Source organism: Aurantimonas sp. A2-1-M11, from assembly GCF_036549475.1.
Lineage (GTDB): Bacteria > Pseudomonadota > Alphaproteobacteria > Rhizobiales > Rhizobiaceae > Aurantimonas.
The window spans coordinates 1-56,226 of sequence record NZ_JAZHLI010000012.1 but is presented as its reverse complement, the minus strand read 5'-3'; the positions used below and the strand labels follow the sequence as shown (position 1 = coordinate 56,226).

General features: G+C 66.0%; 54 protein-coding genes and 1 tRNA gene. 7 read left to right on the top strand and 48 right to left on the bottom strand.

The features are described from left to right. Nucleotides 1-99 precede the first annotated feature (99 nt). The 3 genes from VQ042_RS07900 to VQ042_RS07890 all read right to left on the bottom strand — a co-directional run bounded on the left by VQ042_RS07900 (nt 100) and on the right by VQ042_RS07890 (nt 2,630). Entirely contained in the window at nt 100-471 is a 372-nt protein-coding gene (locus tag VQ042_RS07900) for a hypothetical protein (protein WP_331817287.1), read from the bottom strand. A gap of 48 nt (nt 472-519) precedes the next feature. Next, on the bottom strand, nt 520-927 hold the full coding sequence (locus VQ042_RS07895; protein WP_331817285.1) for a hypothetical protein: 408 nt from the start codon (nt 925-927) through the stop codon (nt 520-522). Nucleotides 928-1,049: 122 nt separating this feature from the next. Continuing rightward, nucleotides 1,050-2,630, bottom strand: a complete 1,581-nt coding sequence (locus tag VQ042_RS07890; RefSeq protein ID WP_331817284.1) for a bifunctional aminoglycoside phosphotransferase/ATP-binding protein — start codon at nt 2,628-2,630, stop codon at nt 1,050-1,052. A gap of 182 nt (nt 2,631-2,812) precedes the next feature. Here VQ042_RS07890 and VQ042_RS07885 point away from each other — a divergent pair, with 182 nt between their 5' ends. Beyond that, nucleotides 2,813-3,163, top strand: a complete 351-nt coding sequence (locus VQ042_RS07885; protein ID WP_331817283.1) for a c-type cytochrome — start codon at nt 2,813-2,815, stop codon at nt 3,161-3,163. Nucleotides 3,164-3,229: 66 nt separating this feature from the next. On the opposite strand, the gene VQ042_RS07880 is transcribed toward VQ042_RS07885, so the two are convergent. The 4 genes from VQ042_RS07880 to VQ042_RS07865 form a co-directional block, all read right to left on the bottom strand. After that, nucleotides 3,230-5,923: a bifunctional acetate--CoA ligase family protein/GNAT family N-acetyltransferase gene (locus VQ042_RS07880; RefSeq protein WP_331817281.1), complete on the bottom strand. Its 2,694-nt coding sequence runs from the start codon at nt 5,921-5,923 to the stop codon at nt 3,230-3,232. Between the two features lie 107 nt (nt 5,924-6,030). Next, nucleotides 6,031-7,104, bottom strand: a complete 1,074-nt coding sequence (locus tag VQ042_RS07875; RefSeq protein WP_331817279.1) for an NAD(P)-dependent alcohol dehydrogenase — start codon at nt 7,102-7,104, stop codon at nt 6,031-6,033. A 67-nt stretch (nt 7,105-7,171) separates the two neighbouring features. Continuing rightward, nucleotides 7,172-7,429: a hypothetical protein gene (locus tag VQ042_RS07870; RefSeq protein ID WP_331817278.1), complete on the bottom strand. Its 258-nt coding sequence runs from the start codon at nt 7,427-7,429 to the stop codon at nt 7,172-7,174. A 22-nt stretch (nt 7,430-7,451) separates the two neighbouring features. Then, a complete protein-coding gene (locus tag VQ042_RS07865) occupies nt 7,452-8,294 on the bottom strand; it encodes a universal stress protein (RefSeq protein ID WP_331817276.1) in 843 nt (280 codons plus the stop codon). A 175-nt stretch (nt 8,295-8,469) separates the two neighbouring features. On the opposite strand from VQ042_RS07865, the gene xth reads away from it, so the two are divergent. Both xth and VQ042_RS07855 read left to right on the top strand, forming a co-directional pair. Next, the gene (gene xth, locus VQ042_RS07860) at nt 8,470-9,291 is read left to right on the top strand and encodes an exodeoxyribonuclease III (protein WP_331817274.1); all 822 of its coding nucleotides are present in this window, start codon (nt 8,470-8,472) and stop codon (nt 9,289-9,291) included. 4 nt (nt 9,292-9,295) lie between these two features. Beyond that, on the top strand, nt 9,296-9,736 hold the full coding sequence (locus VQ042_RS07855; protein WP_331817272.1) for a DUF1810 domain-containing protein: 441 nt from the start codon (nt 9,296-9,298) through the stop codon (nt 9,734-9,736). Between the two features lie 16 nt (nt 9,737-9,752). On the opposite strand, the gene VQ042_RS07850 is transcribed toward VQ042_RS07855, so the two are convergent. The 5 genes from VQ042_RS07850 to VQ042_RS07830 all read right to left on the bottom strand — a co-directional run bounded on the left by VQ042_RS07850 (nt 9,753) and on the right by VQ042_RS07830 (nt 15,784). Next, nucleotides 9,753-10,697 (bottom strand): ABC transporter permease, encoded by a 945-nt coding sequence (locus tag VQ042_RS07850; protein ID WP_331817271.1) that lies wholly within the window; start codon nt 10,695-10,697, stop codon nt 9,753-9,755. Continuing rightward, the gene (locus VQ042_RS07845; RefSeq protein ID WP_331817269.1) at nt 10,694-11,746 is read right to left on the bottom strand and encodes an ABC transporter permease; all 1,053 of its coding nucleotides are present in this window, start codon (nt 11,744-11,746) and stop codon (nt 10,694-10,696) included. Before VQ042_RS07845 ends, VQ042_RS07850 begins: the two co-directional genes overlap by 4 nt. After that, nucleotides 11,746-13,269, bottom strand: coding sequence for an ABC transporter ATP-binding protein (locus tag VQ042_RS07840; RefSeq protein ID WP_331817267.1), 1,524 nt, complete (start codon nt 13,267-13,269; stop codon nt 11,746-11,748). The genes VQ042_RS07845 and VQ042_RS07840 overlap by 1 nt, the downstream gene beginning before the upstream one ends. A 137-nt stretch (nt 13,270-13,406) precedes the next feature. After that, complete coding sequence (locus VQ042_RS07835; protein ID WP_331817265.1) at nt 13,407-14,393, bottom strand: BMP family protein; 987 nt, start codon at nt 14,391-14,393, stop codon at nt 13,407-13,409. 89 nt (nt 14,394-14,482) lie between these two features. Next, nucleotides 14,483-15,784 (bottom strand): amidohydrolase family protein, encoded by a 1,302-nt coding sequence (locus VQ042_RS07830; RefSeq protein ID WP_331817263.1) that lies wholly within the window; start codon nt 15,782-15,784, stop codon nt 14,483-14,485. Between the two features lie 232 nt (nt 15,785-16,016). Between VQ042_RS07830 and VQ042_RS07825 the strand changes: the two genes are divergently transcribed. Together VQ042_RS07825 and VQ042_RS07820 are read left to right on the top strand one after the other, a co-directional pair. Continuing rightward, nucleotides 16,017-18,521, top strand: a complete 2,505-nt coding sequence (locus VQ042_RS07825) for a cation:proton antiporter (RefSeq protein ID WP_331817261.1) — start codon at nt 16,017-16,019, stop codon at nt 18,519-18,521. Nucleotides 18,522-18,679: 158 nt separating this feature from the next. Next, complete coding sequence (locus VQ042_RS07820) at nt 18,680-20,755, top strand: NAD(+) synthase (protein WP_331817259.1); 2,076 nt, start codon at nt 18,680-18,682, stop codon at nt 20,753-20,755. Between the two features lie 98 nt (nt 20,756-20,853). On the opposite strand, the gene VQ042_RS07815 is transcribed toward VQ042_RS07820, so the two are convergent. From VQ042_RS07815 to VQ042_RS07675, 29 genes are all read right to left on the bottom strand, one after another. Beyond that, on the bottom strand, nt 20,854-21,066 hold the full coding sequence (locus VQ042_RS07815) for a hypothetical protein (protein WP_331817257.1): 213 nt from the start codon (nt 21,064-21,066) through the stop codon (nt 20,854-20,856). Between the two features lie 82 nt (nt 21,067-21,148). Next, nucleotides 21,149-21,343 carry a hypothetical protein gene (locus VQ042_RS07810; protein WP_331817255.1) on the bottom strand — a complete coding sequence of 65 codons (195 nt, stop codon included), beginning with the start codon at nt 21,341-21,343 and terminating at the stop codon, nt 21,149-21,151. Between the two features lie 69 nt (nt 21,344-21,412). Continuing rightward, nucleotides 21,413-22,054, bottom strand: a complete 642-nt coding sequence (gene otnC, locus VQ042_RS07805) for a 3-oxo-tetronate 4-phosphate decarboxylase (RefSeq protein WP_331817253.1) — start codon at nt 22,052-22,054, stop codon at nt 21,413-21,415. Next, complete coding sequence (otnK, locus tag VQ042_RS07800) at nt 22,051-23,307, bottom strand: 3-oxo-tetronate kinase (protein ID WP_331817251.1); 1,257 nt, start codon at nt 23,305-23,307, stop codon at nt 22,051-22,053. The genes otnC and otnK overlap by 4 nt, the downstream gene beginning before the upstream one ends. Nucleotides 23,308-23,626: 319 nt before the next feature. After that, on the bottom strand, nt 23,627-24,556 hold the full coding sequence (locus VQ042_RS07795; RefSeq protein WP_331817249.1) for a ring-cleaving dioxygenase: 930 nt from the start codon (nt 24,554-24,556) through the stop codon (nt 23,627-23,629). 111 nt (nt 24,557-24,667) lie between these two features. After that, on the bottom strand, nt 24,668-25,360 hold the full coding sequence (locus VQ042_RS07790; protein ID WP_331817389.1) for an ABC transporter ATP-binding protein: 693 nt from the start codon (nt 25,358-25,360) through the stop codon (nt 24,668-24,670). After that, nucleotides 25,360-26,661: a lipoprotein-releasing ABC transporter permease subunit gene (locus VQ042_RS07785; RefSeq protein WP_331817247.1), complete on the bottom strand. Its 1,302-nt coding sequence runs from the start codon at nt 26,659-26,661 to the stop codon at nt 25,360-25,362. The genes VQ042_RS07790 and VQ042_RS07785 overlap by 1 nt, the downstream gene beginning before the upstream one ends. Then, entirely contained in the window at nt 26,658-27,980 is a 1,323-nt protein-coding gene (gene proS, locus VQ042_RS07780; protein ID WP_331817246.1) for a proline--tRNA ligase, read from the bottom strand. Before proS ends, VQ042_RS07785 begins: the two co-directional genes overlap by 4 nt. Nucleotides 27,981-28,450: 470 nt before the next feature. Beyond that, nucleotides 28,451-28,717 carry a DUF1467 family protein gene (locus VQ042_RS07775; RefSeq protein ID WP_331817244.1) on the bottom strand — a complete coding sequence of 89 codons (267 nt, stop codon included), beginning with the start codon at nt 28,715-28,717 and terminating at the stop codon, nt 28,451-28,453. A gap of 1 nt (nt 28,718) precedes the next feature. Next, nucleotides 28,719-29,123, bottom strand: a complete 405-nt coding sequence (mce, locus tag VQ042_RS07770; RefSeq protein ID WP_331817242.1) for a methylmalonyl-CoA epimerase — start codon at nt 29,121-29,123, stop codon at nt 28,719-28,721. 112 nt (nt 29,124-29,235) lie between these two features. Next, nucleotides 29,236-30,846 (bottom strand): ribonuclease J, encoded by a 1,611-nt coding sequence (locus VQ042_RS07765; RefSeq protein WP_331817387.1) that lies wholly within the window; start codon nt 30,844-30,846, stop codon nt 29,236-29,238. A 136-nt stretch (nt 30,847-30,982) separates the two neighbouring features. Then, the gene (locus tag VQ042_RS07760; protein ID WP_331817240.1) at nt 30,983-31,726 is read right to left on the bottom strand and encodes a biotin--[acetyl-CoA-carboxylase] ligase; all 744 of its coding nucleotides are present in this window, start codon (nt 31,724-31,726) and stop codon (nt 30,983-30,985) included. A gap of 53 nt (nt 31,727-31,779) precedes the next feature. Continuing rightward, nucleotides 31,780-33,225 carry an NADH-quinone oxidoreductase subunit NuoN gene (gene nuoN / locus VQ042_RS07755; protein ID WP_331817238.1) on the bottom strand — a complete coding sequence of 482 codons (1,446 nt, stop codon included), beginning with the start codon at nt 33,223-33,225 and terminating at the stop codon, nt 31,780-31,782. Between the two features lie 18 nt (nt 33,226-33,243). After that, a complete protein-coding gene (locus VQ042_RS07750; RefSeq protein WP_331817236.1) occupies nt 33,244-34,752 on the bottom strand; it encodes an NADH-quinone oxidoreductase subunit M in 1,509 nt (502 codons plus the stop codon). Continuing rightward, entirely contained in the window at nt 34,752-36,737 is a 1,986-nt protein-coding gene (nuoL, locus tag VQ042_RS07745) for an NADH-quinone oxidoreductase subunit L (protein ID WP_331817234.1), read from the bottom strand. The genes VQ042_RS07750 and nuoL overlap by 1 nt, the downstream gene beginning before the upstream one ends. Nucleotides 36,738-36,743: 6 nt before the next feature. Next, entirely contained in the window at nt 36,744-37,052 is a 309-nt protein-coding gene (gene nuoK, locus VQ042_RS07740) for an NADH-quinone oxidoreductase subunit NuoK (protein WP_009209798.1), read from the bottom strand. Nucleotides 37,053-37,072: 20 nt separating this feature from the next. After that, a complete protein-coding gene (locus tag VQ042_RS07735) occupies nt 37,073-37,690 on the bottom strand; it encodes an NADH-quinone oxidoreductase subunit J (RefSeq protein ID WP_331817225.1) in 618 nt (205 codons plus the stop codon). A gap of 139 nt (nt 37,691-37,829) precedes the next feature. Next, on the bottom strand, nt 37,830-38,321 hold the full coding sequence (nuoI, locus tag VQ042_RS07730) for an NADH-quinone oxidoreductase subunit NuoI (protein WP_331817223.1): 492 nt from the start codon (nt 38,319-38,321) through the stop codon (nt 37,830-37,832). 6 nt (nt 38,322-38,327) lie between these two features. After that, a complete protein-coding gene (locus VQ042_RS07725; RefSeq protein WP_331817221.1) occupies nt 38,328-38,549 on the bottom strand; it encodes a hypothetical protein in 222 nt (73 codons plus the stop codon). Continuing rightward, entirely contained in the window at nt 38,546-39,601 is a 1,056-nt protein-coding gene (gene nuoH, locus VQ042_RS07720) for an NADH-quinone oxidoreductase subunit NuoH (protein WP_331817219.1), read from the bottom strand. The genes VQ042_RS07725 and nuoH overlap by 4 nt, the downstream gene beginning before the upstream one ends. A gap of 12 nt (nt 39,602-39,613) precedes the next feature. After that, nucleotides 39,614-41,689 (bottom strand): NADH-quinone oxidoreductase subunit NuoG, encoded by a 2,076-nt coding sequence (gene nuoG / locus VQ042_RS07715; RefSeq protein WP_331817217.1) that lies wholly within the window; start codon nt 41,687-41,689, stop codon nt 39,614-39,616. A gap of 10 nt (nt 41,690-41,699) precedes the next feature. After that, complete coding sequence (locus VQ042_RS07710) at nt 41,700-41,909, bottom strand: hypothetical protein (RefSeq protein WP_331817215.1); 210 nt, start codon at nt 41,907-41,909, stop codon at nt 41,700-41,702. Nucleotides 41,910-41,930: 21 nt separating this feature from the next. Beyond that, a complete protein-coding gene (nuoF, locus tag VQ042_RS07705) occupies nt 41,931-43,235 on the bottom strand; it encodes an NADH-quinone oxidoreductase subunit NuoF (RefSeq protein ID WP_331817214.1) in 1,305 nt (434 codons plus the stop codon). Nucleotides 43,236-43,255: 20 nt separating this feature from the next. Next, a complete protein-coding gene (gene nuoE / locus VQ042_RS07700; protein WP_331817212.1) occupies nt 43,256-44,719 on the bottom strand; it encodes an NADH-quinone oxidoreductase subunit NuoE in 1,464 nt (487 codons plus the stop codon). Nucleotides 44,720-44,938: 219 nt separating this feature from the next. After that, nucleotides 44,939-46,129 carry an NADH-quinone oxidoreductase subunit D gene (locus VQ042_RS07695; RefSeq protein ID WP_331817210.1) on the bottom strand — a complete coding sequence of 397 codons (1,191 nt, stop codon included), beginning with the start codon at nt 46,127-46,129 and terminating at the stop codon, nt 44,939-44,941. Then, the gene (locus VQ042_RS07690; protein WP_331817209.1) at nt 46,122-46,559 is read right to left on the bottom strand and encodes a GFA family protein; all 438 of its coding nucleotides are present in this window, start codon (nt 46,557-46,559) and stop codon (nt 46,122-46,124) included. The genes VQ042_RS07695 and VQ042_RS07690 overlap by 8 nt, the downstream gene beginning before the upstream one ends. Nucleotides 46,560-46,573: 14 nt before the next feature. Then, nucleotides 46,574-47,182, bottom strand: coding sequence for an NADH-quinone oxidoreductase subunit C (locus VQ042_RS07685; RefSeq protein ID WP_331817208.1), 609 nt, complete (start codon nt 47,180-47,182; stop codon nt 46,574-46,576). A gap of 8 nt (nt 47,183-47,190) precedes the next feature. Then, nucleotides 47,191-47,775, bottom strand: coding sequence for a NuoB/complex I 20 kDa subunit family protein (locus VQ042_RS07680; protein WP_331817206.1), 585 nt, complete (start codon nt 47,773-47,775; stop codon nt 47,191-47,193). Next, nucleotides 47,766-48,131, bottom strand: coding sequence for an NADH-quinone oxidoreductase subunit A (locus tag VQ042_RS07675; RefSeq protein ID WP_331817204.1), 366 nt, complete (start codon nt 48,129-48,131; stop codon nt 47,766-47,768). The genes VQ042_RS07680 and VQ042_RS07675 overlap by 10 nt, the downstream gene beginning before the upstream one ends. A gap of 330 nt (nt 48,132-48,461) precedes the next feature. On the opposite strand from VQ042_RS07675, the gene VQ042_RS07670 reads away from it, so the two are divergent. Next, nucleotides 48,462-48,785 carry a hypothetical protein gene (locus tag VQ042_RS07670; RefSeq protein WP_331817202.1) on the top strand — a complete coding sequence of 108 codons (324 nt, stop codon included), beginning with the start codon at nt 48,462-48,464 and terminating at the stop codon, nt 48,783-48,785. Nucleotides 48,786-48,947: 162 nt separating this feature from the next. Here the strand turns inward: VQ042_RS07670 and VQ042_RS07665 are convergent. From VQ042_RS07665 to VQ042_RS07650, 4 genes are all read right to left on the bottom strand, one after another. Then, nucleotides 48,948-49,024: transfer RNA gene (locus VQ042_RS07665), tRNA-Asp, on the bottom strand. A gap of 363 nt (nt 49,025-49,387) precedes the next feature. Continuing rightward, on the bottom strand, nt 49,388-50,068 hold the full coding sequence (locus VQ042_RS07660) for a PIG-L deacetylase family protein (RefSeq protein WP_331817200.1): 681 nt from the start codon (nt 50,066-50,068) through the stop codon (nt 49,388-49,390). Further along, nucleotides 50,065-50,880 carry a sugar phosphate nucleotidyltransferase gene (locus tag VQ042_RS07655; protein ID WP_331817199.1) on the bottom strand — a complete coding sequence of 272 codons (816 nt, stop codon included), beginning with the start codon at nt 50,878-50,880 and terminating at the stop codon, nt 50,065-50,067. The genes VQ042_RS07660 and VQ042_RS07655 overlap by 4 nt, the downstream gene beginning before the upstream one ends. Further along, nucleotides 50,877-52,166 (bottom strand): class I SAM-dependent methyltransferase, encoded by a 1,290-nt coding sequence (locus tag VQ042_RS07650; protein WP_331817198.1) that lies wholly within the window; start codon nt 52,164-52,166, stop codon nt 50,877-50,879. Before VQ042_RS07650 ends, VQ042_RS07655 begins: the two co-directional genes overlap by 4 nt. Nucleotides 52,167-52,512: 346 nt before the next feature. Here VQ042_RS07650 and rfbC point away from each other — a divergent pair, with 346 nt between their 5' ends. Further along, nucleotides 52,513-53,052 carry a dTDP-4-dehydrorhamnose 3,5-epimerase gene (gene rfbC, locus VQ042_RS07645; protein ID WP_331817197.1) on the top strand — a complete coding sequence of 180 codons (540 nt, stop codon included), beginning with the start codon at nt 52,513-52,515 and terminating at the stop codon, nt 53,050-53,052. 15 nt (nt 53,053-53,067) lie between these two features. On the opposite strand, the gene VQ042_RS07640 is transcribed toward rfbC, so the two are convergent. The 3 genes from VQ042_RS07640 to VQ042_RS07630 all read right to left on the bottom strand — a co-directional run. Continuing rightward, nucleotides 53,068-54,390 carry a DUF4910 domain-containing protein gene (locus VQ042_RS07640; protein ID WP_331817385.1) on the bottom strand — a complete coding sequence of 441 codons (1,323 nt, stop codon included), beginning with the start codon at nt 54,388-54,390 and terminating at the stop codon, nt 53,068-53,070. 20 nt (nt 54,391-54,410) lie between these two features. Next, entirely contained in the window at nt 54,411-55,478 is a 1,068-nt protein-coding gene (locus VQ042_RS07635) for an NAD-dependent epimerase/dehydratase family protein (protein WP_331817195.1), read from the bottom strand. A gap of 332 nt (nt 55,479-55,810) precedes the next feature. Beyond that, on the bottom strand, nt 55,811-56,226 hold a 416-nt coding region (locus tag VQ042_RS07630), incomplete at its 5' end, for a transposase (protein ID WP_331817192.1).

The following is a 56,226-nucleotide window of genomic DNA, read 5'->3' as shown; positions in this document are numbered from 1 at the left end:
CAACGCAGAACGGCGGCTTTTTACTCACGTGATGTCGGGGCCGTATGGCGCTTCCGCTTCGGCCAGTTGTATCGGTTGGTTCTCAGCTGCCGCGATCGGTCAGGCGGCCTTGCCATCCGGCTGGATCCAGGCAGTAACGAGAGGTTCGGTTACCTCGTCTACCACGGCCGCCTCGATCTTCGGCAGATCCTTGTCGATCCGCGCGTAGTCGGCCATGGCGGTCGCCAGCCAGTCGAACGGGGCGTTCATCGCCTCGCCCGGCCCAGACGTGGCGAGCGCGCGCATCGTCCTGCTGTCGGCAAGCAGTCGCCTGCCGCAGAAGTCCAGCATCTCGGCCGTCAGCCGCGCGCTTCCCTGTGCCGCGTTCACGCCGACCGCCATCGTCGCATGCCAGGCCTGCATCTGCAGGAACAGGATCTCCGTCGGCGCCAGCCAGGCGATCCCGTCATTTGTCGCGTGCGTGGCTGCCATCTCGTCTCTCCTCCCATTGGTGACCGGTAAAGCGGCGGCGCGGCCGCCTCAGAGCGGTCCGACTTTCTTGACCTGGTAGGTATGGGTGTCGCCGCCCCGTCGGATCGAGACATATTCGCCCGGGACGAAGCGCTCCTGGTCGAAATGAAAGCCGATCTCGTCGTCAGCCGGGCCTTCCTGATAGTCGAAATACCAGGTTCCGCCGGGTTTGCGCCGCAGGCGACCGATCAGGTCTGTCTGGCCTTCCTGAAAGTGGCGAACGCGACAGGCGGCCTGGTGGGGCTTCCATTCGGCCGGATCGATGCGGCCCTCCGTGTCGAGGGGCACGAGGATGTCGTAGCCGTAGCGGCTGTCGCCGTCCGGATGCCCCTTCTCGCGTGCGAGTTCCAGTCGGACATGCCGGAACGACGGCGGAAAGCTCTGCGGGGTCGATGCGGCGTGGGTCTCGGTGCTCATGGGGTGCTCCTTCGATTTAACGATTCTACCGGCATTGCGCGCGCGCTCCTTGATCCCGATCAAACCGGCACAGCGGCTCTTCAAGCCGCGAGTCTACTCGACGGTTCCGGCAGGTGGCCGCTCTACCCCAGCCCACTGTCGTCCGGGGGCGGGTTTTCCTGCTTTCCCTTCTGATGCACCCGCGCGTCCACCACGTTGCGCGCGGCCTGCGCGACCGCAGATGGCTCCCCCTCGCCGTCGATCCTCTCCCAATCGATCGTGCCGGGATCGCGGTTCAGTTGACGCTGCACGATTTCGGTGGTGGCATCGGACGGATCGCCGCGGCGCGCGGCGACCCGGCGCAACATCTCTGCGGACCCGACGTCGAGCCAGAGCCCCTGGAAGCCGACATTGGCCGGTCGCGCTGCCGCCGCGATGCGGACGCGGTCGGCCGGTCGCTCGAAGGTCGCGTCGGCGACGACACCGTGGCCCAGTCGCAGGATCCGGACAGCGCCCTCCGCCATCTCGCCATAGACGCGTTCCGACATCGCCGCCGTATAGGCCTCCGTGCCCAGCCGCGTTTCGGGCGCGACTCCGCACAGGCGCTTGCGGATGCGGTCGCTGGAGAGATTGCGTGCGCCCGGCGGCGGGCCGATCCGGGGTGCCAGTCCCGCCGCGACCGTCGACTTGCCCGAGCCCGAAAGCCCGCCCACGGCCACCAGGCTTGTTGGCCGCGGCTCCAGCAGGTTGCGCGCCAGCGCGAAGTAGCTGCGCGCTTCCTCGCGCAGCCCCGCCGCGTTCGCGCCCGCATCCGGAAGCTGTGTCGCGGCGACATGGGCCCGGACCGCCGCCCGCACGGCCATGAAGAAGGGCATTGCCGGCAGGCCGCTATCGTCACCGGTCACGTCGAGGTAGCGGTTGAGCACGAGATTGGCGAATTCCTCCAGCCCCCGATGCCAGAGATCCATCAGCAGGAAGGCGAGATCGTAGAGGATGTCGGTCGTGCCCAGTTCCTCGTCGAATTCCAGGCAGTCGAACAGCACCGGCTCGCCATCCACGGTGCAGATGTTGCGAAGGTGCAGGTCGCCATGGCAGCGGCGCACACGGCCTGCCGCGGCCCGGTCGTCCAGGAGCGGCGAGAGACGGGCGAGTTCCTGTCGAAAGCGATCGTTGAAGCCGGCCGTCTCCTCTGCGCCAAACAGGTTGGTCGCCTGAAAAGCGGCCTCGTTGATGTCGAGAACTGCCGCCATCCGGGCCGCGCCGTCCGGCGCGTCGCAGGGAGGAACCGCCGCGTGGAAGGCCGCGATGTTGCGTGCCAGCCGGTCCATCAGCCGGGCGGTGAGCGTCCCTTCCATGGCGCGCCGGTCGAGCAGCCCGTCCGCCTCGAAGCGGCGCATCTCGACCACCGCATCCACGAGGTCCCCGGCCCCGTCGAGCACCAGCCCCCCGTCCGGCTCGCGGGTAACCCTGCGGACGGCGCGATAGAGCTGCGGGGCCGTTCGCCGGTTGAGTTCGAGTTCGCGCTCGCAGGCAGCAAGCCGCAACCCGGGCGTCGAGAAATCGACATAAGTCAGCCTGACCGGTCGCTTCAACTTGATGGCGGTGTCCCCGCCGATCAGCACGATCGAGATATGCGTCGTGACGGTTTCGATCCGGTCGGCAGCGACCGCGCCGAAGAACCAGGCCTTGAGGCACTCCAGAACCGCGTCGCTCGCTTCCTGCATGACGCCTCGCCTCGCTGGCGGCCGGCACGGCCGCTTGCCCTGTCCTATCCGCCGCACACTTCGCTCCGCCTTGATCGGCGTCAAGGCGCCTGGGCCCGCGGCGTGGTCAGATGGTGCAACAGCATCGCGTCGCACGTCTTCCCGGACACGGCGCTCTGTGGCGGAACAAGGAGGAAACGGCGATGACCCGATTCGGACATTTGCGGCAGCGGCTGCGACAGGTAGCGCTCCTTGCGGCGGCGCTCGCCATGATGCCGACCACCGCCATGGCCCAGGATCTCGCGAACATCGCCAACGGCCAGCGCTTCCTCGAAGCCAATTGCGCCCGGTGTCATTCCATCGGGCGCAAGGGCGTCAGCCCGCATCCGCAGGCGCCGGCCTTTCGCACGCTCTCGCGCAACTATCCGATCGCCGCCCTCGAAGAATCGCTGGTGGAGGGGCTGTGGACCGGGCACCCGGACATGCCGGAATTCATCTTCGGGCCCGGACAGGCGCAGTCGATCATCGCCTATATCGAAAGCATCCAGGAATAGCGGGACGCTCCCGGCAGATCCCCTTCGACATCATGAGGGACAGGAGTCGGCGTCCTCGCCGGCCCCTTACGTCGCTGCCTTGCGATCGAACTCGATGGTGACATGGGCGGTGTCGGAGAAGTTCTCCGGCGTTTCCATGCGGAACCCCAGGTCCCGGGCCATCTGCAGCATCGTGCTGTTCTCGCGCAGAACCTCGCCATAGACGCGGCGCAAGCCACGCTTGCGGCCGTAGGCCAGGATTTCCGACAGCAGCCGGTAGCCAAGGCCCCGCCCCTTCATGTCGGACCGCACGAGGACGGCAAACTCCGCCGCTTCGTTCTCGGGGTCCGAGACGAGACGGGCCACACCGAAGATCGGGCCCTCGCCATAGGGGCTGTCCGGTTCGACCGCCACCAGCGCCATCTCGCGGTGATAGTCGATCTGCGAGAAGCGTGCTGCCGCCTGGTGCCGCAGCACCTTCATCGGCGCCATGAAGCGCAGGCGCAGATCCTCCTGCGTGCAGCGGGAAACCATCTCGGCCAGCGGATTCTCGTCCTCCGGCCGGATCGGACGGAGCAGGAAGCGCTCGCCCCGACGCAGTTCCACCTCGCATTCCAGTTCGCGCGGATAGGGCCGGATCGACGGTGCGACCCGTGTCGCGCCCGCCTCGTGCAGCGACACCCGCGCGTCGAGGGCGATCACGCCGTCGGCGTCGGCGAGCAGCGGATTGATGTCGAGTTCGGCCACGTCCGCCAGATGGACCGCCAGTTCCGACAGGCGCACGAGCACGCTGGCCAGCACGTCGAAGGCCACCGGGGGCACGTCGCGATACCCGTCGAGGAGCTTTGCGACCCGGGTACCCCGGATCATCTCCCGGGCCAGCACGGAATTGAGCGGAGGCAGGCCGATCGCACGGTCCCCGATCACCTCCGTCGCCTTGCCGCCGCGGCCGAACAGGATCACCGGACCGAAGGTGGGATCGGTCGCAATGCCCGCGATCAGTTCATAGGCGCCGTCGCGCACGATCATGCGCTGCACGGTGAAGCCGTCGATCCGCGCATCCGGCGCATGCGCGCGCACCGACGCAAGCATCGTCTCGGCACTCTCGCGCATCTCCCCGGCCGAGCGGATGTTCAGGCGCACGCCGCCGGCATCGGATTTGTGGGAGATCTCGGGCGAGACGATCTTGAGAACGGCCGGCGCACCGATCTCCTCGAAGCCCGCAATCGCCTCGTCGACGGTCGCCGCCATACGGGTCGCGACCGTGGCAATGCCGAAGGTGGCCAGCAACCGCTTGGCCTCGAATTCGCTCAGCGTCGTGCGGCCGTCGGCGCGCACGGCTTCGATCAGTTCCCTGGCAGCGGCGATGTCCTGATGCCCGATGGCGACGCCCGCCGAGGGCGTTTCCAGGAGGAGCTCCTGGTTGCGCTTGTATTCAACGAGATGGGTGAAGGCGCGGATGGCCTTTTCCGGACTGTCGAAGGTCGCCACCTTCTCGCCGGCGAAGTAGTCGCGGACCGGCGCTGCGGACGTGCCGCCGAGCCAGTTGGTCAGGACCGGAAAGCGCGGCCGGCGCTTGGCGATCTCGGCCACCCGCCGGCCGGCCTCCATGCCGTCGGCGACGGCGGTCGGACAGTTGATGACGAGGATCGCGTCGGATTCGCGCTCACTCATCAGCACGTCGAGGGCCGCGCCGTAGCGCTCGGGCGTCGCGTCGCCGATGATGTCGACGGGATTGGCCCGCGACCAGGTCGACGGCAGGACCGCGTCGAGCGCGGTGATGCCTTCGTCGCTCAGTTTGGCGAGCCGACCTCCGTCGGATTCGAGCGCGTCGACCGCTAGGACGCCGGCGCCGCCGCCATTGGTCAGGATGGTCAGCCGGTCGCCTGAGATCCGCACCCCGCTCGCGAGCGTGGCCGCGGCCTCGAACAATTCCTCGATCTCGCGCACCCGAAGGATGCCGGCGCGCCGGAAGGCGGCGTCGTAGACGACATCGGACCCGGCCAGGGCGCCGGTATGGGACTGGGCGGCCCGGGCACCCGCCGCGCTGCGCCCGGCCTTGATGACGAGGACGGGCATGGAACGGGCCGCCAGCCGCGCGGCGGAGAGGAATTTCTGCGCCTCGGTGACGTTCTCGACATACAGCAGGATCGACCGCGTCGCCCGGTCGGTCGCCAGATAATCCAGCATGTCGCCGAAATCGACGTCGGACATGTCCCCCACCGAAACGAGATGGGAAAAGCCGATGCGACGCTCGTCGGCCCAGTCGATGACCGAGGTCAGCATGGCGCCCGACTGGCTCACGAGCGCGATGTCGCCGGCCCGCGGCATCAGGTGGGCAAAGCTGGCGTTGATGCCCGCAGCCGGAGAGATCAGGCCCAGGCAGTTCGGCCCGACGATGCGCATGAGGTATGGCCGCGCCGCGTCGAGAACCTGCTGCCGCAGTGTCGACCCGCCTGCCGTTTCCCCGAGCCCGGCCGAGATGACGATGGCGGCGCAGCAGCCGCGCGCGCCGAGCGCGGCGATGATCGCGGGGACGGTGCGCGCCGGTGTCGCCACGATGGCCAGATCCGGCACCTCGGGAAGGTCATCCACCGAGCGGTGGCAGGCACGGCCGTGGACCTCGCTCTCATGCGGATTGACCAGCATGATCCGGCCGGCAAAGCCGCCCGAGACCAGATTGTCGACCAGCACGGAGCCCACCGAGCCCGGCTGGTTGCTGGCGCCGATCAGCGCGATCGCGCGCGGACTGAAGAGGGCGTCGAAATTGCGGATACTCATGGGATGCGGGTCGCCTGCGCTCGTCGGATCTGCGTCATGATCGTCCGTCCCTGTGCCGCCGGGTTTGCGTCAACGGCCTCGGTCCTAACACGCAGACGACCCCACAATTATGGCTGTATGGCCACCTTCAGGACGCCGTCGCGCTGATTGGCGAACAGGTCGTAGGCCTCCTCGATCTGATCGAGCTTGAAGCGATGGGTCACCAGCGGCCGGGTATCGAGGCGCTCCGACGCGATGACCTCCATCAGGCGACGCATGCGCTCCTTGCCGCCGGGACACAGCGTGGTGACGATGCGGTTGTCGCCGAGACCGGCACTGAAGGCGTCGAGCGGGATGGTCAGGTCGTTGGAATAGACGCCGAGCGATGACAGCGTTCCGCCGGGCCGCAGCACCCGCAGGGCGGCTTCGAAGGTCTCCTGCCGGCCGAGCGCCTCGATCGCCACGTCGACGCCGCGGCCGTCGGTCAGTCGCATGATCTCGGCGACGACGTCGCCCTTGGTGAAGTCGACGACATGGTCGGCGCCCATCTTGTGGGCGATCTCCATGCGCTCGGGCACGGATTCCACCCCGATGATCGTCGTGGCGCCCATCAGCCGGGCACCGGCAGTGGCACAGAGGCCGATCGGCCCCTGGGCAAACACCGCGACGACGTCACCGATGCGCACTGCACCGCTCTCGGCGCCGGAAAAGCCTGTAGACATGATGTCCGGGCACATCAGGACCTGCTCGTCGGTGAGCCCGTCCGGGATCGGCGCCAGATTGACCATGGCGTCGGGCACGAGAAGATATTCGGCCTGGGCGCCGTCGATGGTGTTGCCGAAACGCCAGCCGCCCATCGGCCGGAATCCGTGCTTCGTGCCCGGCCCGTCCTGGGAATGGCAGCCGCAGAGGCAGGCATTGCTGTAGCCGCTCGGCGTGATCGCGCCGGCAATGACGCGCTGGCCTTCGGTATAACCCTGCACGGCGGAGCCGAGCTTCTCGATCACGCCGACCGGCTCGTGGCCGATGGTCAGCCCCCGCTCGACCGGATATTCACCCTTGAGAATGTGCACGTCGGTACCGCAGATCGTCGTCGTGGTGATCCGCACCAGCGCGTCGAGCGGGCCGACATCGGGTATCGGCTTTTCGTCGAGCACGATCCGGTTCGGCTCGACGAAGATCGCCGCTTTCATCTTGGCCATAGGTTTTCCAGCCTTCTGTTCGACAGGGTCTCGCGAGTGAAGAGATGCCGCGCGGAGCGCGCGGCGTTCAGGAAGCGGCGGGACGGACGCGTGGCCTACGCACCCTCGGGATGAGGATGCGCGCCGGCAGCCCCGCGGCATGGCGGGGGCGCTGGATCCTGACCGTCACCTCCTGGCCGAGCCGCGTGACGCGCTCGGCATCGGCAAAGGCCGAGCGCAGGGCTTCCGCGCGTCGTCGGAAGGTCCCATGCGAGGCATGACAGAAGGAGACCTGCCAGAAATCTCCCAAGGGCTCGATGCTGTATTCCAGATGGCTGTAGCGCATGGCGCTTCTCCGATCAGGATCGTCAGCGGGACATCAGCAGGGGCACGTCGCAGCGCGTCAGCAATTCGCGGGTGACACCGCCCAGCAGCATCTCGCGAAGCCGCGAATGACCGTAGGCGCCGACGACGATCATCTCCGCACCTAGGCTTTCGGCCTCCTTCATCAGGGCGTCGGCGGGATGGCGCCAGTTCGGCAGCTCCCGCGTTTCCACCTTCACGCCATGGCGGGCGAGATGGCGGGCCATGTCGGCCATCGGCTCGCGATGACGCTGCTCGTCCGAGCCTTCCTCCACGACGCTGGCGAGAACCACCTGGCTCGCCTGCTTCAGGAACGGCACGGCGGCGGTCACGGCATGGGCGCATTCGGGGGAGTCCCGCCAGCCGACGACGACGACATCCGGCGCGCTGAAACTGCGCTTGGGCGACGGTGGGACGACGAGCGCCGCCGAGCGGGCATTGAACAGGATCGCCTCGATGACCTGACCGTGGAGCGCGTATTTGCCGCCGTGGTGGGGGACGACGAAAATGTCCGTGGTGCCGGCAAGCTGCTCGACGGTGCTCGACAGATGGCCGAACGAGCCGTCGCTGCGCCGAAGACCATAGGGAACCGCCATCCGCTCCAGGCGCTCGCGCAGCTTCGCCTCTGTGGCGTCGCCCGTGTCCTTGCCGACCTTGAACAGTTCGGCGATCAGCATGTCGGAACCCGGCCCCGCCGGCACGCCGGTGATCTGGATGTGGTTGGCAAGGAGGCATTCCAGATGCGCGCCAAAGGCGGATGCGATCGTCTCCGCATAGTCGATGGCCACCTCGTCCGCCGGAGAGCCGTCGAGATAGACCGCCAGGTCCGCGATGAGGGATTTGTGCATGTGATCACCCTTTGCCAGTGCTGCCGTCACGACTTCGCCCGACCTTCAACAGAGTGCCGGTTGGCAAGGCGCGTTGCCTTGATCGAAGTCAAAGGTCCGGTGGCGCCTCGCGCCGGTTCACACTTCGACGCCTTCGCCCCCTCGAAATCAAGCGGCCCGGCGCCAGGTGGCGGGCATGAGGATCGCCAGTTTCAACATCAACGGCGTCAATGGCCGCCTGCCCGTGCTGCTGCGCTGGCTGGCGGAGGCCGAGCCCGACGCCGTGTGCCTGCAGGAGCTCAAGGCGCCGGACGAGAAGTTCCCCGCAGACGCGATCCGTGGGGCGGGCTACGGCGCGATCTGGCACGGCCAGAAAAGCTGGAACGGCGTCGCCATCCTGGCGCGGGGCCCCGATCCGCTGGAAACCCGTCGCGGCCTTCCCGGCGACGAGGACGACCATCAGAGCCGGTATCTGGAAGCGGCGATCAGGGGCGTTCTGGTCGGCTGCCTTTACCTGCCCAATGGCAATCCGGCGCCCGGCCCGAAATTCGACTACAAGCTGCGTTGGCTCGAGCGCTTCGCCGCCCACGCGGCGGATCTCATGGCCACCGGCGCACCGGTGGTCCTGGCCGGCGACTACAATGTCATCCCCACCGATCTCGACGTCTACAAGCCCGAGCGCTGGGTCGACGACGCGCTGTTTCGGCCGGAGGTGCGCGAGGCGTATCGCCGCCTGGTCGCAGAGGGCTGGACCGACGCCATCCGCGCGCTGCATCCGGACGAGCCGAACTACACGTTCTGGGACTATCTGCGGAATGCCTGGGGCCGTGATGCCGGGCTTCGGCTCGATCACCTGCTCCTGAGCCCGTCCCTGGCACCGCGCCTCGTCGCGGCCGGCGTCGACCGCCGGGTACGCGGATGGGAGAAGGCCAGCGACCATGCGCCGGCGTGGATCGAGATCACCGACGCCGAACCGGCATCCAGGCCGCGCCGTACCCGGCGCCGAAGCACGGAGTAACGAGATGACGAGCGACGATCCCTTCGACCTCCACCGCTTCGTGGATGCGCAAGCGCCGGTCTTCGACCAGGCGCTCGACGAGCTGCGGGCGGGCGCCAAGCGCACCCACTGGATGTGGTTCGTGTTCCCGCAATTGCGCGGGCTCGGCCGGTCCGACATGGCGCAGCATTACGGGATGACCGGCCTGGACGAGGCCCGTGCCTATCTCGACCATCCGCTGCTCGGACCGCGTCTGGCGGCCTGTACAGAGGCCGTCATGGCCCATGCGGACCGGTCGCTCGCCGCGATCTTCGGGGCGCCGGACGACATGAAGTTCGTTTCGTCCATGACGCTGTTCGCGCAAGCGGCGGACGGAACTCCGGCCCTCTACTGCGATGCCATTGCGCAATTCTGCGGCGGACGCGAGGATGCGGCGACGCTCCGCCTGCTGCAGACATCCGGCTGACGGCGGCGCGGAGGCCTCAGCGCTCGCCGCGCCGGTAGGGCTGCATCAGGGCCTGCGGGACCCGTGCGCGCCGTGCCATCACCACCAGGGCGACGATCGACAGGAGATACGGCATCATCAGGAACATCTGGTACGGGACGGCCTTGCCGAACTCGGTCTGCAGCCGAAGCTGATAGGCGTCGAACAGGGCAAACAGGATCGCGCCGAGCAGCGCCCGCCCGGGCCGCCAGGTGGCGAAGACGACGAGGGCGATGCAGATCCAGCCACGTCCCTGGATCATGGTCGGGAAGAAGCTGTTGAAGGCCGACAGGGTCAGGAAGGCGCCGCCGACGCCCATCAGCGCGCTTCCGGCAACCACCGCACCGATGCGGATCGCGATCGGGTCGACGCCCTGCGCCTCGGCCGCATGCGGGTTCTCGCCGGTCATGCGGATCGCCAGTCCCAGTGGCGTGCGCGCCAGCACATAGGCCATCACCGCGGCCACGAGCAGCGCCAGATAGGTCGGCGCGGTCTGGGTGAAGAGCGCGTCGCCGACGACCGGCAAGTCGGACAGCACCGGCACGTGGATCGGCTGGAACGGCTCGATGGTGGGCGGCGTGCCCTGCAGCGGCACGACCAGCCGGAACACGAAATAGCTGAGGCTCGACGCCAGCAGCGTGATGCCGAGCCCGGTCACGTGCTGGGACAGGCCCAGCGGCACGGTGAGCAGCGCATGAAGCAGGCCGAACGCCGCGCCGCCGGCCGCCGCTGCGAACAGGCCGGCCCACAGATTGCCGCCCTCGAAGACGGTCAGCCAGCCGATCATGGCGCCGAAGCTCATGATCCCCTCGATTCCGAGATTCAGGACGCCGGCGCGTTCGCACAGCAAGGCGCCGAGGGTGCCGAAGATCAGCGGCGTCGCGATGCGCAGCACGGCTTCCCACAGGCCGACGGAGGCGAAGATGTCGAGCGCGGCACTCATCGGCGGATCCGGTAGGCGGTGAAGAGCAGCGCGACCAGCATGGTCAGGAGCGACAGCGCCACGGTGACGTCGGCGATGAAGCTCGGCACGCCGAGGGCGCGGCTCATGGAATCGGAGCCGACGAACATCATCGCGGCGAACAGCGCGGCCGCGACCACGGCGAGCGGCTGCAGGTTGGCCAGCATGGCGACGATGATCCCGGCATAGCCGTAGCCCGGCGACAGGTCGGTGGTGACATAGCCCTTCACGCCGATCACCTCGATGGCCCCGGCCAGGCCCGCGAGCCCGCCGGACCAGCAGGCGACCTTGACCAGCGTGCGCGCCAGCGGCACGCCGGCAAAGCGTGCGGCCGCAGGGTTGAGGCCGGCCGCGCGCGATTCCAGGCCATAGGCCGTGCGCGACTGCACGACATGGACGACGATGGCGACAATCACCGCGATCAGCAGGCCGACATGCAGGCGCGAGCGCTCCAGCAGCTTCGGCAACAGCGCATCCGGCACGACGGGCACCGATTGCGGCCAGCCGAAGGCCAGCGGGTCCCGCATCGGCCCCTCGATCATCATCGACACGAAGAGCAGCACGACGAAGTTCAGAAGCAGCGTCGTGACCACCTCGTCGACCCCGAAACGCAACCGTAGCGCGAGCGGCACGAGAAGCAGCGCCATGCCCGCCACTGCGCCGGCGATCATCACGGCCGGGATCAGGGCAAAGCTCGGCAGGCCCGCAAGGCCCAGCTGCGAGCCGAGGAAGGCGGCCGCGAGCGCGCCCATGTAGAGCTGACCCTCGGCGCCGATGTTCCAGACCTTGGCCCGGAACGCGACCGCGACCGCCAGACCGGTCAGGATCAGCGGCGTCGTGCGGGTGAGCGTCTCGGTCAAGGCCAGGCGGGAGCCGAAGGCGCCCTCCACGATGCGAGCATAGGCTTCCAGGACCGGCGCCCCGGCCAGCGCGATCAGCACGCCCGACAGGGCCAGTGCCGTCAGCACGGCGAGGATCGGCGCGACTATCGTCAGCACCGCAGGACGGCTTTCCCGGCGTTCGAGGCGCATCAGGCGGCCTCGGGGGGCGCGGCCGCCCATTCGCCTGCCATCATCAGGCCGAGGCGGCGCGCGTCGAGGGATTCGATCGGCACGGGCTCCGACAGGCGCCCGCCCACGATGGCCTGCACGCGGTCGGCCAGTTCCAGCACCTCGTCGAGATCCTCGGAGATCAGCAGGACCCCCGCGCCAGCGTCGCGGGCGGCCAGGATCTCGCCGTGGACGGCCGCGACCGCCCCTTCGTCGAGCCCCCGCGTCGGCTGCGCGGCGACCAGCACCTTCGGCGCGCCGGCGAGATTGCGGCCGAAGATCAACTTCTGCATGTTGCCTCCCGACAGGAGCCGCGTGCGGCTGTCCGCCGCGCCGCCGCGAATGTCGAAGCGGTCGATTACGTCGGCCGCAAACGCCTTCGCTGCGGATCGCTGGACGAAGCCGGCCCTGGAAAAGGGCGCGTCGCGCACGCGCTCGAGGATGGCGTTCTCCCAGATCGCCATTTCCCCGATGGCGCCTTCGGCGTTGCGGTCCTCGGGGATGCGACCGACGCCCCGGCGCACGAGGTCGCGCGCCGACAGCGCCGACGCCTCCTCGCCGAGCACCGACAGTTGGCCGGCATCGGGTGTCACGAGCCCGGACACCAGATGGGCGAGCGCCGCCTGGCCGTTGCCGGAGACGCCGATGATGCCGAGCGTCTCGCGCTCGCGCAGATGAAAGCTGATGTCGGAGAGCCGGCGGCTGCCGTCCACAGAGACATTCACGTCCTGCGCCGACAGGACGATGCGTCCCGGCACGGCGACAGCCCGGACCGGGCGCGTCACGCGACGCCCGACCATCAGTTCCGCGAGCTCTTCCTTGGAGGTGGCCGCGGTCTTGCGCTCGGCGACCATGCGTCCGCCCCGCAGGACCAGCACCCGGTCGGCGGCGGCCATCACCTCGTGCAGCTTGTGGGAGATGAAGATCAGCGACAGCCCCTCGGCCGCCATCACGCGCAGGGTCCGGAACAGGTTCTCGGCCTCCGGCTGGGTCAGGACGCCGGTCGGCTCGTCGAGGATCAGGATCCTGGCGTCGTTGTAGAGCGCCTTGAGGATCTCCACGCGCTGCTGCTCGCCGACGGACAGGTCGCCGACCCGCCGGTCGGGATCGACGACGAGACCGAAGCGTTTAGCGAGGCCTGCCAGCTTGCGACGCGCCGCGACGGTGCCCGAGCGCCAGCGCGACAGGCGTTCGGTCCCGGTCATGACGTTTTCCAGCACGGTCAGGTTCGGCGCCAGGGTGAAGTGCTGGTGAACCATGCCGATCCCGGCGGCGATGGCCGCGCGCGGCCGCCCGAGAGGCAGTTCCTCGCCCGCGACCAGGACCCGGCCCGAATCCGGCACGTAATGTCCGAACAGGATGTTCATCAGAGTCGTCTTGCCGGCTCCGTTCTCGCCAAGCAACGCCACGAGTTCGCCGCGGCCGAGGGTCAGGCTGACGTCGTCATTGGCCGCGAAGTCGCCGAAGCGCTTGGTGATGTGCTCGAGGGACAGGACGGCGGTCATGGGAACTCACTTCCGCCGTCTGGCGAAGACGGCGATGCCCGCAGAAACGGACCAGCCCTGCGGGTACTATCGCAGGGTCCGGCCGTTCCCGCAGGGCCGCCGCAAACCGGCGAACAGGCTGGCATGCGAATCGCGGATCAGGTCGGTTCGCTGAAGTCGATCACCACTTCGAACTCGCCCGACTTGATCGCCGCGCGACGCTCCTCCATCGCGGCGACCGCTTCAGCCGGCACCATGGATTCGTCGAAGACGATGTCGTTCCCGCCTTCCTGCATCATGCTGTAGGGCGTGTAGTTCTTGCCGGTGCCGGTGGCGGCCCGGGTGTCGGCGACGGCCGCTTCGAGGATCGGCCGGAAGTACCACATCGCATTGGCGAAGACGGTCTGGGGATAGCGCTCGGTGTAGTCGGTCAGCGACCCGATCGCCTTGATCCCGCGCTCCTTGGCGGCGTCGGCCGTGCCGATGCGCTCGCCGAACAGGATGTCGGCGCCGGCGTCGATCTGGGCCAGGCCCGCCTCGCGCGCCTTGGGCGGATCGAAGAAGGTGCCGATGAAGCCGATAAGGTGCTTGGCATCCGGACGAACCGAATCAACGCCTGCCCGGAAGCCGTTGATCAACATGTTGACTTCCGGGATCGGGATCGCGCCGACCGCGCCGAAGGTGCCGGTCTCGCTCATCTTGCCGGCGAGCATCCCCGCCAGATAGGCGGCCTCGTGATTCCAGGTGCCGAAGGTGCCGAAATTGTCGCCGGCAGGCTCGCCGCTCGAGCCCATCAGGAACATGGTGTCGGGATAGTCGGCCGCGACCTGGCGCGCCTCGGTCTCCACCGCATAGGCCTCGCCGACGATCAGTTGGGCGCCCTGCTCGGCATATTCGCGCATGGCGCGGGCATAGTCGGTGCCGCTGACGCCCTCGGAGAAGACATATTCGATGGCGCCGTCCTCGGCGGCCTGCACCATCGCCGCGTGAAGCCGCGAATTCCACGCATTCTCCACGGGCGAGGCGTGGATGCCTGCCACCTTCAGGGGTGCCTGCGCGAAGGCGCGCGGCATGGTCAAGGCAAGGCCGACCCCGGCGCTGCCCAACAGAAAACCGCGCCGACCGATCCGACCTGACTTCAGCATGAAATATCCCCAACCACCCCGATGAAACAGGCCGCATTCTGACGACCTGCTCAATTCCATGTCAACCGTGCGATACGCCCAGCAAACAATCAGCCAACAGATGAATCGCCCAAGGGCGCGTAGGCGGCCGGATCGACCGTCACCTTGCGTCCCGGCAGCGTCAGGTGGCTCACACGCGGATCGGCCCGGGCAATGACCTGCCCGCCGCGCATCACCGCCAGCCGGGCTGCCTTGAGGCGGATCGCCTCGATCGGGTCGGCCGCCTGCAGGAGGACGAAATCCGCCCTGTTGCCCACTGCCAGCCCGTAGCCTTCCAGCCCCATAACCCTGGCAGAATTCACCGTGACGGCATCGAAGCAGGCCCGGATCGCGTCGCGCGAGGTCATCTGGCCGACATGCACCGCCATGTGGGCAACCTCCAGCATGTCGCCGGAGCCGAGCGAGTACCAGGGGTCCATCACGCAGTCATGGCCGAAGGCGACGTTGATGCCGGCGGCCATCAGCTCCGGCACGCGGGTCATGCCGCGGCGTTTGGGATAGGTGTCGTGGCGCCCCTGCAGGGTGATGTTGATCAGCGGGTTGGGAATCACGTGCATGCCCGATTCGGCGATCAGCGCGATCAGCTTCGACACGTAGTAATTGTCCATCGAGTGCATCGAGGTCAGGTGCGAGCCGGCGACCCGCCCCTCGAGGCCGTGGCGGACCGTCTCGGCCGCCAGCGTCTCCACATGCCGTGACATCGGGTCGTCGGATTCGTCGCAATGCATGTCGACCCGCAGGCCGCGTTCGGCGGCGATGCGGCACAGCGCGGTGACCGATTGCGCGCCCTCCGCCATGGTGCGTTCGAAATGCGGAATGCCGCCGACGATGTCGACGCCCATGTCCAGTGCCCGTTCGAGAGACGCGGCGCCACCAGGGGTGCGCAGATAGCCGTCCTGGGGAAAGGCGACCAGCTGCAGGTCGAGATAGGGCTTCACCCGGTCGCGCACTTCCAGCAGCGCCTCGGCGGTGACCAGCCGGGGATCGGACGTGTCGACATGGCTGCGGATCGCCAGCAAGCCTTGCGAGACCGCGAGATCGCAATAGCGCATGGCCCGTTCGACCAGCGCTTCCCTGGTCAGCAGCGGCTTCAGCTCGCCCCAGAGCGCGATGCCCTCGAGCAGCGTGCCGGAGCGGTTCATCCGGGGCAGGCCCAGCGACAGCGTCGCATCCATGTGAAAATGCGGGTCGACGAAGGGCGGCGACACCAGACGCCCACCGGCGTCGATCACCTCGGCCGCCTCGCCCGCGATCGTCGCGTCGATGGCGGCAATCCGGCCCCCCGCCACGGCGATGTCGACACCGGTCCGGCCGTCGGGCAGATGGGCATTGCGGATCATCAGGTCGAACATCGGGCGGCCGGTCCTCTTTCGTCGTCGTCGCGCCCGTTTTGATGCCGCGGGGCGCCGATGTCGATGGGAGATGCGGGCGCTCAAGAAAAACCCACAGGCCAGACTCGACCTCCGAAGGATGAGACCTCGGCCGTGCGGCACCGCGCCCGCAGCTTGCGAGTGCCACGGCGCGCCGCTAACGTTTCGGAAGATGACGGCGGAAGCGGAGTCCTGAAGTGTCGGTGACGCCGCCATGAACGTTCCCAATATCGTCGTCCTCATCGCCACGCTCGTCGCCTTCGGGGCGCTGGCGCGGCCGCTGGCCACCCGGCTTCGGCTGCCGGTGTCGATCCTCCTGGCGCTGGGCGGCGCCGGGCTCGGTTTTGCCAGCCTCTATTCGCTCAATCATCCGGGTACCCTGCTGCCGGTCGACCTCGCCGTGCTCATCACCGACCTGCCGGTGGGCTCCAGCCTCTTTCTCTACGTCCTGCTGCCGACGCTGATCTTCCAGAGCGCGCTGGTGGTCGACATGCAGCGGGTCCGCGAGGATCTGCTGCCGATCATCCTGCTCGCCCTCGTGGCGGTGCTGGTGGCGACCTTCGGCGTGGCGCTGGCGCTGTGGCCCATCGCGGGCATGCCGCTGCTGGCCTGCCTGCTCTTGGCCGCGCTCGTGGCGACGACGGACCCGGTGGCGGTCATCGCCATCTTCCGCGACGTCGGCGCACCCGAACGGCTGACCCGCCTCGTGGAGGGCGAAAGCCTGTTCAACGACGCGCTGGCGATCTCGCTGTTCCTGATCTTCTCCGCCGCCATCGTGTCGCCCGGCTCGGTGACGCTGTCGGGCGCGGCGCTGAGCCTTCTCTTCCTGCCCATCGGCGGCGGCATTCTGGGCTATCTGACGGCGCGCCTCTACCTCCAGCTGCTGCGGCTGATCGGCGACGACCATGTCACGGCCGTCTCGCTGAGCCTCGCCCTGCCCTATCTGTCCTTCTGGGTCGCAGAGCATGTCCTGCACGTCTCCGGGATCATCGCCGTGGCCACGGCCGGGGTGGCGCTCGCCAGCCTGTCGCCGGCACGCATCACCCGCGATCTCTGGCATCACCTCGACAACACATGGCAGCAGCTCGCCTCCTGGGCGGCGATCCTCGTCTTCGTCCTGACATCGCTGCTCATCCCGCAGATGATGGCGGATCTGACCCCCTTCGACGTCCTGCTGATGCTGGTCATCTTTGTCGCCACCCTCGTCACCCGGGCGATGGTGCTGTTCGGCCTCCTGCCGCTGCTCAGCCACTACGGGCTTTCGTCGACGATCTCCCGCCCCTATCGCGTCGTCGTCCTGTGGGGCGGCCTGCGCGGATCGATGACCCTGACCCTGGCCCTGGCGGTCAGCGAGAACGAGGCCGTCCCGCGTCCCGTCGCCGCCTTCGTGGTGACGCTGGCCACCGGCTACACGCTCATGACGCTGTTCGTGCAGGGGACGACGCTGCGGCCGCTGATCCGCACCCTGGGGCTCGACCGGCTGTCGGGCATCGATCGGGCCCTGCGCGACCTGGCGCTCAGCGTCACCTCCGCCCGGGTCCAGCGCTTTGCCGCCGACATGTCGGCGCGCTTCGGGAGCGACGCGCCCGCAGTCGAGGCAGACACGGCCGCGGTCATGAAGGTGGCGGAGACGGGCGCAGACAGCCCATCCGAGGTCCTGCCGCTGGAGGGGCGCACGGCCATCGCCCTTGTCGCGTTGACGGCGCGAGAACGCGAACTGGTCCTCGACCATTTCGCCGACGGGATCCTGGCGCCGCGGGTTGCCCGACGTCTGAACACCGCCACGCGGGCACGGCTCGAAAAGGTGCGCCATGGCGGCGTCGCCGGTTATGGCGCTGCAGACGACGAAGAGACCCGGTTCCACTGGTCGGGCCGGATGGCCTTCTTGCTGCAGCGCCGGCTCGGCCGCAGCCATTATCTGTCGACGCGCCTGGCGCTGCGCTTCGAGCAACTGATCGAGATCTCGATGGTGCTGGCGAGGCTCCGGCAGATCGCCACGACTGAACTGCAGCCGGTCCTCGGCGAGCCGACGATCGTGGCGGTCCTGGACATTCTCGACAAGCGACAAGCGCGCGTCGAACGCGAGATCGATGCGGTGCGCCTGCCATATCCCGCCTATGTCGCCGAGCTCGAGCGCTGCTTCGTCCTGCGCGCAGCGCGGGCTCTGGAGATCGCCGAGATCGTGCGGCTGCGCCGGTCGGGGGTAATCAGCAAGGAGATCGAGCGCGACGTACGCCGCAGCGTCGCGCGACGCGGCGACCTGACGGCGCTCAGCCCGCCCCTCGATCTCGGTCTGGACACCCGCAGGCTCATCGACCGGACCGATATCTTCGCTGGGTTGAGCCACCGCGAACGCAACGAACTGGCGCGGCTGATGACGCCCTTCGTCGCGGCGCCGGGCATGCGGATCATCCGCCGCGGCGAGTTTGGCGACGCGGCGTACTTCATCTCGTCGGGCGCGGTGGAGATCGATACCGGCAACAGCCTCGTCAGGCTCGGGCGCGGCGACATCGTCGGCGAAATGGCACTGCTTCTCGACCTGCGGCGCCAGGCCGACGTGACGGCGATCGCCTACAGCACGATGCTGCGCCTGTCGCGGACCGACTTCCGCCGCTTCCTGTCGCTGCATCCCCAGTTGCGCGCCGAGATCGAGGCGATCGCCCGGGCTCGGCGCGAGGACAATGCGCGGGACGCCACGAAAGGCGTGCGCACCGGCTGACCGTGAGGGATCGCCGATAATGGGAGGGTGACGCTGTCCCGGTCACCGGTTCGGCATCCGCAAACGGCTATCACCGAGCAGTTCGGCGATATCGGACGTGGACCGATGCGCAACGCTTGCTTACGAACGGCGGTGGACATGCTCGAGGAGATGATGAATTGAGTTCCCGTACCCTTCGAGACCGCTCGTTCTATGCGCTGCACCGGCACGGCTTCGTGCGGGTCGGGGTCGCCACGCCCGGCGTCTTCATCGCCGATCCGGCGCGCAACGCCGAGGCGACGGTCCGCGAGGCGGAGAAAGCCGACCGCGAGGGCGTCGACCTCCTCGTCTTCCCCGAACTCGGCCTGTCCGCCTATGCGATCGACGACCTGCATCTGCAGGACGCGCTGCTGGACAGCGTGGATGCGGCCATCGAAGAGGTCTGCGCGCGCAGCCGCGACCTGCGCACGGTGCTCCTCGTCGGCGCACCGCTCCGGCGCAACGGCAGGCTCTACAACTGCGCTCTCGCGATCAGCCGGGGCCGCATCCTCGGCGTCGTGCCGAAGCTCTTCCTGCCGAACTACCGGGAATATTACGAAAAGCGCTGGTTCGCGTCCGGCGCGGGCATGACCGGCGGCCAGATCGCGCTGGCGGGACAGGAAGTCCCTTTCGGCATCGACCTCGTGTTCGAGGCCTCCGACCTGCCCGGCTTCGTCTTCCATACGGAGATCTGCGAGGATTACTGGGCGCCGACGCCTCCGTCGACGGACGGCGCGCTGGCCGGGGCGCTGATCCTCTGCAACCTCTCGGCCTCTAACATCGTGGTCGGCAAATCCGCCGACCGGCACCTCCTGTCAGCGTCGCAGTCGATGCGCTGCATCGCCGCCTATGTCTATTCGGCGGCGGGGCGCGGCGAGAGCACGACCGATCTTGCCTGGGACGGCCAGGGCTCGATCTACGAGCTGGGCGACCTCCTCGCCGAATCGGAACGTTTCGACGCCGCCGGCCAGCTCATCGTCGCGGATGTCGATGTCGGCCGCATCTCGCAGGAGCGGCTGCGCACCCCGACCTTCAACGACGCCGCAGCGCTTCGGGGCCATCCGGAAACGTGCTTTCGGCGGATCCTCTTCGAACATCGGCCATCCTTCGAGGATCTGGGCCTGCGCCGGCCCGTGCGGCGCTTCCCCTATGTGCCGAACAATCCCGACCGACTGCACCAGGATTGCTACGAGGCCTTCAACATCCAGGTCGAGGGCCTGCGGCGGCGCTTCGAGGCGACGCCCGGCGACCATATGGTCATCGGCGTGTCAGGCGGCCTCGATTCGACCCATGCGCTGATCGTCGCGGCCAAGGCCTGCGACCAGATGGGCCTGCCGCGCTCCACCATTCTGGGTTTCACGATGCCCGGCTTCGCCACGGGCGAGGAAACGAAGGCGAACGCACTGGCCCTGATGCGTGCCCTCGGAACGGGCTGCGAGGAGATCGACATCCGCCCCGCCGCCCGGCAGATGCTCGGCGACATGGGGCACCCGTTCGCGGCCGGCGAGCCGGTCTACGACGTGACCTTCGAGAACGTCCAGGCGGGCTTGAGGACCGATTATCTCTTCCGCCTCGCCAACCAGCGAAGCGGCTTCGTGATCGGCACGGGCGACCTGTCCGAGCTGGCGCTCGGCTGGTGCACCTATGGTGTCGGCGACCAGATGAGCCATTACGCGGTCAATGCCGGCGTGCCGAAGACGCTCATCCAGTATCTGATCCGCTGGGCAGTGCGCACCGAGCAGTTCGACGCGGCGACAGCCAAGCTGCTGACGGCGATCCTCGACACGGAGATCTCGCCGGAACTGGTGCCGGCGGATGCCGAGGGCGGCCTGCAGAGCACGCAGGACAAGATCGGCCCCTACGAGCTGCACGACTTCTTCCTGTACCACACGATGCGTTACGGGCGGGCGCCATCGAAGACGGCATTCCTGGCCTGGCACGCCTGGAAACAGGCCGATGCGGGCCTGTGGCCGATCGACTTTCCGCCGGAAGCGCGCAACGCCTACGAACTGGCGACGATCGCCAAATGGCTGGAGAGCTTCCTGTTCCGCTTCTTCCAGACCTCGCAGTTCAAGCGCTCGGCACTGCCGAATGGACCGAAGGTCTCGGCTGGCGGCAGCCTGTCGCCGCGCGGCGACTGGCGCGCACCGTCCGACGGCACGGCGGACAGCTGGATCAACGAGTTACGGGCGAGACTTCCCGAGGACCTGCGCTGAGGAAATACGCAAAACGACAGGATCTCGGGCGCCTGTGAACGAAAGACGGCGGCATCCAGAAGGTGCCGCCGTCTTTCGTTCGGCTACCTGTCGGCCGATCAGGCTTCGGGAATGGCGTCGACGCCTTCGCCGGCGCTGATGTTGTCAAGATGGGCATGGCCCTCGCCGCGCTCGGGATGCGGAGCCACGGTAATGTCCGTGCCCTCGAGCCACCGGCCGGATACGCTGCCCTGTCCCGGCAGGATCCGCCAGCGCGTCCCGTCGCTGAGTTCGATGATCCCGTCGGTGCTGGCGATTTTCAGAAGAGCCATGAATCGACCTTTCGCATGATGAGGCTGCTTGCGCGCTGGCGCTCAGCAATGCTTCCCATGCGTCCAGGTTCCATTCCCTGGCCTACCGCGCCTCGCCCTCTTCGGGCAGGTCGGGCTCGGGCAGGTCGAGCATGAAGCGGACTTCATCTTCCGAAAAGCCCGCCGACAGGGCGCGATCCACGTCGGTTCGCTGCCGATTCAGGTTCAGCTTTTTTGTCCCATCGCCTGCCGGAGGCGTGGGATCCTGCAACTTCGTCACGGGGCGCTTTTCGATCATGCGCCAATGTTGCATACGCAACGACCGATCACATTAAAGCAGTATAAATTCAGCACGGTAACGTGACATTCAATGCGGGTGCTTGTCCTCCAGCAGGCTGCGCTGCTCCGCCGTCAGGCCCCGTGGATCGAGCCCGCGGGTCAGGATCGCCAGACGTGCCGTCTCCTCCAGTTCTTCCATAGCGTAGACGGTCGCCGCCAGCTCGGTTCCCGCCACGACGGGCCCGTGATTGGCCAGGAGCACCGCCGAGCGCTTGCCGGCCAGACCGCGCACGGCCTGCCCCATAGCCGGGTCGCCCGGCATGAAATACGGCAAGAGCTTCACGCGGCCGAGCTTCATCACCGAATATGCAGTCAGCGGCGGCAGGACGTCGTCCGGGTCCGTGTCGGGCAGAATCGACAACGCCACCGAATGGGTGCTGTGGAGATGCACCACCGCGCCGGTCGTCGCCCGGCGCGTCTCGTAGAAGGCGCTGTGGAGCGGGATCTCCTTGGTCGGCTCGTCGCCGGACAGATGCTGGAAGCTGTCGTCCAGGCGCGAGATGCGCGCCGGATCGAGGAAGCCGAAGGACGAGCCGGTCGGTGTGACAAGGATGGTGCCGTCGGCGAGCCGCGCCGAAATGTTGCCGCTGGAGCCGCAGGTCAGGCCCCGGTCGAACATGGATCTGGCGAAGCGGCAGATGTCCTCGCGAAGCCGGGCTTCCACGCTCATGCCTCGCCTCCCAGGCGCGCTGCCGCCTTGGCGAAGAAATCGTCGGCACCGAAATTGCCGGACTTCAGCGCCAGCGCCAGTTCGCGGCCCTCGACTCGCACCGCCGGCACGCCCGGGTCGATCTCCGGGCCGATTTCCAGCGACTGGACGCCCAGCCCGGTAACCACCGCGCCGGAGGTCTCGCCGCCTGCCGACACCAGCCGCGTGATACCGGCTTCGACCAGCGCTGCGGCCGTTGCGGCAAATAGCTCCTCGATCGCGGTGGCGATGGCCTCCTTGCCATGGCGCTTCTGCGCAGCGGCCACGGTCTCGGGATCGGCCGACGAATAGACCAGCGGCACGCCGGATTGCCGCATCACCCATTCGGTCAGCGACGCCGCCGTCACCTCGCCGGCCATCACCGCATCGGCCCGCAATTCGAAGGCCGGGTGGCCGGCGTCCCGATGAACGGCGACCTGCCGGCGCGTCGCGGCCGAGACCGAGCCGGCCAGTGCGGCCGCGCGGCCCACCACGCCCGCCCAGGAGGAGGTCGCCGAACCGATCAGCCCCTGCCCACGGAAATTCTCCGGCAGGCCGAGGGCGATGCCCGAACCGCCGGTGATCAGCGGCAGATCCCGCGCCGCATGACCGATGGCGTGGAGATCGTCGTCGAGCACGGCGTCGGTGACGACGAAGCAGAGACCGTCCTTGGCCGCATGGCGCAGGGCGTTGGCAATCGCATCCTCGCCATTTGCCACAACACCATAGGGCACGTGGGCAACCGGCACATCCGTCTGGCGCGCCAACACCCGGCGCAGATCCGCGTCGCGCATCGGGGTCAGCGGATGATTCTCCATGCCCGATTCCGACAGGAGCTTGTCGTTGACGAAGAGATGTCCCTGGTAGACCGTGCGTCCGGTCGCCGGAAAGGCCGGACAGACGATCACGGCGCCGGCACCGAGCGCCTTTGCAAGAGCTTCTGCGACCGGGCCGATATTGCCCTCGTCGGTGGAATCGAAGGTCGAGCAGTATTTGAAGAAGAACTGCCGGCAGCCCTGACTGCGCAGCCATTCCAGTGCCGCGAGCGACTGGCGGATGGCCTCGTCCACCGCGATCGTGCGCGATTTCAGCGCGACCACGCCCGCTTCCACGTCCGGCGCCGCATCCACGCTGGGTACGCCGCTATACTGGACCGTGCGCATGCCACCCTTGGCAAGGGTGTTGGCAAGGTCGGAGGAGCCGGTGAAGTCGTCGCCGATGCAGCCAAGGATCATGAAAGCGCTCGCTCAATGTCTGACGGGGTTCCTGCAGGATCATGCACGAACCGAGGGAATGGCTGCGTCATAGCATCCAATTCCGCGGGCGACACCTCCGGGCCGCCCCCGACGGGGATTCCGGTCGAAGGCGTGCGCACGCCTTACCCGAAAACGGCGGATCGTCGTTCAGGTCCGTTCAGCTGAAGACACGGGATCAAGAGAGCGTGCGGGTCCACTGTCGCCCCGTCGGACCAATGCCTTGCCGGCTCATGCTGCGGCAGCGCATGAAGTGCGCCGGCAAAGCTACGAGCCGACATTCACGAAGCGACGCTGCCGCTCATCCCAGGTCGGGCAGGCGCGATTCGATCTCGGCGCGCCGCTCCTCCAGGAATGGCGGGAGCTTGAGCGCCTGTCCGAGTTCGGCCGGTGCCTCGTCGATGGCAAACCCCGGCGCATCCGTGGCGATCTCGAACAGGATGTGACCCGGTTCGTGGAAATAGACCGAGCGGAAGTAATTGCGGTCCTTCTGCTCCGTCGCGGTGATGCCGTGGTTGTCCGCCAGCTTGCGGACCATCTTGGCCTGTGCGGCATCGTCGGCGGCGCGGAAGGCGACATGGTGGACGGTTCCGGCACCGAACCTCGGCTTCAGGAAGCCGCCGACCGCCCGCAGATCGACGATGCGACCGAACGCGGCATCGCCGGTGAAGCGGATGAGGGAGTTCTCCCGCGCCGTTTCGCGAAAACCCAGCACGTCGGTGAGGATCGCTGCCGTCGGCTGGGCCTCCTCGATCAGGAGGCTGACGCCGTGAAAGCCGCGAATGGCGTGGTCGGCCGGGATATCCGGCGTGCTCCTGCCGGACGCGGCGTCGACGCCGGAGCGGGCAACCAGGGCAAGACGCATGCCGTCAGGATCGCGGAAGGCCAGCACCGTCTCGCCAAAACGCTTGATCAGCGGCTCGTGCGGCACGCCCTTTTCGATCATCCGGTGGCTCCAGAAACCGATCGCCGCTTCGGGCACGCAAAAGACGATCTCCTGGGTCTCGCCCACGCCGAGCCGTCCGGGTGCCGCGTGGTCCCACGGAAAGAAGGTCAGGATCGTGCCCGGTTGCCCGGCCTCGTCGCCGTAGTAAAGGTGATAGGTGCCCGGATCGTCGAAATTGACGGTCTTCTTGACGAGGCGAAGCCCCAGCGTACGCGTGTAGAAGTCGAGATTGCGAAGCGCCGGCCCGGCGATCGCCGTCACGTGATGAATGCCAATCGCGCCCATGGCGTGCCCCCCGATCCGTTCACAGGATGAATTCGCGGGCAGGATACGGCCGGATCGTGTCCGGCGCTCGAAGAATCGTGCACGGCAGGCGTGTCCGCTACCGACAGTGTGTCAGCTGATCTGCAGGGGCACGATCTTGCCGTTCTCGAGCGTGATCGCGCGGTCCATGCGCGCGGCGAGTTCGTGATTGTGGGTGGCGATCAGGGCGGCCACGCCCGACTGGCGCACCAGCGCCGTCAGGGCGTCGAAGACGTAGCCCGCCGTCGTCGGGTCGAGATTGCCGGTCGGCTCGTCGGCGAGCAGGACATGCGGGGCGTTGGCGACGGCCCGCGCGATGGCCACACGCTGCTGCTCGCCGCCCGACAGTTCGGCGGGCCGGTGTGCCGCGCGCTTGCCGATCCGCATGTAGTCGAGGAGTTCCCTGCCCCGCTCCGCGGCCGAAGCGCGCGACTGGCCCAGGATCATCTGCGGCATCATGACGTTCTCGAGCGCCGAGAATTCCGGCAGCAGGTGATGGAACTGGTAGACGAAGCCGATCGCCCGGCGCCGCATCTCGGTCCGCCGGTCGTCACCGAGCGTGCCGCAGGCCTGGCCGTCGACATAGACCTCGCCTGCATCGGGCCGTTCCAGAAGGCCGGCGATGTGGAGAAGTGTCGACTTGCCGGCGCCCGATGGCGCGACGAGCGCCACCATCTCGCCGGCGGCGACGCCGACGGCCGCGTCGTCGAGAATCGTCAGGCGGTCTTCGCCCTGGTCGAAATGCCGCCCGACCGCTTCGAGCCGGAGCGCGTAAGTGTCTGTCATCATTCGTACCGCAGCGCCTCGACCGGATCGAGTCGCGAGGCCTGCCAGGACGGCAGGATCGTCGCGAGGAAGGAAAGGCCGATCGCCATGAGCACGACCAGCACGACTTCGCCGGAATCGATCTCGGCCGGCAACTGGCTGAGGAAATAGAATTCCGGGTTGAACAGGATGGTGCCCGACAGCCAGGAGAAGAACTGGCGGATGTTCTCGATGTTCAGGCAGAAGACGACGCCGAGAACCAGCCCCGCCAGCGTGCCGGCGAAACCGATCGACGCACCGGTGATCAGGAAGACGCGCATGACCGCGCCCCGGGTCGCACCCATCGTGCGCAGGATGGCGATGTCGCGACCCTTGTCCTTCACCAGCATGAACAGGCCGGAGATGATGTTGAGCGCCGCCACCAGCACGATCAGCGTCAGGATGATGAACATGACGTTGCGCTCGACTTCCAGCGCCGAGAAGAAGGACTGGTTCTGGGTCTGCCAGGTCACCGTGTAGTTCGGACGCCCCGCCGCGGTCTCGATGGTGCGCTGCAGATCCTGCACCCGGTCGGGTTCGTCGACGAAGATCTCCACCGACTGCGCCAGCCCCTCATGGTTGAAGAACAGCTGGGCTTCGGCGAGCGGCATGTAGACATAGGAGGCATCGTATTCGGACAGGCCGATCTCGAAGATCGCCGAGACCGGATAGGCCTTGACGCGCGGTGCCGTACCGAACGGTGTCACGTCCCCATCCGGGGAGACGAGGGTGATGTTGTCGCCGAGCCGCAGCCCCAGCGCCTCGGCCAGCCGGCTGCCGACGGCGAGTCCGCCGCCCTCGCTGAAGCCGTCGAGCGTACCCTGCCTGATGTTGTCCGCCACCGGCGTGAGGTCGGCAAGATCCTCGCCGCGCACGCCCTTCACCAGGGCGCCGGTGCTGCTGTTGGCAAGCCCCGAGGCCAGGACCTGGCCCTGCACGAGGGGCATCGCGAAGGCGACGCCCGGCACCTGTTCGACCTTCGCGGTCACGTCGGAGAAATCATCCAGCGGCCGGTCGACCGGATACATCACGACATGGCCGTTGACGCCGAGAATGCGGGTCAGGAGTTCGCCGCGAAAGCCGTTCATCACCGACATGACAATGATCAGCGCGGCCACGCCGAGCATGATGCCGAGGAAGGAGAAGCCGGCGATGACCGAGACGCCCGCATCGCGGCGCCGCGACCGCAGATAGCGGCCGGCCAGCATCCATTCGAAGCGCGCGAAGGGACGCGTCCGGCCGGTCCCGACCGCCGGCGCAGCGGTCACGCCCGCCTCGCTCATGCCTGCACCCGCGCCAGCACCGCTGACAATGGCAGCGATTCCCGCTCGCCGGTGGCGCGCAGCTTGATCTCGGCCTCGCCCGCCTTGGCCCCGCGCGGGCCGACGATCACCTGAACGGGCAGGCCGATCAGATCCATGGAGGCGAACTTGGCGCCGGCGCGCGAATCCTGGTCGTCATAGAGGACGTCGATCCCGGCAGCCTGCATCTGGCTGTAGAGATCCTCGCAGGCCGCGTCGCAATCGGCATCGCCCGGCTTCATGTTGATCAGGCCAACATCGAAGGGCGCCACCGATTTCGGCCAGATGATGCCGTTCTCGTCGTGGGATGCCTCGATGATCGCGGCCAGAAGCCGGCTCGGGCCGATGCCGTACGAGCCCATGTGAACGGGCACGTCCTTGCCGTCGGGACCTGTAACGACCGCCTTCATCGGCTCGGAGTATTTGGTCCCGAAATGGAAGATGTGGCCGACCTCGATGCCGCGGGCGGCGACCTTGTCGTCCTCCGGCAACTGGTCCCACACCGCCGTCTCGTGCATCTCGTCGGTCGCCGCATAGGGCGTCGTCCAGGCACGCACGATGTCGACGAGGCCGCCGGCATCGTCGAAATCGACGCCCTCGCCCGGCACCGCCAGATCGAGATAGTCGCGATGGCAGAACACCTCGCTCTCGCCCGTCGAGGCCAGGACGATGAATTCGTGGCTGAGTTCGCCGCCGATGGGCCCGGTGTCCGCCCGCATCGGGATCGCCTTCAGGCCGCAGCGCTCGAAGGTGCGCAGATAGGCCACGAACATCCGGTCATAGGCGATCTTTGAATTCTCGTAGTCGATGTCGAAGGAATAGGCATCCTTCATCAGGAATTCGCGGGACCGCATGACACCGAAGCGCGGACGCACCTCGTCGCGGAACTTCCACTGCAGATGGTAGAGATTGAGCGGCAGGTCCTTGTAGGTGCGGACGTAAGACCGGAAGATGTCGGTGATCATCTCCTCGTTGGTCGGACCATAGAGGAGATCGCGCCCGTGCCGATCCTCGATCCGCAGCATCTCCTTGCCGTAATCCTCGTAGCGCCCGCTCTCGCGCCACAGATCGGCCGACTGGATGGTCGGCATCAGCAGCTCGATGGCCCCCGAGCGGTCCTGCTCCTCGCGGATGATCGCGCAGACCTTGTCGAGCACCCGCTTGCCCAGCGGCAGGAAGCTGTACAGACCGGCTGCCTGCTGCCGGATCATGCCGGCGCGCAGCATCAGCCGGTGGGAGACAATCTCCGCTTCCTTGGGGGTCTCTTTGAGAATGGGCAGGAAATATCGCGACAGGCGCATGGGATGTCCGGTGAATGCAAGGGAGCTGATCGCACATTGGCGCTTTTGCGCGTCTTAACCGCTCCTCTGCCGATTGGAAAGACGGAGCCGAAACGGTCGCAAGTTCCGCGCCAATTTACGGCCGGCCCGGCAGGCAGCGCCCACATGGCAGATTCATGACACGGCCGCAAAAACCGCGTGACAACGCGATATCGTCTGGATAGGCTCGCCACCATAAAAAGAGGCGCCGGCAGGTGCGATTTCTGCGGTCTAGTCTTGGGAGGACGTGATTTCCGGCGCGGCATCAGTCGCAGCCCCGATCCATGTCATCGGTGCGAAATCCAGACACGCGAATTTGGATGCAAGGCGAAAGCCTTGCATTTTTTTTGCCTCAGGCTCCGGTGCTGGCGAAAAAATCTCGCCGCCTGGCACGCTCTTCCATCGCTGCACGACCGCCCGCGCCGATGAACGGAACCCGTCGTCGGATGCCGTCAGGTGCCGGGGATGATCTTCGGAAAATCGTCCGGGCTGAGGCCGTAGACCTGCGTGACCACGTAGAAGGCCGCAAAGATCGCGAAGGCAAGGATCGTGGTCTGGACCAGCTTCCAGCCCATGCCGTGCTGGGCGGGCGCGCTGTGGGTCGTGCCGAGGGTGACGTCGTCGGCATCGACCTGGCTGCGCTGGCCCAGCGGCAGGATGACGAAGAGCGACGTCCACCAGATGATGAAGTAGATCGCGATTCCCGAGATCCAGCCCATCTCACACCTCCTCCAGTTCGGTCAGCGTCCCGAACAGGTCGCCGGGGTGGATGAACACCACCGGACGGCCATGGGCGCCGATCTTCGGCTCGCCGTCGCCGAGCACCCTCGCCCCGGCCGCAACCAGACGGTCGCGCGCCGCGACGATGTCGGCGACCTCGTAGCACACGTGATGCATCCCGCCCTTCGGATGCTTGTCCAGGAAGGCGGCAATCGGGGAATTCTCCCCGAGCGGCTCGAGCAGTTCGATCTTGGTGTTGTCCAGTTCCACGAAGACCACGGTCACCCCATGCTCGGGCAGCGCCTGCGGCGCCGAGACACTTGCCCCCAGCGTGTCGCGGTAGCGCTCCACGGCGGCGGCGAGCGCCGGCACCGCGAGTGCCACATGGTTCAGCCTGCCCAGCATGGGCTTCTCCTATAGCACCGGCCGCAGCATCAAGATCGTCCCGCGGGACGTACGCTGCGGATCCATCGGAGCGCCGTGCGTCATATCCTCGACGACGGCGCTCCGAGGCCCATCAGGACCGCGTCACGAAGACGGTTGCAATCGGCTTTTTGCCCCAGGCCTCATAAGCCGCACCGCGCACGGCGCGCCGCACCGCTTCGCTGACCTTGTCGAGGTCCTTGCGGCGCTTGAGCGGAATGCTCTCCACCGCACCGGCCGCCGCATCGATCAGGATCTCCTCGATCTCGTCGCCGGCGGCGTCGTCTTCGGGCAGGCCCAAGGCCACCACGTCGGGATCCTCGCGCAGTTCCAGCTTGCCGTCCAATTCGACCAGCACGGAGACATGGCCGACGAAGGAGAGCCTGCGGCGCTCGTTCACGCCCATCGCCTCGGCGGTGCCGATCAGGCGTCCGTCCTTGTACAGGCGACCGGTCGGTACATCGGCAATAATGTCCGCCGCACCCGGCGACAGCCGCACCATCTTGCCGTTGCGGGCGGGGACGACCTGCTTGACGCCCTGTTCACGCGCCAGCTTGGCATGGGCGGTCAGATGCGCGGCCTCGCCATGGGCGGGAACCGCGATCGTCGGGCGGATCCACTCGTACATCTGCCGCATCTCGCCGCGCCGGGGATGGCCCGACACGTGGACCAGCTTCTCGCCGTCCTCGAGGATCTGCACGCCGCGCTCGATCAGCGCGTTCTGGATCTCGATAATCAGCTTCTCGTTGCCGGGGATCGACCGCGAGGAGAAAATGACCAGATCGCCCTTCGACAGGGCGACCGTCGGGTGCTCGTCGCGCGACAGGCGCGCCAGTGCAGCGCGGGACTCGCCCTGGCTGCCGGTCAGGATGATGACCGCCTTTTCCGGCGGGATGTAGCCGAAATCCTGCTCGCCGAGGAAAGGCGGAATACCGTCCATGTAGCCGAGCTCGGTCGACACATCGACGACCCGCTTCATCGAGCGCCCCATCAGCAGCACCTGTCGGCCCGCGTCGCGGGCGGCGGCGGCGATCGACCGGATGCGGCCGACATTGGAGGAGAAGGTGGTGACCGCCACGCGGCCCTTCGCTCCCTTGATGATGTCTCCCAGCGAGGCCGAGACCTCGCTCTCGCTCGGGCTGATGCCCTCCCGCAGCGCGTTGGTGGAGTCGCAGATCATGGCGAGGACGCCCTCGTCGCCGATCTCGCGCAGGCGCTTGCCGTCGGTCGGCGCGCCGAGCGCCGGCGTCGCATCGATCTTCCAGTCGCCGGTGTGGACGACCGTGCCCGCGGGGCTGCGGATCGCCAGAGCCACCGGCTCCGGAATCGAGTGCGTCACGTTGATCGCCTCGATCTCGAACGGGCCGACATTGAAGCGGTCGCCAGCGGAAAAAAGCTCAACCGGGATCTTCGGCGCGCCGGGCTCGCCTTCACGCTTGGCCGCCAGCATGGCGGCAGTGAAGGCAGTGGCATAGACCGGCACCTTCAACTTCGGCCAGAGGTCGAGCAAGGCGCCGTAGTGGTCCTCGTGCGCATGGGTGATCACGATTCCCTTCAGCGCGTCGCCCTGCTCCACCAGGAAGCGGATGTCCGGGAAGACGAGGTCCACGCCCGGGAAATCGTCTCCGGCGAAGGAGATGCCGCAGTCGACGGCGATCCACTCGCGCGCATGTTCCGGGCCATAGCCGTAGAGGGCGAGATTCATACCGATCTCACCGATGCCGCCGAGCGGCACGAACAACAATTGGTTCAAGTTCTGACTTCTTTCCTGTGGCAGCCGTCCGCACGTCAGCGCAGCGGCATCGTTTCGTTCTTCATTTACATTCGTCGTCTCGTGCCGCTCACGCGGCGCCGGAGCCGGTCGGCGCCATGCGCTCGTCCCGCTCCAGAAAAAACAGATCGCCAGCCGACACCGCGGTCACCCGTCCGGCCTCGTCGCGCAGCAGCAGAAGGCCGCGCTCGTCGAGTGCCTCGAACCGGCCCGTCAGGACACCGTCGGCAAGATTGACCCGGCAAGGCTGGCCGACACCGACCGCATGGGACAGCCATTCCTGCCGGACGGCCGCAAATCCCTCGCCCCGGGCGAACAGCGCCATGGCGCGTTCCAACTCTTCGGCCACGGCGTCGTATACCCCCTCCAGATCGTGCGTCGCCCCTTCCGACGCAAGACTCGTCACCTCGTAGGGCGTATCGCCGGGAACATGGGCGACGTTGACGCCGCAACCCACCACCACTGCCATTCGGCCATCGGCGAGCCTCTCGCTCTCCAAGAGGATCCCCACCGTCTTGCGCCCGTCGATCAGGACGTCGTTCGGCCATTTGACCGAGACGTTGCCTGCCCGATCGCCGAGCAGCCGCGCCAGAGCGTTGCGAACACCGAGCGAGGCCACCAGCGGCAGGGTGGACAGATAGGCGAGCGGCGCCGGATCGAGCAACAGCCAGCTCGCATAAAGGTTGCCGCGTTCCGATACCCAGTTGCGACCGCGGCGGCCACGACCGGCGGACTGACGCTCGGCGGTGACCCACAATGGACCCGGATCGCCGGCCCGGGCGGCTTCCAGCGCAATGGTGTTGGTCGAGGACACCTCGCCGAAAACCAGGCGGCGCCGCCGGCCTGCTGTCCCGTCCGGTTCCACCGTCAGAAGAAGGTCCGCGCCGCCGCTTCCGCTGCCGCGAAGATCGGGCCGCCGACGAGGAGATAGACCGGGAAGATGAACAGGGCCGCCGCGCCGAGGACGAAGCGCAGTTCCGTCGCCATCGGCACGAATTCGGTCGAGGGCTGATTGTCGAACCACATCACCTTGACGATGCGCAGGTAGTAATAGAGCCCGACGACGCTGGCGAGGACGCCGATGACCGCAAGCCCGTAGAGCCCCGCCTGAACGGCCGCCATGAACACGAAGTACTTGGCGAAGAAGCCGGCCAACGGCGGCAGCCCGGCGAGCGACAGCATCAGGATGGTCAGCATCAGGGCCATGATCGGATTGGTCTTCGACAGGCCGGCCAGATCGTCGATGTCCTCGACCACGCCGTCCTTGCGCCGCATGGCCAGGATGACGGCGAAGGTGCCGAGGGTCATGGCCAGATAGATCGCCATGTAGAGAAGCACGCCGCGCACGCCCGAGAAATTGGCCGCCGCGAGACCCACCAGCGCGAAGCCCATATGGCCGATGGACGAATAGGCCATCAGCCGCTTGATGTTGCGCTGGCCGATGGCGGCGAACGCGCCCAGAACCATCGACGCGATGGAGATGAAGATGATCACCTGCTGCCAGTCCACGGCCAGCGGCTCGAAGCCCTGGACCGTGAAGCGCGTGATCAGCGCGATGGCCGCGACCTTGGGCGCACCGGCCAGGAAGGCGGTGATCGGCGTCGGTGCGCCTTCGTAGACGTCGGGCGTCCACATGTGGAACGGCACGGCGGAGATCTTGAAGGCAAGGCCGGACAGCACGAACACCAGACCGACGACGATGCCGAGCGAGCGCTCGCTGATGGCCACCGCCTCGGCGATCGCGATATACTCGATCTGGCCGGTGAAGCCGTAGATCAGCGACGCGCCATAGAGCAGCATGCCCGAGGAAAGCGCGCCGAGGACGAAATATTTCAGGCCCGCTTCGGTCGAGCGGACAGAGTCACGGTTGATCGCGGCGAGGACGTAAATCGACAGGGACTGCAGTTCGAGGCCCAGATACAGCGCGATCATGTCGCCGGACGAGACCATGACCATCATGCCGGTGGTCGACAGAAGGATCAGGACCGGGAACTCGAAGCGGTTGAAACGCTCGCTCTCGGCATAGCCGACCGACATGATGACAGCGGCGGCAGAGCCGATCAGCACCAGCACCTTCATGAAGCCGGCGAAGGGGTCGAGGACGAAGGAGCCGCCGAAGGCGATGCCATAAGGGGTGACGAAAACCAGCCACAGGCCCGCGATGATGATCAGCGCCACCGACAGGCCGGTGACGGTCTGCGCGCTCTTCTCGCCCATGAAGACGCCGATCATCAAGAGGACCATCGAGCCGACCGCGAGGATCAGCTCGGGACCGATGATCGGGAGGCTCTCTGCGAGCATGTTCGAATACATAGGCGTGCGATCCCGAGCTTATTTCGCCAGAGCGACCGAGGAGGCCGCCTCGATGGCTGCGGTGTAGCGGTTGACCATGGATTCCACGGAGGCGGCGGTCACATCGAAGACCGGCATCGGATAGACGCCGAAGAAGATCACCAGCACCACCAGCGGATAAAGCAGGAGCTTCTCGCGGCCTGACAGGTCGAGGATCGCGCGCAGGCTCTCCTTCTCCAGCGCGCCGAAGATGACGCGCCTATAGAGCCACAGCGCATACGCCGCCGACAGGATGACGCCGGTCGCCGCGAAGATCGCCACCCAGCTGTTCACCTGGAACACGCCGATCAGGGTCAGGAATTCGCCGACGAAGCCCGAGGTGCCCGGCAGGCCGACATTGGCCATGGTGAAGATCAGCATCGCGGTCGCGTAATGGGGCATGCGGTTGACCAGTCCGCCATAAGCGGCGATCTCGCGGGTGTGCATGCGGTCGTAGACGACGCCGACGCACAGGAACAACGCGCCCGAGATCAGACCGTGGGACAGCATCTGGAAGATCGCGCCTTCGATGCCCTGCTGGTTGGCCGCGAAGATGCCCATGGTCACGAAGCCCATGTGGGCGACGGACGAATAGGCGATCAGCTTCTTGATGTCCTGCTGCATCAGCGCGACCAGCGAGGTGTAGATGATCGCCACCACCGACAGAGTGAACACGAAGGGCGCGAAATCGGCCGAGGCCAGCGGAAACATCGGCAGCGAGAAGCGCAGGAAGCCGTAGCCGCCCAGCTTCAGGAGAATGCCCGCCAGGATCACCGAGCCGGCGGTCGGCGCCTCCACATGGGCGTCCGGCAGCCAGGTGTGGACCGGCCACATCGGCATCTTCACCGCGAAGGAAGCGAAGAAGGCAAACCACAGCCAGGTCTGCATCGAGGCCGGGAAATCGTAGGCCAGGAGCTCGGGAATGGAGCTGGTGCCCGCGGTCCAGAACATCGCCATGATGGCGACGAGCATCAGGACCGAGCCTAGGAAGGTGTAGAGGAAGAACTTGTAGCTCGCGTAGATGCGCCGCTTGCCGCCCCAGACGCCGATGATCAGGAACATCGGGATCAGGCCACCTTCGAAGAAGATGTAGAACAGCACGATGTCCAGCGCGCAGAACACGCCGACGACCAGCGTTTCCAGGACGAGGAAGGCGATCATGTATTCCTTCACGCGGCTCTGCACCGACTCGAAGCTGGCGAGGATGCAGAAGGGCATGAGGAAGGTCGTCAGGATGACGAACAGCATGGAAATGCCGTCGACGCCCATGTGATAGGTGATGCCGCCGCCCAGCCATTCGAGCTGTTCGACCATCTGGAAGCCGGCGTCGGTGTTGTCGAAATCGATCCACACCCACAGCGACACGACGAAGGTGAACAGCGTCGTCAGCAGGGCGACGTTACGGATGTTGCGGCGCGCAAGCTCACTGTCGTCCCGGATGAACAGGATCAGCAGCGCCCCGACCAGCGGCAGGAAGGTGACGGTCGAAAGGATCGGCCATTCGGTCATCAGTTCACGCCCCCGAGCATCATCCAGGTGACCAGCGCCGCGACGCCGATCAGCATCGCAAAAGCATAGTGATAGAGGTAACCGGTCTGCAGCCGGACCACGCGGTTGGTCACGTCGACGACACGCGCCGAGATACCGTCCGGGCCGAGCCCGTCGATCACCCGGCCGTCTCCGGTCTTCCACAGGAAGCGGCCGATTGCCTTGGCCGAGCGCACGAAGACGACGTCATAGAGCTCGTCGAAATACCACTTGTTGAGCAGGAACTTGTACAGGCCGCGATGGCGCTCCGCGACCTGGCCGGGCAGCGACGGATCGCGGATGTAGAAGAACCACGCGATGGCGAAGCCGATCGCCATCATCACCGTCGGAATGATGGCGACGCCGAAGGCCACCTCGTGCATGTCGTGCAGCACGTGGTTTTCCGCACCCGTGAACAGCGACGCGCCCCAGAATCCGGCATATTCGTCGCCGATGAAATAGCCCTCGAAGACGATGCCGGCGAACAGCGCGCCGACCGACAGGATCAGCAGCGGCGCCAGCATGACCATCGGCGATTCATGCACGTGATGCATGACGTCGGCCGAGGCCCGCGGCTTGCCGTGGAAGGTCATGAAGATCAGCCGCCAGGAATAGAAGCTGGTCAGCAGCGCCGAGATCACTGTCAGGCCCCAGCCATACATGGCGAAGCTGTTGTGGCCTACGAAGGCCGCCTCGATGACCGCGTCCTTGGAGAAATAGCCGGCGGTGAGCGGGAAGCCGGTCAGCGCCAGGGTGCCGATGACCATGGTCCAGTAGGTGACCGGGATGTGCTTCCGCAGCCCGCCCATGCGGCGCATGTCCTGCTCGTCGGAGACCGAATGGATCACCGAACCGGCGCCCAGGAACAGGAGCGCCTTGAAGAAGGCGTGGGTGAACAGGTGGAAGATCGCCACGCCATAGGCGCCGACGCCAAGCGCCACGAACATGTAGCCGAGCTGCGAACAGGTCGAGTAGGCGATGACCCGCTTGATGTCGTTCTGGACGAGGCCGACGGTCGCGGCGAACAGCGCCGTCGTCGCGCCGACGAAGGTGACGACGGTGAGCGCGGTATGACTCAGCTCGAAGATCGGCGACATGCGCGCCAGCATGAAGACGCCGGCGGTCACCATGGTAGCGGCGTGGATCAGCGCCGACACCGGCGTCGGGCCTTCCATGGCGTCGGGCAGCCAGGTATGCAGGCCAAGCTGGGCCGACTTGCCCATGGCGCCCAGGAACAGAAGCAGGCAGACGGCGGTCAGCGCACCGGCCATCGGCAGCGCATAGCCCGCGAAGTTGAGAACGGGCGCGCCGGCGGCGGCAGCCTCCGCCCCCTCGCCGCCCATCTGCGCAGCGATATCGGCGGCGCCGGCAAAGATGGTGTCGAGATTGACCGAGCCGAACAGGACGTAGACGCCGAAGATGCCGAGGATGAAGCCGAAGTCACCGACCCGATTGACGATGAAGGCCTTCATGGCGGCGGCGTTCGCCGTCGGCTTCTTGTACCAGAAGCCGATCAGCAGATAGGACGCCAGGCCCACGCCTTCCCAGCCGAAGAACATCTGCACGAGATTGTTCGACGTCACCAGCATCAGCATGGCGAAGGTGAAGAGCGACAGATAGGCGAAGAAACGCGGCCGATGCGGGTCGTGGTGCATGTAGCCGATCGAGTAGATGTGGACCAGCGACGAGACGGTGTTGACGACCACCAGCATGACCAGCGTCAGCCGGTCGATCCGCAGCGACCACGACACGTCCAGCCCGCCGGACTGCATCCACTGGAAGAGCGTGATGCGGATGGTCTCGGCCTCGCCGAAACCGAAGCCGATAAAGGCGATCCAGGACAACACGGCCGCAGCCACCAGAAAGGCCGAGGTCGTGTACTCGGAAGCCTTGGCCCCGATCGCGTTGCCGAACAGGCCGGCGATCAGAAAGCCGGCGAGCGGCAGGAGAACGATGGTCTGATACACGCCCGATCAGCCTTTCATCGTGTTGACGTCGTCGACGGCAATGGAGCCGCGATTGCGGAAGAAGACGACCAGGATGGCCAGGCCGATCGCCGCTTCGGCGGCCGCGACCGTCAGCACGAACAGCGCGAAAATCTGCCCGACGAGGTCGTTCAGGAACGCCGAGAAGGCCACGAAATTGATGTTCACGGCGAGCAGGATGAGCTCGACCGACATCAGGATCGTGATGATGTTCTTCCGGTTCATGAAGATGCCGAAGACGCCCGTGACGAACAGAATCGCCCCGACGGTAAGGTAGTGTCCGAGACCGACTTCCATCGTATCCGTTCCTTTCGCTCTCAGATGCCCTTGCCGCTCTCGACCTTGCGGATCTCGACCGCGGTCGCTGGCGTGCGTCCGACCTGCTGCGGGATCGACTGGCGCTTCAGGCCTTCCTTGTGGCGAAGCGTCAGGACGATCGCCCCGACCATGGCGACGAAGAGGATCAGGCCGGCAAGCTGGAAGAACAGGATGTAGCGGGTGTAGAGGACGCTACCCAGCGCCTCGATATTGGAGACGACCTCCAGCGGCGGGATCGGCATGGACGTGGCGACCGCCAATTGGGGGTCGTAGTAATTGCCGGTCGCCGCGATGATCAGTTCGGCCAGGAGCACGAGGCCAATGATCACGCCGATCGGCGCGTATTTCAGCGTGTCCCGCTTCACCCGTCCGAAATCGAGGTCGAGCATCATGACCACGAAGAGGAAGAGGATGGCCACGGCGCCGACATAGACGACGATCAGGATCAGCGCGAGGAACTCTGCGCCGGCGAGAAGGAACAGCCCCGCCGCGGCGACGAAGGTCAGGATCAGGAACAACACGGAGTGAACCGGATTGCGCGCCAGCACGACCATGAGGCCCGAGCCGACCGCGACCAGCGCGAACAGATAGAAGAAGATTGCCTGAAGGCCCAGCATCCTCGGGCTCCTTTCGCTGGCAGACGCCGCGGACGAAACCGCCGCGGGACTGCCCTGATCGTCGTGTCGAAGACCGGCCGGGCGCTCTCAAGGAGCAGCCCGTCCGGCGATTCCCGCCTGCAGAAAACCCTGCGCCCGATTACCGGTAAGGCGCGTCGAGCGCAATGTTGCGCGCGATCTCGCGCTCCCAGCGATCGCCGTTATCGAGCAGTTTCTGCTTGTCGTAGTAGAGTTCCTCGCGAGTCTCCGTAGAGAACTCGAAATTCGGCCCCTCGACGATGGCGTCGACCGGGCAGGCTTCCTGGCAGAAGCCGCAGTAGATGCACTTCACCATGTCGAGGTCGTAACGCACCGTGCGGCGGGTGCCGTCGTTGCGGCGCGGGCCGGCCTCGATGGTGATCGCCTGGGCCGGGCAGATCGCCTCGCACAGCTTGCAGGCGATGCAACGCTCCTGTCCGTTGGGATAGCGGCGCAAGGCGTGTTCGCCGCGGAAGCGCGGGCTTTGCGGCCCCTTCTCGAACGGATAGTTCACCGTCGCCTTGGGCGCGAAGAAATAGCGCATCGACAGGCCCATGGCCTTGACGAATTCGATGAGGAACAGGGACCGGACGGTCTGTGCAATGGCGCTCATGGGGCTCTAGCCTCCCAGATTCGAGGCGATGATCGGCGCGGCGAACCAGCCGACGACCGGAAACAGAACAAGCTGCGAGTAGCGTGCGACATCGAAGGCCAGGCCAGCCGGATCGGCCGCGCCGCCGCGCTTGCGCGCACGGCTGTCGCGGACATAGCCGAGAATGACGAAATCGACGATCCCCAGGACAAGTCCGGCCAGCGCTCCGATGATCGCGGGTCCCATCATACGGCCGCCGCGCCCCAGCCCATCAGCTGCAGCACGAAGGCGACGATCACCACCATCGCCAGCGAGATCGGCAGGAAGACCTTCCAGCCCAGGCGCATGAGCTGGTCGTAGCGGTAGCGCGGGACGAAGGCCTTGACCATGGCGAACATGAAGAACGCCAGCGCGACCTTGGCCATGAACCAGATGAAGCCCGGAACCCAGGTGAACGGTGCAAAATCGAACGGCGGCAGCCATCCACCCATGAACAGGATGGTCATCAGGCAGCACATCAGGGTGATGGCAGCGTACTCGCCCAGCATGAACATCATGTACGGGGTCGAGCCATACTCGACCATGAAGCCGGCGACGAGCTCGGATTCAGCTTCCGGGAGATCGAAGGGCGGCCGGTTCGTCTCGGCCAGCGCCGAGATGAAGAAGATCACGAACATCGGGAACAGGCCGAGCCAGTGCCAGTCGAGGAAGCTGCTCGGCAGCCCGATCATGGTGCCGAGGCCGGTGTACTGGGCCAGCACGATATCGGTGAGGTTGAGCGATCCGACGCACAGGAGCACGGTAACGATGACGAAGCCGATCGAGACTTCGTAGGACACCATCTGCGCGGCCGAGCGCAGGGCGCCGAGGAAGGCGTATTTCGAGTTCGACGCCCAGCCGCCCATGATCACGCCGTAGACCTCCAGCGAGGAGATCGCGAAGACGTAGAGAATGCCGATGTTGATGTCGGCGATCACCCAGCCGAGGGACACCGGGATCACCGCGAAGGTCGCGAGCGCCAGGGTCACCGCCACCAGCGGCGCCAGCAGGAACACGATCTTGTCGGAGCTGGCGGGAACCACCGGCTCCTTGAGGACGAACTTCAAGAGATCGGCGAAGGACTGGAACAGCCCCCAGGGTCCGACCACGTTCGGGCCGCGGCGCAACTGCACCGCCGCCCAGATCTTGCGATCGGCCAGCAGGATGTAGGCGACCAGCACCAGGAGCACGACCAGGAACAGGACGCTCTGCGCCAGGATGATGAGACCCGGCCAGAGATAGAGGGAGGTGAATTCAGCCACTGCCAGCCGTCCTTATTCCGCTGCTTCCAGGTGCTCGGCATTGGCGAGCTGCGAGCACTCGGCCATGACCTTCGACGCACGGGCGATGGGATTGGTCAGGTAGAAATCGCCGATCCGGGAGGCGAAGCTGCCGCCTTTCAGCGTTCCGGCGCGGTCTGCCAGGCGCGTGATGGCCGCCGCATCCGCCGGCTCGATCCGATCGCTGCGCATCCATGGATGCGACTGGTACATCTCGCTCCGCAGCGCCGCAAGCGAGTCGAATCCGAGCGTGCGCCCAAGCACCGCGGACAGAGCCCGGATGATCGCCCAATCCTCGCGGGCATCGCCCGGCGGGAAGCCGGAACGGCTGCCTGTCTGGGCGCGTCCCTCGACATTGACCCAGGTGCCGGACTTTTCCGTATAGGCGGCGCCGGGCAGGATGACGTCGGCGCGATGGGCGCCGCGGTCACCATGGGTGCCGATATAGACGACGAAGGCCCCCGGGGCGATCTCGACCTCGTCGGCGCCCAGGTTGAACAGGATCTCGACCGAGCCGCTGGCCATCTCGGCAAAGTTGCTGCCGCCCTGGCCCGGCACGAAGCCGATGTCCAGGCCGCCGACGCGCGATGCGGCCGAATGCAGGACGTTGAAGCCGTTCCAACCCTCGGTGACCGCGCCGATCTCGCGCGACAGGGCCGCGAGCGAGGCCAGCACTTCGGCACCGTTCTCGCCGGCCAGGACGCCCTGCCCCACGATGATCATCGGACGCTCGGCTTTCTTCAGCGCCTCGAAGAAGCCCTGGCTGGCGCCTTCGAGGTCGGACAGCGTCTCGGCGCCGGCGCCGAGATAGGTGGTGTCGTAGCGCAGGTCGGCGTTCTCGCCGACGACGCCGATCGGGAAGCCGCCCATGCGCCAACGCTTGCGGATGCGGGCGTTGAGCACCGACGCCTCGAAGCGCGGGTTGGAGCCGACGATCAGCAGCGCGTCGGCATCCTCGATGCCGGCGATGGTGGTGTTGAACAGGTAGGATGCCCGGCCGTCCGCAGGATCGAGCATGGCGCCATCCTGGCGGCAGTCGAGGCTGGTCGAGCCGAGCTCGGCCGTCAGGCGCTTGAGCGCCCACATCTCCTCCACCGCGGCCAGGTCGCCGGCGATGGCGCCGATGCGCTCGCCCGCGACGCCGTCGACCTTGGCCTGGATCGCGGCGAAGGCTTCCTGCCAGCTGGCCGAACGCAGCCGGCCGTTCTCGCGCACATAGGGCTTGTCGAGGCGCTGGGTGCGCAGGCCGTCCCAGACGAAGCGGGTCTTGTCGGAGATCCACTCCTCGTTGATATCCTCGTTGATGCGCGGCAGGATCCGCATCACTTCGCGGCCACGGGTATCGACGCGGATGTTGGAGCCGACCGCATCCATCACGTCGATCGTCTCGGTCTTGGACAGCTCCCAGGGCCGGGCCTGGAAGGCATATGGCCGCGAGGTCAGCGCGCCGACCGGGCACAGGTCGATGACGTTGCCCTGCAGCTCGGAGGTCATCGCCTGCTCGAGGAAGGTGGTGATCTCGGCGTCCTCGCCGCGGCCGACCAGGCCGAGTTCGGAAATGCCGGCGATCTCCGTGGTGAAGCGGACGCAGCGCGTGCAGTGGATGCAGCGCGTCATGATCGTCTTGACCAGCGGGCCGATGTACTTGTCCTCGACGGCGCGCTTGTTCTCCTGGTAGCGCGAGCTGTCGACGCCATAGGCCATGGCCTGGTCCTGCAGGTCGCACTCGCCGCCCTGATCGCAGATCGGGCAATCCAGCGGGTGGTTGATCAGCAAGAATTCCATCACGCCTTCGCGGGCCTTCTTGACCATCGGCGTGGTCGTGAAGACTTCCGGCAACTGGCCCTCGGGTCCGGGCCGCAGGTCGCGCACACCCATGGCGCAGGACGCGGCAGGTTTGGGTGGTCCGCCCTTCACCTCGACGAGGCACATGCGGCAATTGCCGGCAATCGACAGCCGCTCATGGAAGCAGAACCGCGGAATCTCGGCGCCGGCCTCCTCGCACGCCTGCAACAGCGTGTAGTGATCGGGGACCTCGATTTCCCTGCCGTCGACTTTGAGCTTGGTCATCAGCTTCTTCTCAACGTGTCGCTTCGGTCAGCTCAAGACGCCGCTCAACCCGCTGGAACCGCTCGTCCAGACGATCGATGCGGCGGTGAACGCCGGCCATGTTCTCTTCGACGGCTGTCTGCCGCACCTTGATGTCGTGCAGTTCTTCCAGGCCGCGATCGAGCTTGCCGTCCATTCGGCGCAGCATCGCGAGCACCAGATTGTCGGGTCCGTCACTCATGCCAGTGCCTCCCATCACGCGTTATTCCGCCGCTTCGAGAACAGGACGAACCTGATGGGCATTGCGCGAGAAATCGTCGATCCGCTGTTCGATCTCGGCGCGGAAATGCCGGACGAGGCCCTGGATCGGCCAGGCTGCCGCATCGCCGAGCGCGCAGATCGTGTGGCCCTCGACCTGCTTGGTCACGTCGAGCAGCATGTCGATCTCACGCTTCTGGGCGTTGCCGGTGGCCATGCGCTCCATGACGCGCCACATCCAGCCCGTGCCCTCGCGGCACGGCGTGCACTGGCCGCAGCTCTCGTGCTTATAGAAATACGAGATGCGGGCGATCGCCTTCACAATGTCGGTGGACTTGTCCATGACGATCACAGCGGCGGTGCCCAACGACGTCTTGATCTCGCGCAGGCCGTCGAAATCCATCGGCGCATCGATGATGTCGGCGCCCGGAACGAGCGGCACGGAGGAGCCACCCGGGATCACCGCGAGAAGATTGTGCCAGCCGCCCCGGATGCCGCCGCAATGCTTCTCGATCAGCTCGCGGAAGGGGATGCCCATCGCTTCTTCGACGGTGCAGGGCTGCTCGACATGGCCGGAGATGCAGAACAGCTTGGTGCCGGTGTTGTTCTGCCGGCCGATGCCGGCGAACCAGGCGCCGCCCCGGCGCAGGATGGTCGGCGCCACTGCGATCGATTCGACGTTGTTGACGGTGGTCGGACAGCCGTAGAGGCCGACATTGGCCGGGAACGGCGGCTTCAGCCGCGGCTGGCCCTTCTTGCCCTCGAGGCTTTCCAGGAGCGCCGTTTCCTCGCCGCAGATATAGGCGCCTGCGCCGTGATGGACGACGATGTCGTAGTCCCAGCCGCACTTGTTGTCGCGGCCTAGCAGCCCGGCCTCGTAGCACTCGTCGATGGCGCGCTGCAGGGCCTGACGCTCACGGACATATTCGCCGCGCACGTAAATGTAGCAGGTGTGGGCGGCCATGGAGAAGCCGGCGATGATGCAGCCCTCGATCAGCGTGAACGGGTCGTTCCGCATGATCTCCCGGTCCTTGCAGGTACCGGGTTCGGATTCGTCCGCATTGATGACGAGGTAATGCGGACGCCCGCTTTCCTCCTTCGGCATGAAGGACCACTTGAGGCCCGTCGGGAAGCCGGCGCCGCCGCGGCCGCGCAGGCCCGACGCCTTCATCTCGTTGATGATCCAGTCGCGGCCCTTGCCGATGATGTCGGCGATGCCGTCGAAATGGCCACGCTTCATTGCGGCCTTCAGGCTCTTGTCCCGGAGGCCGTAGATGTTGGTGAAGATGCGGTCCTGATCGTTCAGCATCTAGATTCTCCTCGCACGCATCAGCGCTGGCCCGAACCGGAAGACGAGGAGCTTACCAGTTCCTTCGCCTGCTCAATCCAGCCTTCGCGCACCGCGCGGCCGCGGAAGTTCAAATAATCGTCGATCCAGATCAGCTCGGCCGGTCGCCATTCGGCGATCTGCCGGAAATGGAATACGCCAAGGCCGTTCAGCCGCCCCTCGATGACGGGTCCGACACCCTTGATGCGCTTGAGATCGTCCTTGGCGCCCTGGGGCGCGTCCAGGAGATCGGCAGGCTTGACGCCGACTTCGGCCGGTGCGGCAGCGGGCTCGGCCTCGCTGGCAAAGTGGTCGGCATTGCCGGGCCCCGAACTGGTGTCGGCCGTATCGGACCGAAGCGCCTCCGGTGTGCCGGGCGACACCTGGTCGCGGCCGGTCAGATCGACCGCTTCGCCGTCGCGGGTCTGGTTCCCCGGCACATCGCCTGGCCGGCGCTCGTCGCGGACCACGGCAGCCTCGGCGGTGCCTTCCTTGGCCGCGAGATTGCCCGCCGTCGAGACGTCGGCATTCGGAGAATCGGCCGAGACCTGATCGGCTTCCGCGGCATCGCGGTCCGCCTCGCCGGTCGCGCCTTCGCGCGCACCACCGGTATGGCCCGCGCCGGGCCCTGCCTCGGCGAGCAGTTCGTCGCTCTCTTCGCTCTCGGTGCCCTTCGGGGCATTGGCCTCGTCGGCCTTGCCGGCTGCTGAAATCGACGGATCGGTCTCGGCCGCGGCCGTATCCGGGCGCCCGGCCTTGGATAGCGACGAGACGGCCTGCCCTGCCCCGGCCCCTTGCGCCGGCGCACCGTTGGCGGGACCGCCCTCGGATTTCCGATCGGCGATCAGATCGTCATAGTCGCCCTTGAGCGTGGTCAGGCCGCCGAGCGGCGCCGACTGGTGGCGACCGTTCTGCGGGCCCGGGGTCACGTCGGCGCCGCGACCGGCCTCGAATGCGTCGATGATCTCTTCCAGCCGCTCGGGCGTCAGGTCTTCGTAGGTGTCGTGGAAAACCATGACCATCGGCGCGTTGACGCAGGCACCGAGGCATTCGACCTCTTCCCAGGACAACGTGCCGGCTTCGTTGCGGTGGAATGGCTCCGCATGGATCTTCGAGCGGCAGACCGCCTTCAGGTCCTCGGCGCCACGCAGCATGCAGGGCGTCGTGCCGCACAGCTGGATGTGGGCGCGGGTGCCGACCGGCTTGAGCTGGAACTGCGTGTAGAAGGTCGCGACCTCGAGGACGCGGATCAGCGGCATCGCCAGCATGTCGGCGACATGCTCGATCGCGGCCTTGGTGACCCAGCCATCCTGGTCCTGCGCCCGCATGAGCAACGGGATCACGGCCGACTGCTGGCGCTCCGCCGGATACTTGCGGATCGTCGCCTGTGCCCAGGCCGCATTTTCCTCGGAGAAGGCGAAGCCGTGAGGCTGGATGGAATCGTCCGCGAGACGCCTGACAGACATCGGACCTCGACTTTAGAACCAGTTCAACATGCTATGTTGCGGCGCGTTCTATCACACGAACCGCAAAAGGCCAGTGGCCAGAAGCCGCATCGACAACCCGTCAAATGCGCGGTTTTCCTCGATACTCGCCGCCGCGGGACATGCCCGCGACGGATCGATGAGAGCGTCGTGCGGCGCCTGCGTCATCGGGACTCACCGAGCGGCGCACTGCCGGTCGAATCACCGATCGACTTCGCCGAACACAATATCCAGCGTACCGAGGATCGCCGACACGTCGGCCAGCATATGCCCGCGGCACAGCATATCCATCGCCTGCAGATGGGCAAAGCCCGGCGCCTTGATCTTGCAGCGATACGGCTTGTTGGTGCCGTCGGCGACCAGATAGACGCCGAACTCGCCCTTCGGTGCCTCGACGGCCGCATAGACCTCGCCCTCGGGGACGTGGAAGCCTTCGGTGTAGAGCTTGAAGTGATGGATGAGCGCCTCCATCGAGCGCTTCATCTGGCCGCGCTTGGGCGGCACGATCTTGCCTTCGGTCGCCGAGACCGGGCCGGTGCGGTGCTCGCCGGTCAGCTGCGCGATGCACTGCTTCATGATCTTCACCGATTCGCGCATCTCGATCATGCGGATCAGGTAGCGATCGTAGCAGTCGCCGTTCTTGCCGATCGGGATGTCGAAATCCATCTCGTCGTAGCATTCGTAAGGCTGCGACTTGCGCAGGTCCCATGCCACGCCCGAGCCGCGGATCATCACGCCCGAAAAGCCCATCGCCCAGGCGTCGTCGATACCCACCACACCGATGTCGACATTGCGCTGCTTGAAGATGCGATTCTCGGTGAGCAGGCCTTCGATGTCGTCGCAGACCTTGAGGAACGGGTCGCACCAGGCGCCGATATCCTCGATGAGCTGCTGCGGCAGGTCGGTGTGCACACCGCCGGGACGGAAATAGGCCGCATGCAGGCGCGAGCCCGAAGCACGCTCGTAGAAGACCATCAGCTTCTCGCGTTCCTCGAAGCCCCAGAGCGGCGGCGTCAGCGCGCCTACGTCCATCGCCTGGGTGGTCACGTTGAGAAGATGCGAGAGGATGCGGCCGATCTCGGAATACAGGACCCGGATCAGCTGGCCGCGCTTGGGCACCTCGACGCCGGTGAGCCGCTCGATCGCCAGGCAGAAGGCATGCTCCTGATTCATCGGCGCGACGTAGTCGAGGCGGTCGAAATAGGGGATCGCCTGCAGATAGGTCTTGTGCTCGATCAGCTTCTCTGTGCCCCGGTGCAGGAGCCCGATATGCGGATCGACCCGCTCGACGACTTCGCCGTCGAGTTCGACCACCAGCCGCAGCACGCCGTGCGCCGCCGGATGCTGGGGGCCGAAATTGATGTTGAAGTTGCGGACGTCGATCTCAGCCATTCGGCGTTTCCTGCTGCGGCGCGAATTGCGCGAAGAACTCGGCGCCCGTCATTTTTTCGGTCTCGTTGGCGAAGGCGTACCAGGACGGCTTCGAGTCGATGAAGATCTCCTGCGTCAGCCGGACATCACCCAGCCCGTCGAACAGCATCGCCGACATCGCGTAATGCTCGCCGTCCTTGCTGCGCCAGAAGAGCGACGTGCCGCAGACCCGGCAGAAGCCGCGCTCGCCCCATCCCGACGACTGGTACGTTTCGATCAGGTCGGTCCCCGCGGCGACGACATTGCTGGCGCCGTCGATTGCCATGAAGGGCCCCGCCGTCCAGCGACGGCACGTTTCGCAATGACAGACGCCGACTTCCACCTTCTCGAAATTGGCGTCGATCCGCACGCCACCACACAGGCATTTCGCCTGAAGCCGCTTGGTCCCCATCACACGCTCCCGTGCTACTGCTTGGCCTTCTCGTCTCCCGGCAGAGCATACTCCGTCCCCTCCCAGGGGGACAGGAAGTCGAAATTGCGGAACTCCTGCCGCAGTTCGACCGGCTCGTAGACGACCTGCTTCTTGGCCTCGTCGTAATGGACCTCGACGAAGCCGGTCAACGGGAAGTCCTTGCGCAGCGGATAGCCCTCGAAACCGTAGTCGGTGAGGATGCGGCGCAGGTCGGGATGTCCGGTGAACAGGATGCCGTAGAAATCATAGGCCTCGCGCTCGAACCAGTCGGCGCCGGAGAAGACCCCGGTGATCGAGGGCACGGGCGCGTCCTCGGTGGTGCGGACCTTGATGCGGATGCGCTGGTTCTGACGGGGCGACAGGAGATGGTACACGACCTCGAAACGCTGCTCGCGCTGGGGATAGTCGACGCCGCAAATGTCGGTGAGGTTGATGAACTGGGTCTGCGGATCGTCCCGCAGGAAGGTCATCACCCGCACGATCTCGGCCGGAGCCACGACCAGCGTCAGTTCGCCGAAGGCCATGACCGTCTCGATCAGCGTGTCGCCGAGCGTCTCGGCGACGTAGTCGGCCAGATCCTTCGTGGCGTATTCGCGAATCATCTCTTACCTCAGCGCTCGATTGTGCCGGTCCGGCGGATCTTCTTCTGGAGAAGCAGGACGCCGTAGAGCAGCGCTTCGGCGGTCGGCGGACAGCCGGGCACGTAGATGTCGACCGGGACCACCCGGTCGCAGCCGCGCACCACCGAATAGGAATAGTGGTAATAGCCGCCGCCATTGGCGCAGGAGCCCATGGAGATGACGTAGCGCGGCTCCGGCATCTGGTCGTAGACCTTGCGCAGCGCCGGGGCCATCTTGTTGGTCAGCGTACCGGCGACGATCATCACGTCGGACTGACGTGGCGAGGCGCGCGGGGCGAAGCCGAAACGCTCGGCATCGTAGCGCGGCATCGACATCTGCATCATCTCGACGGCGCAGCAGGCCAGGCCGAAGGTCATCCACATCAGCGAACCGGTACGGGCCCACTGGATGAGGTCTTCGGTCGAGGTGACGAGGAAGCCCTTGTCGGCCAGTTCGTTGTTCACGTCGGTGACGAAGGGGTCGGCCGTCGGCGCGACAATCTTCGACTCGGCGACACCGGCATCCGTCGATGGCGCATGGGCGATGAGCGGGCGGGAGGTGTCGATCAATCCCATTCCAGTGCTCCCTTCTTCCACTCGTAGATGAAGCCGACCGTCAAGACGCCGAGAAAGACCATCATCGACCAGAAGCCGAACCAGCCCAGGGTCCCGAAGGTCGCGGCCCAGGGGAACAGGAAGGCGACCTCGAGGTCGAAGATGATGAACAGAATCGAGACCAGATAGAACCGCACGTCGAATTTCATGCGGGAATCGTCAAAGGCGTCGAAGCCGCACTCGTAGGCCGACAGCTTCTCGTCGTCCGGTGCCTTGAACGCCAGGAGGAACGGCGAGACCAGAAGGGCCAAACCGATAAACAATGCGACGCCGACGAAAATGACGATCGGCAGATAGGATGCGAGAAGTTCGGGCATCTCGATGTCCCCAGAATCAATAGTGACTAATCGAACGGCCGCAAATTCGCGATCATCCCTTCCGCAGGCCGCCGGAGATCCGATCCGGCGGATCAAGGCGGCGAAAACAAGGGCCTTTCGTGTTGCGGCGAGAACTATCGCCTTCTCCCAGCCGAAGCAAGGCGGGAAGCGCCGTCCACGGGACCTGCGCTCCGCAGCCGCAGGCAGGGGCCAAGGCATGGAAAAGCCGGCACCGGCCCCCCGATGACACGACCGGTGTTGCGTTCCCCGCTTAGGCATCCGACGATCGGCCACAAATGCGTAAATGCCGAGAGCGGGAGGGGCATGGCCATGACCGATCACAATGCCGCAGACTGGCAGCCGATGCGCGAGGCGCTGCGCGACGGCAGCCGCATCCTGGTGACCGTGCGCGCCACGGAACAGGGGCCGGCGGAAGTGGATGTGGTGCGATGGGCGGCACCGCGGGGCGCCTTCGAGCCGCAATGGATCGCTACCGATTCCGATCCCGGCTGCCCGGTCACCTATGCCAACGACGAATTGCTGGCCTGGATGCCCATCCCCTCCCCGACCGCGCCATCGTGGGCGCCGGCGGCACCATGGCCGCAGCCGGCCGACGAGAGCAATTTCGAGGAGGAGGCTGGCTCGGGCATCTGACCCGCTCTCGGGCGCGGGCGAATGCTCACCGGCAGGTTACGTCTACGGTGGGTGAAACGGAGCAACCCGGCGATGATTTGCGGAGATCCGTCGGCTCGAAGCCGCCGCTTGGCGGCGGCGATGTTCGATCGGTGACGAAACTGATTGCCTGGAAAGGGAAAGTGGCGCGAGTGACGGGGCTCGAACCCGCGACCTCCGGCGTGACAGGCCGGCACTCTAACCGACTGAGCTACACCCGCGCTCCACCGCTCGGAAGCGGCTGATGAGCGGTCGTTTACGGCCAAGATCGGGGACTGTCAAGCGAGAAGCCGGGAAGAAAACGATCGCAGTGCGAGATGATCCTGCAGTGCCGGCCGGACGCCTTTTTGGCCTGTCTCTGCGGGGTCGGACGAGCCTCTCGTTAATGCTGCGACCGCTCGTCAGACTGTCTCCACCGGCGAATCATGACAGATCGGGGAGGCGTATCTGGCCCGACTCAACATCGCGTCCAGGTGGGGGGGCGGCTTCAGCCTGGCTTCAGCGGAAGGGGCGGGCCCGCCGGTCTCTTCCCCGGCTTCATGCACCCATCCGCTGAGGACCAGGTTCCGCGCCTTCGGCGGCCCTCAGCCGCGCGGGCGAGGTCCTGCGTCACAGGAGAGCAGCATCTTTCGGGCAACAAACGCTTCAGCATAGCGATCGGGCGCACGGCATTCCATGCCGCGGATGCGGGCAAGGGCTTGGAACGTCTCGTCGTCGAACCAGTCCTTCGATCGCTGTGTGCCGAAATGCTCGCGAAGAAGCGTCATCTTCCTCTCCAGAACCGGTCGGGTGATAGGAAAGTAAGCATTCGGCCGCCCCAGATCGCCATCCCACTTGGGGATCTCGTACTCGTAGACCAGATGATCGCGGAAGACGTTCCAGGTCAGCGCACTGACCTCGCGGTGATCCTGATGCGCGTCGTGTCGGGCATGGGTGAAGATGACGTCCGGTGAAGCGCGTCCTCGGATATTTATCATCCACTCCTTGATAGCCCGGCTTTGCGTCGGAAACAGCGCGTCCTCGAATTCGCCGAGTTCCAGCCTGTAGCCGGTCGCGCCCGCGAGGAACGCCGACGCCGACGCCTCCGCCTCCGCAGCGCGAGGCCCAATGGCGCTGAACACGCACCACGAGACGCGGAGCTCAATCCTCGCCTCTATGAGGCTGAGGATCGTCCCGCCCAGCCCGATCTCGATATCGTCGGAATGGGCGCCGAGGCAGAGAATGTCGAGGGCCTCACCCGGACGGGCGAGGCTTAGACTCCTCATGGGATTGCCCGGATGACGGTTCGCCGCTTGCGCTCTGAGCTAACGCGGGCGTTCCAGGGCATGTCACCCTTCTCCACCATATCCTCGAGCACTTGCCAATCCCGCAGCGTATCCATCGACCGCCAGAAGCCTTCATGCTTGTAGGCCATGAGCTGGTTGTCGGCGATCAGGCGAGCGAAAGGCTCGAGCACCAGTTCCTCGCCCTCGCGCATGTAGTCGAAAATCTCCGGACGCATGACGAAGTAACCGCCGTTGATCCAGATGTCAGAGCGGTCCGACGAGCGGAACTCGCGAACCCCGCCATCCTCGGCCATGTCGACCAGATGGTAGGTCAAGGGCGGCCGCACGGCGAGGAAGCAGGCAAGCTTGCCGCTGACCTCGAAGCGCCGGACCATGTCGTCGAGGTCGACGTCGGTCAGACCGTCGCTGTAATTGGCAAGGAATATCTTCTCGCCTCGAACCTGATCCCTTGCGGCCCAAAGACGTTCGCCGATATTGCGCCAGATGCCCGTGTCGAGCAGCGTGACCCGCCAATCCTTGCTAACTTCACCGATGACCTGCACGTCCTTTCCACCGCCGGATACGACGCAGTCAGCGAATGTCGTCGGCCGGATGTTCAGGAAGAAATCCTTGACGACGTTCGCCTTGTATCCGAGGCAGAGAACGAAGTCGTCATGCCCGTGCTCGCTGTAATACTCCATCACGTGGTGCAGGATGGGCTGATGGCCGAGTGGTATCATCGGCTTCGGGACGGATTCCGAATACTCGCGGATACGTGTACCCAGACCACCGCAGAACAGGACGACTTTCATCTCCGGAACTCCGCTGAATTGATGACTGTGACGAAGGGAATCGGAACCACGAACTTCGCGCCCCAGGCCGCGACGTGGTGCATCTGCTTCATGATCTCGTCCCTAAGGTTCCAGGGCAGGATCAGGATGTAGTCGGGCTTGGCCGCGTCGATCGCCTCGACCGGGTGGATGGGGATGTGCATCCCGGGCGTGAAGCGGCCGTGCTTGTAGGGGTTGCGGTCGACGGTGAAGTCGAGGAAGTCGTTGCCGATCGCGCAGTAGTTGAGAAGCGTGTTTCCCTTGCCGGGCGCCCCGTAGCCGCAGATCGTCTTGCCCTCGTTCTTCGCGGCGATGAGGAAGGTCAGGAGGTCGCGTTTGGCGCGCTTGGCCTTCATCCCGAACGAGGCATAGGTCCCGATGTCGGCCAAGCCGTGCCGCTTCTCCCGGGCAAGGAGCTGGCCGACGGCAAGGCTCACCGGATGACGGCTTTCGCCGTGGGCCAAGTACACCCGCAGCGACCCGCCATGGGTGGGCAGTTCCTCGACATCGATGACCTTGAGCCGATGGCGCCTAGCCATCTCGGCGATCGTCAGCAGCGAGAAGTAAGAGAAATGCTCATGATAGATCGTGTCGAACTGGTTCTCGGCGATCAGCTTCTCGAGGTGCGGGAACTCCAGCGTGATAACGCCTGTGGGCTTCAGAAGGATCTTCATCCCCGCCACGAAGTCGTTGAGATCGGGAACCTGAGCGAGCACGTTGTTGCCGGCGATCAGATCAGCCTGCTTTCCTTCGGCCGCGAGCGCCGTGGCAAGACGAACGCCGAAGAAGTCGACCAGGGTCGGAACGCCCCTTTCGACCGCCGCACGCGCTACGTTGGCGGCGGGTTCGATCCCCAGCACCGGAATGCCCATAGGCAGGAAATGCTGCAGAAGGTAGCCGTCATTGCTCGCCAGCTCGACTACGAGGCTGTCTGCGACAAGGCCGCAGCGTGAGGCGATCGCCTCGCAATAGGCCTTCGCATGGGCGACCCAGCTGGTGGAGTAGGACGAGAAGTAGGCGTATTCGGTGAAGATCGCCTTGGGGCTCATATATTCCTTGAGCTGAACCAGGAAGCAGCGCTCGCAGACCTGCACGTGAAGCGGGAAGTAGTGTTCCACCGCGTCGATCTGATCGACCTGCAGGAAGTTCTCGCAGGGGGGCGACATCCCGAGATCGACGAAGGTGTGCCGCAATCCGGCTCCGCAAAGGCGGCATGCGGACGTTACGCTCGCGCGGTGGGATTGCGGAATGGTTTCGACTGACGACATGACATCCACGCTCTTGAGAATGGATACGAGGCGGCGCTTGTCGCCGGAGCGAGAAAGGTACGGGATGGGAACGAGGCTGCCGATACGGCCATAGGGATCGCCGATTTACCCGAACGACCGGAATAGAACGGAGGGTACGGCGTCGAAAGACGGCGGTATTCGCCGGGAGCATGCTAGCTGCATCCGAAGGTCGAAGCCGGGGTATGGCCTTGCTACCCCTTTCCGATGAGGGCGACCCGCCGATGAGTTCTCTTTCGGGCCTACCGGCCGACGGGCATCAATCTTCGTCAGAGATGCCTTGCACTCGGCGCAAGAGGCATTCGGCCACGGCCGCTGGATGGCGTAGATGCAGTTTACCGAAACAGTGCTCGACGGCGCCTTCATCATCGAACCCGTGCCCGTGATCGACGAGCGGGGATCGTTCGCGCGAACCTTCTGCGTCGAGACATTCGAACAGCGAGGCCTCGAAACCCGATTCGTCCAGCACAGTCGCTCGCATTCGATCCGCAAGGGCACGTTACGAGGCTTGCACTTCCAGGCCGATCCCCACGCCGAGGTGAAGCTGGTTTCGTGTTCGGCGGGCGCGGTCTGGGACGTGATCGTCGACATGCGACCGGCATCGCCAACCTATCTGCGGTGGCTGTCCGTCGTCCTGACCCCGGCAAACCAGCGGCAGATCCTGATCCCGAAGGGTTTCGCCCACGGATTCCAGACCCTTACCGATGATGCGGTGGTCCAGTACCAGATTTCCGAATTCTACGCGCCGAACGCCGCGCGCGGATTGCGCTACGACGAGCCTGCGCTCGGGATCATCTGGCCGGTTCCGCTCACCGTCATCTCGGCGAGGGACTTCGCTTGGCCGCTCCTGGAGGAAGTGCCCGCCTGACCCGTCTTGAAAACGCTAAGCGTCGGCCAGCAGGCCGTGTTCGCGCAGCAGCCGCGCCGCCTTCTCGATCTCACGGAATGCCATGCCCGAGCGCTCCGCCATATTGAGAAGGCAGTGCTCGCCATCGGCAAGGTTCAGCACCCAGAGCATCGCCATCATGCCGGCGACGCCCGTCTTGTCGCCGCCGACTGCGGCATAGAGCCCGCGCCGGCCGAGTTGGGGCTCCCCCTTCGGCGACAAGTTGCGCGGCGTCCAGTTCGCCTCGACGATATCGATCGCATCCATGATCATCCGGTAAGAAGCCTGCAGGTGCATCGGCCGGATGAAGTCGAGATTGTCGGCCGAGGTATGGTATTCAGGAAAGGTGCCGAAGGCGCTCCGCTGGAAAAGACCGACCGGAAGATCGAAGCCCGGCGAGCAGAACTGCCGCTCGTCGTAGCCATAGGGCGAGAAGTCGAGGATCGTTGGCTTCAACCCGGTATGCGCCAGCACATGAACCATGGCGCGGTCGATGAACGCGTCGCCGCGCCGGCTCCGCTTGTAGGTCGGGCCGCCGCCGTCGCCGACACAGGAAACGACCAGCCCATGCGCGATGCGGGACAGCCGATCCTCGTTGGCCGCCAGCCAGGCGAGCGCTCCGATCGTGCCGGGCGCGAACAGGAAGCGGTAGCTGTAGCGCGTTTCCCGCTCCTTCAGCGCCCGAGCGATCAAGGCCAGCAGAGCCAGCCCGGAACAATTGTCGTTGGCGAGCGAGGGATGGCAGATATGGGCGGACAGCAGGAACTCCTGATCCGTCCGCCCGCGATGGACATGCTCGCCGTAGCTGAGCGACCCGTCGGCCAGCTCGGAGTCGATGAGGGCTTCGTATTCACCCTCCGACAATGCGGAAAGCTCGCTGTGCGCCATGCAGAAGGCCGAGCGTTCCGCATAGTAGGAGGTGCGGTAGGGGATGAGATCCGGCTGCTCGGGCAGCGTGACGACATGCTTCTTCAGCTCGTCGAGCGACATCCTGGCATGAAGCGGCGCGCTGTAGCTCATCACGTGAAGGTTGGAGGCCGCAAAATCTAGGACGTTGCGGCCCGACGCATCCTTGATCCACGCGTCGCGGATTGTCCATTCCTTCGGCGCGGTCCAGTCGAAAAGCGCGGTGCCGGTCGGCACCTCGTGTCGTGTAAGGTCGATCCGGCGAGAAAGGATCTCGAGGGTCTCGCGCACGCCCCTCCCCGTGATGCTGCGGCAGATCGGGTAGAGCTCGCAGGCCAGCGAGTAGATCGCCTCGCCGATCTCAGCCGCCGAAGCCTCGTCCAGCCTTCGCGGCTGCAATGGGTCCTCGAGCATATCCACCGCGCAACCCCTCGTCAGACGGCGAGCGACAGGGCCGGAGCGGCCTCGGCCGCTGCGCGATGGCGCAGCTTCTCGTCCAGGACGCCGGAGGCCATCAGCTGCCTGATATGCGCGATGCGCTGGTACCGCGGGCCCTCAAACTCCTCCGCCGTCAGGTGCGATTTCCGGTAGGCGGTGTAGAGCTCCTCGGCGCCGGCGCGTGCATCCCATTTCGGGACGGCGTCCGGAAGCACCCGCGCGAGCTTTTCAAAGCTCACCCGGTAGGAGCGCGTGTCGGGGCCTGCATCCGCAGCGAAGCGCAGGTCGCAGCCGGGCACCACGCCGGCGACGATCTCGGCGATCTCGCGAATTCGGTAGTTCTGCGATGTCGCGCCGACGTTGAACGCCTCGTTCCAGACCTTGTCCTTGGGCGCGGCGAGGCAAGCAATGAAGGCGCGCGAGATATCCGCGATATGTACGATTGGGCGCCAGGGCGATCCGTCGGATTTCATGAAGATCATGCCCTCGGTGACCGCGAAGGCCACGAGGTTGTTCAAGACGATGTCGAAGCGCAGGCGCGGCGACAGTCCATAGGCGGTCGCAGGCCGCAGGTAGGTCGGGCAGAACCGGCCGTCGGCCAGTTTTGAGATGTCGAGCTCAGAGAGGACCTTGGAGCGCCCATAGGCGGTCACCGGATTGAGCTCGCCGGTCTCGTCGATCATTTCGGCGCCCGATTGTCCGTAATTGCTGCAGGACGACGCGAACAGAAAGCGTTCGACGCCAGCTTCTTTCGCGGCCTTCGCAAGCCCCACGCTAGCGCGATGGTTGATCTCGAAGGTGACATCCGGATTGAGATTCCCGAGCGGATCGTTCGACAGGGCCGCCAGATGGATGACGGCGTCGACCCCTTCCAGGTCCCTCGCCTGCACGTCGCGGACGTCCTTCCGCCGGGTCTCGACCGCAACCTGTTGGCCTCCCGGATCGTAGGTGCAGCGCTCGTAGAGATTGCTGTCGATCCCGGAAACCTCGTGGCCTGCCTTCAGCAGCAACGGGACCATGACGGACCCGATATATCCTTGATGTCCCGTTACAAGAACCCGCATCGACCAACGTCCTTCCTTGCGATCTACGCTGGCTCGAAGATACAGACGGCGGTGGGGCGGAGCGAGGCGACCCTTGGAGTGAGGCCGAAGCGCCTTTCCTACCCGCAGATACGCTTGAAGGCGGATTGGGCTACGCCGATCGGACTATCCAGCGTAGCGTGCAACCCAATAGTTTCGTGGTTCCGAGCCAAGCAGCCTCCGGGAAATCCCCAGGGCAATCGGGTGAACGTTCTTGGGACGTGCGCAACAACGCGTTTGAAGCCAAGCGGGTGATGCGCTGTGCTCAACATGCTCCCAATGATTGTGAATTCGACCTATGATTACCGGCGCGCTCATGAACTGACCGCTTTGATGTAGGGATAGTTGCAGAGGGTTTGGATGCGGCTCGGATCTTTGGTGGCGGGGTTCCAGGCGTCGCAGCAAGCGTCGATGATGGCTTGCCTGTCGCGGAAGACGCAGAGGCTGAGGGAGGTCTCGCGCAGATAGAGCCAGAGCCGCTCGACCGGGTTAAGTTGGGGACTGTAGGGCGGAAGCGCGACGAGGGTGATGTTCGCCGGTACGTCGAGGGCCTTTTCACCGTGCCATCCGGCGCCGTGGAGAACCATGACGATATGGACGTCGTCAGGAATGGTGCCGGCGAACTCGGCGAGGTAGAGGTTCATCATCGCCTTGTCGGCATAGGGCAGGACCAGGGCGAAGGACTGGCCGGTGGAGGGTTCGACGGCGCCGAAGATGTAGGTCCATTCGA

Bases quoted from the DNA above. Each gene is read 5' to 3' on its own strand.
- VQ042_RS07855 (WP_331817272.1), top strand. From the start codon at position 9,296: ATGACGAGCGACGATCCCTTCGACCTCCACCGCTTCGTGGATGCGCAA.
- VQ042_RS07900 (WP_331817287.1), bottom strand. From the start codon at position 471: ATGGCAGCCACGCACGCGACAAATGACGGGATCGCCTGGCTGGCGCCG.
- VQ042_RS07685 (WP_331817208.1), bottom strand. From the start codon at position 47,182: ATGATTCGCGAATACGCCACGAAGGATCTGGCCGACTACGTCGCCGAG.
- VQ042_RS07845 (WP_331817269.1), bottom strand. From the start codon at position 11,746: ATGCGCCTCGAACGCCGGGAAAGCCGTCCTGCGGTGCTGACGATAGTC.
- rfbC (WP_331817197.1), top strand. From the start codon at position 52,513: ATGCAGTTTACCGAAACAGTGCTCGACGGCGCCTTCATCATCGAACCC.
- VQ042_RS07640 (WP_331817385.1), bottom strand. From the start codon at position 54,390: ATGCTCGAGGACCCATTGCAGCCGCGAAGGCTGGACGAGGCTTCGGCG.
- otnC (WP_331817253.1), bottom strand. From the start codon at position 22,054: ATGAGCGTGGAAGCCCGGCTTCGCGAGGACATCTGCCGCTTCGCCAGA.
- nuoK (WP_009209798.1), bottom strand. From the start codon at position 37,052: ATGGAAGTCGGTCTCGGACACTACCTTACCGTCGGGGCGATTCTGTTC.
- VQ042_RS07695 (WP_331817210.1), bottom strand. From the start codon at position 46,129: ATGGCTGAGATCGACGTCCGCAACTTCAACATCAATTTCGGCCCCCAG.
- VQ042_RS07660 (WP_331817200.1), bottom strand. From the start codon at position 50,068: ATGAGGAGTCTAAGCCTCGCCCGTCCGGGTGAGGCCCTCGACATTCTC.
- VQ042_RS07880 (WP_331817281.1), bottom strand. From the start codon at position 5,923: ATGAGTATCCGCAATTTCGACGCCCTCTTCAGTCCGCGCGCGATCGCG.
- VQ042_RS07655 (WP_331817199.1), bottom strand. From the start codon at position 50,880: ATGAAAGTCGTCCTGTTCTGCGGTGGTCTGGGTACACGTATCCGCGAG.
- VQ042_RS07750 (WP_331817236.1), bottom strand. From the start codon at position 34,752: ATGACCGAATGGCCGATCCTTTCGACCGTCACCTTCCTGCCGCTGGTC.
- VQ042_RS07810 (WP_331817255.1), bottom strand. From the start codon at position 21,343: ATGATCGAAAAGCGCCCCGTGACGAAGTTGCAGGATCCCACGCCTCCG.
- VQ042_RS07735 (WP_331817225.1), bottom strand. From the start codon at position 37,690: ATGCTGGGCCTTCAGGCAATCTTCTTCTATCTGTTCGCGCTGGTCGCG.
- VQ042_RS07850 (WP_331817271.1), bottom strand. From the start codon at position 10,697: ATGAGTGCCGCGCTCGACATCTTCGCCTCCGTCGGCCTGTGGGAAGCC.
- mce (WP_331817242.1), bottom strand. From the start codon at position 29,123: ATGCTGGGCAGGCTGAACCATGTGGCACTCGCGGTGCCGGCGCTCGCC.
- proS (WP_331817246.1), bottom strand. From the start codon at position 27,980: ATGCGCCTGTCGCGATATTTCCTGCCCATTCTCAAAGAGACCCCCAAG.
- VQ042_RS07875 (WP_331817279.1), bottom strand. From the start codon at position 7,104: ATGGCCAAGATGAAAGCGGCGATCTTCGTCGAGCCGAACCGGATCGTG.
- otnK (WP_331817251.1), bottom strand. From the start codon at position 23,307: ATGATCCTTGGCTGCATCGGCGACGACTTCACCGGCTCCTCCGACCTT.
- VQ042_RS07835 (WP_331817265.1), bottom strand. From the start codon at position 14,393: ATGCTGAAGTCAGGTCGGATCGGTCGGCGCGGTTTTCTGTTGGGCAGC.
- VQ042_RS07890 (WP_331817284.1), bottom strand. From the start codon at position 2,630: ATGCAGGAAGCGAGCGACGCGGTTCTGGAGTGCCTCAAGGCCTGGTTC.
- nuoN (WP_331817238.1), bottom strand. From the start codon at position 33,225: ATGTATTCGAACATGCTCGCAGAGAGCCTCCCGATCATCGGTCCCGAG.
- VQ042_RS07725 (WP_331817221.1), bottom strand. From the start codon at position 38,549: ATGATGGGACCCGCGATCATCGGAGCGCTGGCCGGACTTGTCCTGGGG.
- VQ042_RS07795 (WP_331817249.1), bottom strand. From the start codon at position 24,556: ATGGGCGCGATTGGCATTCATCACGTGACGGCGATCGCCGGGCCGGCG.
- VQ042_RS07815 (WP_331817257.1), bottom strand. From the start codon at position 21,066: ATGGCTCTTCTGAAAATCGCCAGCACCGACGGGATCATCGAACTCAGC.
- VQ042_RS07775 (WP_331817244.1), bottom strand. From the start codon at position 28,717: ATGGGCTGGATCTCGGGAATCGCGATCTACTTCATCATCTGGTGGACG.
- VQ042_RS07895 (WP_331817285.1), bottom strand. From the start codon at position 927: ATGAGCACCGAGACCCACGCCGCATCGACCCCGCAGAGCTTTCCGCCG.
- VQ042_RS07790 (WP_331817389.1), bottom strand. From the start codon at position 25,360: ATGACAGACACTTACGCGCTCCGGCTCGAAGCGGTCGGGCGGCATTTC.
- VQ042_RS07830 (WP_331817263.1), bottom strand. From the start codon at position 15,784: ATGTTCGACCTGATGATCCGCAATGCCCATCTGCCCGACGGCCGGACC.
- VQ042_RS07690 (WP_331817209.1), bottom strand. From the start codon at position 46,559: ATGGGGACCAAGCGGCTTCAGGCGAAATGCCTGTGTGGTGGCGTGCGG.
- VQ042_RS07680 (WP_331817206.1), bottom strand. From the start codon at position 47,775: ATGGGATTGATCGACACCTCCCGCCCGCTCATCGCCCATGCGCCATCG.
- nuoF (WP_331817214.1), bottom strand. From the start codon at position 43,235: ATGCTGAACGATCAGGACCGCATCTTCACCAACATCTACGGCCTCCGG.
- VQ042_RS07765 (WP_331817387.1), bottom strand. From the start codon at position 30,846: ATGAATCTCGCCCTCTACGGCTATGGCCCGGAACATGCGCGCGAGTGG.
- VQ042_RS07885 (WP_331817283.1), top strand. From the start codon at position 2,813: ATGACCCGATTCGGACATTTGCGGCAGCGGCTGCGACAGGTAGCGCTC.
- VQ042_RS07840 (WP_331817267.1), bottom strand. From the start codon at position 13,269: ATGACCGCCGTCCTGTCCCTCGAGCACATCACCAAGCGCTTCGGCGAC.
- VQ042_RS07865 (WP_331817276.1), bottom strand. From the start codon at position 8,294: ATGCACAAATCCCTCATCGCGGACCTGGCGGTCTATCTCGACGGCTCT.
- nuoE (WP_331817212.1), bottom strand. From the start codon at position 44,719: ATGTCTGTCAGGCGTCTCGCGGACGATTCCATCCAGCCTCACGGCTTC.
- VQ042_RS07785 (WP_331817247.1), bottom strand. From the start codon at position 26,661: ATGAGCGAGGCGGGCGTGACCGCTGCGCCGGCGGTCGGGACCGGCCGG.
- VQ042_RS07675 (WP_331817204.1), bottom strand. From the start codon at position 48,131: ATGCCCGAACTTCTCGCATCCTATCTGCCGATCGTCATTTTCGTCGGC.
- nuoG (WP_331817217.1), bottom strand. From the start codon at position 41,689: ATGACCAAGCTCAAAGTCGACGGCAGGGAAATCGAGGTCCCCGATCAC.
- VQ042_RS07650 (WP_331817198.1), bottom strand. From the start codon at position 52,166: ATGTCGTCAGTCGAAACCATTCCGCAATCCCACCGCGCGAGCGTAACG.
- VQ042_RS07710 (WP_331817215.1), bottom strand. From the start codon at position 41,909: ATGAGTGACGGACCCGACAATCTGGTGCTCGCGATGCTGCGCCGAATG.
- xth (WP_331817274.1), top strand. From the start codon at position 8,470: ATGAGGATCGCCAGTTTCAACATCAACGGCGTCAATGGCCGCCTGCCC.
- VQ042_RS07670 (WP_331817202.1), top strand. From the start codon at position 48,462: ATGACCGATCACAATGCCGCAGACTGGCAGCCGATGCGCGAGGCGCTG.
- VQ042_RS07825 (WP_331817261.1), top strand. From the start codon at position 16,017: ATGAACGTTCCCAATATCGTCGTCCTCATCGCCACGCTCGTCGCCTTC.
- VQ042_RS07635 (WP_331817195.1), bottom strand. From the start codon at position 55,478: ATGCGGGTTCTTGTAACGGGACATCAAGGATATATCGGGTCCGTCATG.
- nuoI (WP_331817223.1), bottom strand. From the start codon at position 38,321: ATGAGCGCCATTGCACAGACCGTCCGGTCCCTGTTCCTCATCGAATTC.
- VQ042_RS07870 (WP_331817278.1), bottom strand. From the start codon at position 7,429: ATGCGCTACAGCCATCTGGAATACAGCATCGAGCCCTTGGGAGATTTC.